Annotated in this window: 57 protein-coding genes and 1 tRNA gene (2 of these 58 only partly in view); 36 read left to right on the top strand and 22 right to left on the bottom strand. The window is 63.8% G+C overall.

The window, feature by feature from the left end; translation table 11 throughout:
* The 5 genes in view from AAG821_RS00570 to AAG821_RS00550 are tightly spaced (at most 20 nt apart) and all read left to right on the top strand, a layout consistent with a single transcriptional unit that may run on beyond the window.
* Positions 1-919, top strand: partial view of an ABC transporter ATP-binding protein gene (locus AAG821_RS00570; RefSeq protein WP_341909041.1) — the 3' portion only. It extends 137 nt beyond the left edge of the window; only the last 919 of its 1,056 coding nucleotides appear in the window; the start codon falls outside the window, past its left edge; it ends in the stop codon at positions 917-919.
* Positions 916-1,920, top strand: coding sequence for an oligopeptide/dipeptide ABC transporter ATP-binding protein (locus AAG821_RS00565; RefSeq protein ID WP_341909044.1), 1,005 nt, complete (start codon positions 916-918; stop codon positions 1,918-1,920). Before AAG821_RS00570 ends, AAG821_RS00565 begins: the two co-directional genes overlap by 4 nt.
* Positions 1,921-1,929: 9 nt before the next feature.
* Positions 1,930-2,859 carry an ABC transporter permease gene (locus AAG821_RS00560; protein WP_341909046.1) on the top strand — a complete coding sequence of 310 codons (930 nt, stop codon included), beginning with the start codon at positions 1,930-1,932 and terminating at the stop codon, positions 2,857-2,859.
* Positions 2,860-2,869: 10 nt separating this feature from the next.
* Positions 2,870-3,763 (top strand): ABC transporter permease, encoded by an 894-nt coding sequence (locus tag AAG821_RS00555; protein ID WP_341909048.1) that lies wholly within the window; start codon positions 2,870-2,872, stop codon positions 3,761-3,763.
* Positions 3,764-3,783: 20 nt separating this feature from the next.
* A complete protein-coding gene (locus AAG821_RS00550; protein ID WP_341909049.1) occupies positions 3,784-5,319 on the top strand; it encodes an alkaline phosphatase family protein in 1,536 nt (511 codons plus the stop codon).
* 3 nt (positions 5,320-5,322) lie between these two features.
* Here AAG821_RS00550 and AAG821_RS00545 read toward each other — a convergent pair whose 3' ends face one another.
* On the bottom strand, positions 5,323-6,216 hold the full coding sequence (locus AAG821_RS00545) for a LysR family transcriptional regulator (RefSeq protein ID WP_341909051.1): 894 nt from the start codon (positions 6,214-6,216) through the stop codon (positions 5,323-5,325).
* A gap of 110 nt (positions 6,217-6,326) precedes the next feature.
* On the opposite strand from AAG821_RS00545, the gene AAG821_RS00540 reads away from it, so the two are divergent.
* Positions 6,327-8,471 (top strand): malate synthase G, encoded by a 2,145-nt coding sequence (locus AAG821_RS00540; protein ID WP_341909052.1) that lies wholly within the window; start codon positions 6,327-6,329, stop codon positions 8,469-8,471.
* On the opposite strand, the gene AAG821_RS00535 is transcribed toward AAG821_RS00540, so the two are convergent.
* The gene (locus tag AAG821_RS00535; RefSeq protein WP_341909054.1) at positions 8,468-8,923 is read right to left on the bottom strand and encodes a MaoC family dehydratase; all 456 of its coding nucleotides are present in this window, start codon (positions 8,921-8,923) and stop codon (positions 8,468-8,470) included. The genes AAG821_RS00540 and AAG821_RS00535 overlap by 4 nt on opposite strands.
* 168 nt (positions 8,924-9,091) lie before the next feature.
* Between AAG821_RS00535 and pyrC the strand changes: the two genes are divergently transcribed.
* A complete protein-coding gene (gene pyrC, locus AAG821_RS00530; protein ID WP_341909055.1) occupies positions 9,092-10,150 on the top strand; it encodes a dihydroorotase in 1,059 nt (352 codons plus the stop codon).
* A gap of 3 nt (positions 10,151-10,153) precedes the next feature.
* Here the strand turns inward: pyrC and AAG821_RS00525 are convergent, their stop codons facing one another.
* Entirely contained in the window at positions 10,154-10,765 is a 612-nt protein-coding gene (locus AAG821_RS00525; RefSeq protein ID WP_341909057.1) for a PilZ domain-containing protein, read from the bottom strand.
* 169 nt (positions 10,766-10,934) lie between these two features.
* Here AAG821_RS00525 and AAG821_RS00520 point away from each other — a divergent pair, with 169 nt between their 5' ends.
* The 4 genes from AAG821_RS00520 to AAG821_RS00505 all read left to right on the top strand — a co-directional run bounded on the left by AAG821_RS00520 (position 10,935) and on the right by AAG821_RS00505 (position 16,341).
* Complete coding sequence (locus AAG821_RS00520; protein ID WP_341909058.1) at positions 10,935-12,203, top strand: pentapeptide repeat-containing protein; 1,269 nt, start codon at positions 10,935-10,937, stop codon at positions 12,201-12,203.
* Positions 12,204-12,311: 108 nt separating this feature from the next.
* Positions 12,312-13,541 carry a pentapeptide repeat-containing protein gene (locus AAG821_RS00515; RefSeq protein WP_341909059.1) on the top strand — a complete coding sequence of 410 codons (1,230 nt, stop codon included), beginning with the start codon at positions 12,312-12,314 and terminating at the stop codon, positions 13,539-13,541.
* Positions 13,542-13,709: 168 nt separating this feature from the next.
* Positions 13,710-14,933, top strand: coding sequence for a pentapeptide repeat-containing protein (locus AAG821_RS00510; RefSeq protein WP_341909061.1), 1,224 nt, complete (start codon positions 13,710-13,712; stop codon positions 14,931-14,933).
* Positions 14,934-15,069: 136 nt separating this feature from the next.
* The gene (locus AAG821_RS00505; protein WP_341909062.1) at positions 15,070-16,341 is read left to right on the top strand and encodes a pentapeptide repeat-containing protein; all 1,272 of its coding nucleotides are present in this window, start codon (positions 15,070-15,072) and stop codon (positions 16,339-16,341) included.
* Between the two features lie 292 nt (positions 16,342-16,633).
* On the opposite strand, the gene AAG821_RS00500 is transcribed toward AAG821_RS00505, so the two are convergent.
* Positions 16,634-16,897, bottom strand: coding sequence for a hypothetical protein (locus AAG821_RS00500; RefSeq protein ID WP_341909064.1), 264 nt, complete (start codon positions 16,895-16,897; stop codon positions 16,634-16,636).
* 252 nt (positions 16,898-17,149) lie between these two features.
* On the opposite strand from AAG821_RS00500, the gene AAG821_RS00495 reads away from it, so the two are divergent.
* Positions 17,150-17,509, top strand: coding sequence for a hypothetical protein (locus AAG821_RS00495; protein WP_341909066.1), 360 nt, complete (start codon positions 17,150-17,152; stop codon positions 17,507-17,509).
* Between the two features lie 16 nt (positions 17,510-17,525).
* Here AAG821_RS00495 and AAG821_RS00490 read toward each other — a convergent pair whose 3' ends face one another.
* The 4 genes from AAG821_RS00490 to AAG821_RS00475 form a co-directional block, all read right to left on the bottom strand.
* On the bottom strand, positions 17,526-18,032 hold the full coding sequence (locus AAG821_RS00490) for a PAS domain-containing protein (protein ID WP_341909068.1): 507 nt from the start codon (positions 18,030-18,032) through the stop codon (positions 17,526-17,528).
* A gap of 1 nt (position 18,033) precedes the next feature.
* A complete protein-coding gene (locus AAG821_RS00485; protein WP_341909070.1) occupies positions 18,034-18,621 on the bottom strand; it encodes a PAS domain-containing protein in 588 nt (195 codons plus the stop codon).
* A 33-nt stretch (positions 18,622-18,654) separates the two neighbouring features.
* A complete protein-coding gene (locus AAG821_RS00480; RefSeq protein ID WP_341909072.1) occupies positions 18,655-20,850 on the bottom strand; it encodes a lysylphosphatidylglycerol synthase domain-containing protein in 2,196 nt (731 codons plus the stop codon).
* A 200-nt stretch (positions 20,851-21,050) separates the two neighbouring features.
* Positions 21,051-21,125, bottom strand: a tRNA-Thr gene (locus tag AAG821_RS00475).
* Positions 21,126-21,398: 273 nt separating this feature from the next.
* On the opposite strand from AAG821_RS00475, the gene AAG821_RS00470 reads away from it, so the two are divergent.
* From AAG821_RS00470 to AAG821_RS00425, 10 genes are all read left to right on the top strand, one after another.
* On the top strand, positions 21,399-21,611 hold the full coding sequence (locus AAG821_RS00470) for a hypothetical protein (RefSeq protein WP_341909074.1): 213 nt from the start codon (positions 21,399-21,401) through the stop codon (positions 21,609-21,611).
* 62 nt (positions 21,612-21,673) lie between these two features.
* Positions 21,674-22,228 carry a dCTP deaminase gene (gene dcd / locus AAG821_RS00465; protein ID WP_341909076.1) on the top strand — a complete coding sequence of 185 codons (555 nt, stop codon included), beginning with the start codon at positions 21,674-21,676 and terminating at the stop codon, positions 22,226-22,228.
* 145 nt (positions 22,229-22,373) lie between these two features.
* Positions 22,374-23,654, top strand: coding sequence for a UDP-N-acetylglucosamine 1-carboxyvinyltransferase (gene murA / locus AAG821_RS00460; protein ID WP_341909078.1), 1,281 nt, complete (start codon positions 22,374-22,376; stop codon positions 23,652-23,654).
* A 1-nt stretch (position 23,655) separates the two neighbouring features.
* Positions 23,656-24,150 (top strand): DUF2948 family protein, encoded by a 495-nt coding sequence (locus AAG821_RS00455; RefSeq protein ID WP_341909080.1) that lies wholly within the window; start codon positions 23,656-23,658, stop codon positions 24,148-24,150.
* A complete protein-coding gene (hisG, locus tag AAG821_RS00450; RefSeq protein ID WP_341909082.1) occupies positions 24,147-24,839 on the top strand; it encodes an ATP phosphoribosyltransferase in 693 nt (230 codons plus the stop codon). Before AAG821_RS00455 ends, hisG begins: the two co-directional genes overlap by 4 nt.
* Positions 24,839-26,140, top strand: coding sequence for a histidinol dehydrogenase (gene hisD / locus AAG821_RS00445; protein WP_341909084.1), 1,302 nt, complete (start codon positions 24,839-24,841; stop codon positions 26,138-26,140). Before hisG ends, hisD begins: the two co-directional genes overlap by 1 nt.
* A complete protein-coding gene (locus AAG821_RS00440) occupies positions 26,137-26,628 on the top strand; it encodes a UPF0262 family protein (protein WP_341909085.1) in 492 nt (163 codons plus the stop codon). Before hisD ends, AAG821_RS00440 begins: the two co-directional genes overlap by 4 nt.
* 8 nt (positions 26,629-26,636) lie before the next feature.
* A complete protein-coding gene (locus AAG821_RS00435) occupies positions 26,637-27,068 on the top strand; it encodes an arsenate reductase ArsC (RefSeq protein WP_341909087.1) in 432 nt (143 codons plus the stop codon).
* An 84-nt stretch (positions 27,069-27,152) separates the two neighbouring features.
* Complete coding sequence (locus AAG821_RS00430) at positions 27,153-27,545, top strand: hypothetical protein (protein ID WP_341909089.1); 393 nt, start codon at positions 27,153-27,155, stop codon at positions 27,543-27,545.
* Between the two features lie 73 nt (positions 27,546-27,618).
* The gene (locus AAG821_RS00425; RefSeq protein WP_341909092.1) at positions 27,619-28,380 is read left to right on the top strand and encodes an SIMPL domain-containing protein; all 762 of its coding nucleotides are present in this window, start codon (positions 27,619-27,621) and stop codon (positions 28,378-28,380) included.
* Here the strand turns inward: AAG821_RS00425 and AAG821_RS00420 are convergent, their stop codons facing one another.
* Complete coding sequence (locus AAG821_RS00420) at positions 28,381-29,016, bottom strand: VOC family protein (protein ID WP_341909093.1); 636 nt, start codon at positions 29,014-29,016, stop codon at positions 28,381-28,383.
* A gap of 233 nt (positions 29,017-29,249) precedes the next feature.
* Between AAG821_RS00420 and AAG821_RS00415 the strand changes: the two genes are divergently transcribed.
* From AAG821_RS00415 to AAG821_RS00385, 7 genes are all read left to right on the top strand, one after another.
* Positions 29,250-30,476 (top strand): GAF domain-containing sensor histidine kinase, encoded by a 1,227-nt coding sequence (locus AAG821_RS00415; RefSeq protein ID WP_341909095.1) that lies wholly within the window; start codon positions 29,250-29,252, stop codon positions 30,474-30,476.
* A gap of 74 nt (positions 30,477-30,550) precedes the next feature.
* Complete coding sequence (locus tag AAG821_RS00410; protein ID WP_341909097.1) at positions 30,551-31,105, top strand: hypothetical protein; 555 nt, start codon at positions 30,551-30,553, stop codon at positions 31,103-31,105.
* 192 nt (positions 31,106-31,297) lie between these two features.
* Positions 31,298-31,516 carry a translation initiation factor IF-1 gene (gene infA / locus AAG821_RS00405; protein WP_144067704.1) on the top strand — a complete coding sequence of 73 codons (219 nt, stop codon included), beginning with the start codon at positions 31,298-31,300 and terminating at the stop codon, positions 31,514-31,516.
* Positions 31,517-31,537: 21 nt separating this feature from the next.
* The gene (locus AAG821_RS00400) at positions 31,538-32,134 is read left to right on the top strand and encodes a nucleoside triphosphate pyrophosphatase (protein WP_341909099.1); all 597 of its coding nucleotides are present in this window, start codon (positions 31,538-31,540) and stop codon (positions 32,132-32,134) included.
* A 24-nt stretch (positions 32,135-32,158) separates the two neighbouring features.
* Positions 32,159-33,748 (top strand): ribonuclease E/G, encoded by a 1,590-nt coding sequence (locus tag AAG821_RS00395; protein ID WP_341909100.1) that lies wholly within the window; start codon positions 32,159-32,161, stop codon positions 33,746-33,748.
* A 21-nt stretch (positions 33,749-33,769) separates the two neighbouring features.
* Entirely contained in the window at positions 33,770-33,976 is a 207-nt protein-coding gene (yacG, locus tag AAG821_RS00390; protein WP_341909102.1) for a DNA gyrase inhibitor YacG, read from the top strand.
* 167 nt (positions 33,977-34,143) lie between these two features.
* Complete coding sequence (locus AAG821_RS00385) at positions 34,144-34,989, top strand: VacJ family lipoprotein (RefSeq protein ID WP_341909103.1); 846 nt, start codon at positions 34,144-34,146, stop codon at positions 34,987-34,989.
* Positions 34,990-35,054: 65 nt separating this feature from the next.
* Here the strand turns inward: AAG821_RS00385 and AAG821_RS00380 are convergent, their stop codons facing one another.
* The 3 genes from AAG821_RS00380 to AAG821_RS00370 all read right to left on the bottom strand — a co-directional run bounded on the left by AAG821_RS00380 (position 35,055) and on the right by AAG821_RS00370 (position 38,726).
* Positions 35,055-37,145: an ATP-binding protein gene (locus tag AAG821_RS00380; RefSeq protein WP_341909104.1), complete on the bottom strand. Its 2,091-nt coding sequence runs from the start codon at positions 37,143-37,145 to the stop codon at positions 35,055-35,057.
* Positions 37,146-37,255: 110 nt separating this feature from the next.
* Positions 37,256-37,774 carry a GNAT family N-acetyltransferase gene (locus AAG821_RS00375; protein WP_341909106.1) on the bottom strand — a complete coding sequence of 173 codons (519 nt, stop codon included), beginning with the start codon at positions 37,772-37,774 and terminating at the stop codon, positions 37,256-37,258.
* Between the two features lie 4 nt (positions 37,775-37,778).
* Positions 37,779-38,726 carry a hydrogen peroxide-inducible genes activator gene (locus AAG821_RS00370; protein WP_341909107.1) on the bottom strand — a complete coding sequence of 316 codons (948 nt, stop codon included), beginning with the start codon at positions 38,724-38,726 and terminating at the stop codon, positions 37,779-37,781.
* Positions 38,727-38,881: 155 nt separating this feature from the next.
* On the opposite strand from AAG821_RS00370, the gene AAG821_RS00365 reads away from it, so the two are divergent.
* The 6 genes from AAG821_RS00365 (at position 38,882) to sugE (ending at position 46,432) form a co-directional block, all read left to right on the top strand.
* Entirely contained in the window at positions 38,882-39,421 is a 540-nt protein-coding gene (locus AAG821_RS00365) for a peroxiredoxin (RefSeq protein WP_341896219.1), read from the top strand.
* A gap of 89 nt (positions 39,422-39,510) precedes the next feature.
* Complete coding sequence (locus tag AAG821_RS00360; RefSeq protein ID WP_341909108.1) at positions 39,511-40,077, top strand: carboxymuconolactone decarboxylase family protein; 567 nt, start codon at positions 39,511-39,513, stop codon at positions 40,075-40,077.
* Between the two features lie 298 nt (positions 40,078-40,375).
* Complete coding sequence (locus AAG821_RS00355) at positions 40,376-42,865, top strand: methyl-accepting chemotaxis protein (protein WP_341909110.1); 2,490 nt, start codon at positions 40,376-40,378, stop codon at positions 42,863-42,865.
* 71 nt (positions 42,866-42,936) lie between these two features.
* Positions 42,937-45,426, top strand: coding sequence for a methyl-accepting chemotaxis protein (locus AAG821_RS00350; RefSeq protein WP_341909111.1), 2,490 nt, complete (start codon positions 42,937-42,939; stop codon positions 45,424-45,426).
* Between the two features lie 28 nt (positions 45,427-45,454).
* Positions 45,455-45,979: a PAS domain-containing protein gene (locus AAG821_RS00345; protein WP_341909113.1), complete on the top strand. Its 525-nt coding sequence runs from the start codon at positions 45,455-45,457 to the stop codon at positions 45,977-45,979.
* Between the two features lie 132 nt (positions 45,980-46,111).
* Positions 46,112-46,432, top strand: a complete 321-nt coding sequence (gene sugE, locus AAG821_RS00340) for a quaternary ammonium compound efflux SMR transporter SugE (protein WP_341909115.1) — start codon at positions 46,112-46,114, stop codon at positions 46,430-46,432.
* A 10-nt stretch (positions 46,433-46,442) separates the two neighbouring features.
* Here the strand turns inward: sugE and AAG821_RS00335 are convergent, their stop codons facing one another.
* The 9 genes from AAG821_RS00335 to AAG821_RS00295 all read right to left on the bottom strand — a co-directional run bounded on the left by AAG821_RS00335 (position 46,443) and on the right by AAG821_RS00295 (position 54,558).
* Positions 46,443-46,877 (bottom strand): NfeD family protein, encoded by a 435-nt coding sequence (locus AAG821_RS00335; protein ID WP_341909117.1) that lies wholly within the window; start codon positions 46,875-46,877, stop codon positions 46,443-46,445.
* 10 nt (positions 46,878-46,887) lie between these two features.
* Positions 46,888-47,853: an SPFH domain-containing protein gene (locus AAG821_RS00330; protein ID WP_341909119.1), complete on the bottom strand. Its 966-nt coding sequence runs from the start codon at positions 47,851-47,853 to the stop codon at positions 46,888-46,890.
* 83 nt (positions 47,854-47,936) lie between these two features.
* Complete coding sequence (locus tag AAG821_RS00325; RefSeq protein WP_341909121.1) at positions 47,937-48,644, bottom strand: ABC transporter ATP-binding protein; 708 nt, start codon at positions 48,642-48,644, stop codon at positions 47,937-47,939.
* 2 nt (positions 48,645-48,646) lie between these two features.
* Positions 48,647-49,402, bottom strand: a complete 756-nt coding sequence (locus tag AAG821_RS00320) for an ABC transporter ATP-binding protein (RefSeq protein WP_341909123.1) — start codon at positions 49,400-49,402, stop codon at positions 48,647-48,649.
* Entirely contained in the window at positions 49,399-50,694 is a 1,296-nt protein-coding gene (locus AAG821_RS00315) for a branched-chain amino acid ABC transporter permease (protein ID WP_341909125.1), read from the bottom strand. The genes AAG821_RS00320 and AAG821_RS00315 overlap by 4 nt, the downstream gene beginning before the upstream one ends.
* 1 nt (position 50,695) lies before the next feature.
* Positions 50,696-51,646: a branched-chain amino acid ABC transporter permease gene (locus tag AAG821_RS00310; RefSeq protein WP_341909127.1), complete on the bottom strand. Its 951-nt coding sequence runs from the start codon at positions 51,644-51,646 to the stop codon at positions 50,696-50,698.
* Between the two features lie 89 nt (positions 51,647-51,735).
* Positions 51,736-52,983, bottom strand: a complete 1,248-nt coding sequence (locus AAG821_RS00305) for a branched-chain amino acid ABC transporter substrate-binding protein (RefSeq protein ID WP_341896191.1) — start codon at positions 52,981-52,983, stop codon at positions 51,736-51,738.
* 79 nt (positions 52,984-53,062) lie between these two features.
* Positions 53,063-53,272, bottom strand: coding sequence for a hypothetical protein (locus AAG821_RS00300; RefSeq protein ID WP_341909129.1), 210 nt, complete (start codon positions 53,270-53,272; stop codon positions 53,063-53,065).
* Positions 53,273-53,274: 2 nt separating this feature from the next.
* Positions 53,275-54,558, bottom strand: coding sequence for a serine hydrolase domain-containing protein (locus AAG821_RS00295; RefSeq protein WP_341909131.1), 1,284 nt, complete (start codon positions 54,556-54,558; stop codon positions 53,275-53,277).
* A 205-nt stretch (positions 54,559-54,763) separates the two neighbouring features.
* Here AAG821_RS00295 and AAG821_RS00290 point away from each other — a divergent pair, with 205 nt between their 5' ends.
* Positions 54,764-55,528 carry an FCD domain-containing protein gene (locus AAG821_RS00290; RefSeq protein WP_341909133.1) on the top strand — a complete coding sequence of 255 codons (765 nt, stop codon included), beginning with the start codon at positions 54,764-54,766 and terminating at the stop codon, positions 55,526-55,528.
* Positions 55,529-55,667: 139 nt separating this feature from the next.
* Here the strand turns inward: AAG821_RS00290 and AAG821_RS00285 are convergent, their stop codons facing one another.
* Positions 55,668-56,239 carry the 3' portion of a branched-chain amino acid ABC transporter substrate-binding protein gene (locus AAG821_RS00285; protein ID WP_341909135.1) on the bottom strand. The gene runs 634 nt beyond the window's last position, so the window shows 572 of its 1,206 coding nt (coding positions 635-1,206); its start codon lies off the right edge, out of view; its stop codon occupies positions 55,668-55,670.

Genomic DNA, 56,239 nt, shown 5'->3' with positions numbered 1-56,239 from the left:
CAAAAGCGTCACCTGGCTGGCGGCGCTCGGCCTGCTGCCGGGCAAGGCGCGCATTGCCGGCAGCGTGATGCTGGATGGTCAGCAGCTGCTGCATGCGCCGCGCCGCGTGCTGGACGGAATCCGCGGCCGCAAGGTAGCGATGATCTTCCAGGATCCGTCCTCGTCGCTGAATCCGGTACTGCGCATCGGCCGCCAGATCACCGAGGCGCTCGGCCTGCATCGCGGCCTGAAAGGCGCCGTAGCCACCGCCGAGGCCAGGCGGCTGCTCGATCGTGTCGGCATCGCCAATGCACCGCGCCGGCTGAACGACTATTCGCATGAACTGTCTGGCGGCATGAACCAGCGCGCGATGATCGCCATGGCGCTGGCCGGCGAACCCGACCTGCTGATCGCCGACGAGCCGACCACGGCGCTGGATGCGACGGTACAGGCACAAATTCTCACTCTGCTGCAGGATATCCGTCGCGACAGCGGCATGAGCATGGTGCTGATCAGTCACGATCTCGGCGTGGTGGCCGAGAATGTCGATCGTGTCTGCGTCATGTATGCCGGCCGTCTGGTCGAGGAGGCGCCATCGGGCCGCGTGTTCGACCGCCCGCGGCATCCTTATACGCGCGGGCTGCTCGCGGCCCTGCCGGTGCTGGAAGGGCCGCGCCGTCGCCTGGTGGCGATTCCGGGCACGGTGCCCGAGCCGTGGAACCTGCCGCGCGGCTGTGCCTTCGCGCCACGCTGTGCCGAAGCCGAGGAGAGCTGTCACCGGACCATGCCACCGCAGGTCTCGATTGATCTGAACGAGCGCGTGCAGTGCTTCCATGCCCGTTATCATGTCGATCCGGTGCACCCGGCACCCGATGCTGTGCCGGCATCGGTGCCACATGTGGCCGCCTCGGGCCATGCCGTTGCGGTGATCGCGCAATGAGCCAACCGCTGCTCGAGGCGCGCGATCTGGCGCGACACTTCACCATTCGCCAGGGCGGTGTCGGCCCGTTTGGTCACAAGGCCCAGCTCAAGGCGGTCGATGGCATTTCACTCCGCGTGATGCCTGGCCGTACGCTTGGCCTGGTGGGCGAGTCCGGTTGCGGCAAGTCCACCACTGGCCGGTTGCTGCTTGGCCTGATGGCCGCCAGTGCCGGCGAAGTGCGGTTCGATGGCGCGCCGCTGGCCAAACCGGGCACGGCCGAATGGCGTGCCCAGCGCCAGGCCATGCAGATGGTTTATCAGGATCCGCTCGGCGCACTGGATCGCCGTTTGCCGGTCGGCCGTCAGATCGGCGAGCCGCTGGAGATTCATCATCCCGGCATGCCTGAAGCCGAGCGCCTCGAGCGCGTGCGTGCCGAGATGGCTGCCGTCGGCCTGCAGCCGCATCATGCCGAACGCTATCCGCATGAACTGTCGGGCGGCCAGCGCCAGCGCGTGGTGCTGGCCCGCGCTCTGATCCTGCAGCCGCGCCTGCTGGTCTGCGACGAGCCGATCTCGGCGCTGGATGTCTCGATCCAGGCCCAGGTGGTCAACCTGCTGCTGGATCTGCAGGAGCAGCTGAATCTGGCCTATGTCTTCATTAGCCACGATCTCAAGGTGGTGCGCCAGATCAGTCATGATGTCGCCGTGATGTATCTCGGCCGCATCGTCGAATACGGCGAGGCGGAAAGCCTGTTCCGCGATCCGCAGCATCCCTATACCCAGGCGCTGCTGGCCGCGATTCCGTCCGTCGTCCGCCACGGCGCGGCGCGGCCGGCACCGATCCAGGGTGATCCGCCCGATCCTGCCAATCCGCCGTCCGGCTGTGCCTTCCGCACACGCTGTCCGCGCGCCACGGCACTCTGTGCCGAAACGGCGCCCGGCCTGCGCATTCTGGCCGACGGCCGCCAGGTCGCCTGCCACGTCGTGGCGCCGGATCATCTCGACCGCGCTGCTGCATAAGGCGGAACCATGCTGTCCTTTGTCGCTTCCCGCATCGCCCGCGCCGCTCTCACCATCGGCTTCGTCGTCACCTTCGCCTTTGTCGTGCTGCGCCTGTCGGGCGATCCCGCCTTGCTCATCATGTCGGTCGATGCGCCACCCGAGGCGATCGAGGCCTTCCGCAAATCCTGGGGTCTGGACCGGCCGATCTGGGAACAGTATCTGGCCTATGCGATCAATGCGCTGAGCGGCGATTTCGGCAATTCGATGCGCGATGGCCGTCCGGCCATCGAGCTGGTGATGGAACGCGTGCCGATGACGCTGGCGATCACCATTCCCGCCTTCATGATCAAGCTGGGCCTGGGGATTCCCGCCGGCATCTTTGCCGCGCTGTATCGCAATTCGGCGCTCGACCGGCTCACCATGATGGTGTCGGTGGCCGGCTTCACGGTGCCCAGCTTTGTGCTGGCGCTGCTGCTGGTACTGGTTTTCTCGGTGCAGCTCGGCTGGCTCCCCTCCAGCGGCAACGATGGTTGGCAGTCCGCCATCCTGCCGATCATCACGCTGGGTGTTTCAGGGGCCGCGATTCTGGCCCGCTTCACCCGCTCGGCGATGCTGGAAGTGCTGGGTCAGCCCTATATCCGCACGGCGTCCGCCAAGGGCGTGCCCTGGCGTCGCGTGGTGGCCGATCATGCCCTGCCCAATGCGGCGATCCCCACCGTCACCATCATCGGTTTCATGGTTGGCAGCCTGATCGCCGGTGCCGTGGTGGTGGAAAGCGTGTTTGCCTGGCCCGGTGTCGGCCGGCTGCTGGTCTCGGCAGTCGCCAACCGTGATCTCGCCGTGGTGCAGGCCATCCTGCTCGCCATCGCGCTCTCCATGGTGGCGGCCAATCTCTGCGTCGACCTCGCCTATGGCTGGCTCGATCCGCGCCTGCGCCGTGGCCGGGCCCAGCATTGAGGGGGATGTTGTGACCGATATTACCGCACCGTTGCCCGCCGAGAATGCCATGCCCGTCCGTGGCGGGCTCAAACGCTTCTTCACCGCATTTCCGCCCGGCGTGCTGCTCGGCCTGTTCTGGATCGCGCTGATGCTGGTGCTGGCTTTGGGCGCCGACCTGCTGACGCCCTACAGCTTCACGGCTTTCGATCTCAAGGCCCGCCTGCAGCCGCCGATCGGCATGGGCGGCGCCCTGAACCATGCGCTCGGCACCGACGAGCTTGGCCGCGATGTGCTGTCGCGCCTGATCATGTCGATCCGCATGAGCCTGCTCATTGCCTTCTTCGGCACGCTGATCGCCGCCACGCTCGGCACCGCGCTGGGCCTGGCAGCGGCCCATTTCCGTGGCCGCATTGAATCGGTGATTCTGGTGCTGATCGATTTCCAGGCCAGCATGCCCTTCATGATCATCGCGCTGTCAGTGCTGGCCTTCTTCGGCAATTCGATCACGCTGTTCGTCGTGCTGATGGGCTTCCACAGCTGGGAACGCTATGCCCGCATATCGCGCGGCCTGGCGCTGGCCGCCAACGAACAGGGCTATGCCTCGGCCGTGCGCCAGCTCGGTGCCGGCTCGGCGCGCATCTATGGCCGCCATGTGCTGCCCAACATCGCCTCCACCCTGATCGTGTCGATGACGCTGACCTTCCCGGAAATCATCCTGCTGGAAAGCGGACTGTCCTTCCTCGGCCTGGGTGTGCAGCCGCCACTCACCTCCTTGGGCAACATGGTCGGCTATGGCCGCGAATACATCACCCGCGCGCCCTGGATCATGCTGGCGCCCAGCGCCGTGATCGTGCTGACCACGCTGTCCATCAGCATGCTGGGCGACTGGCTGCGCGACCGCCTCGATCCCACTCTGCGTTAACCCAACAAAGCGAAGCATCCATGTCCGACAAGGCCCGCAAGAACATCCTGCTCATCGTCGTCGACCAGTGGCGCGGCGATATCCTGTCCCATCTCGGCACGCCCGGCCTGAAGACGCCCAATCTCGACATGCTGTGCCGCGAAGGCGTCACCTTCCGCAATCACTTCACCACCGCGGTGCCCTGCGGTCCGGCCCGTGCCTCGCTGCTCACGGGCCTCTACCAGATGACCCATCGCGCGGTGCAGAACACCATCCCGCTCGATTCCCGTTTCACCAATCTCGGCCATGAACTGCGCCGCAACGGCTACGACCCGGCCCTGATCGGCTATACGACCACGACACCCGATCCGCGCACGACAGGGCCGAACGATCCGCGCTTTTTCGTGCTGGGCGATATCATGGATGGCTTCCGCCCGGTCGGTGCCTTCGAGCCCTACAAGGAGGCCTATTTCGCCTGGATGGCCTCCAAGGGCCATGACCTGCCGGAAAACCCGGAGGATGTCTGGCGTCCGCAGGCCGGCAAGCCCGGCGCCACGCGCGAACCGGGCTCGCTGCCGAAAGAGCTGTCCGATACCGCCTGGTTCACCGAACGCGCGCTCACCTATCTGAACGGCGCCAGCAATCGCAACTGGTTCCTGCATCTGGGCTATTACCGGCCGCATCCGCCCTTCATCGCGCCGGAACCCTATAACAGCATGTACGATCCGGCCGACATGGCGCCGCCGGTGCGCGCGGCCACGGTGGAGGCGGCGGCAGCCAGCCATCCGCTGCACAAGTTCTATATCGACAATGTCAATCAGCGCGGCTTCTTCCAGGGCGCCGATGCGCTGGGCTCGGCGATGACCGAGGAAGAGGTGCGGGTGATGCGCGCCACATACTTTGGCCTGATGACCGAGATCGACGATCATCTCGGCCGCGTCTTCGATTATCTGAAACAGAGCGGCCAGTGGGACGACACGCTGATCATCTTCACCTGCGATCACGGCGAGCAGCTTGGCGACCATTACCTGCTCGGCAAGCTGGCCTATTTCGATGCCAGCTTCCGCATCCCGATGGTGATCCGCAACCCGGATCGCGCCGCCGAATCGACGCGCGGCCAGATCGTGGAGCGCTACACCGAAACCGTCGATACCATGCCTACCATCCTGGACTGGATCGGCGCCGATATTCCGCGCCAGTGCGATGGTCGTTCGCTGCTCGATTTCACTTATGGCGCCGTGCCGGCCAACTGGCGCACCGAAGTGCATTATGAATTCGATTTCCGCGACATCTTCTATTCCAAGCCGGAGGGTGTGCTGGGCACGGCGATGGATGAAAGCTCGCTCGCCGTGGTGCAGGATGACGACTACAAGTACGTGCATTTTGCCGCCTTGCCGCCGCTGTTCTTCGATCTGAAGAAAGACCCGGAGCAGCTCAACAATGTCGCCAATGACCCGGCCTATGCGCCGCAGATCATGCAGTATGCCCAGAAGATGCTGAACTGGCGGCTGGCCCATGCCGACAAGACACTGACCGGCTATCGCGCCAGTCCGCACGGCCTGCAGGTGCGGCGCTAAATCTTACTGCCGGTCCCAGCTCGGTTCGTCGCCATAGATGCTGCGCAGATGATCGATGAAGGCACGCACGCCGGCGGGCACGAAATTGGTCACCGGATGCACGGCGAAAATGCTGACATCGGCGGCGCCGGGATGCTCAGGCAGCACCACCTGAAGCACGCCGCTGCGCAATTCGTTGCCGATATCCCAGGTCGAGCGCAGGGCGATGCCCATCCCGGCAATCGCCAGCTCGCGCACCACCTCGCTGGAATTGGTGCGCACTGCACTTTCGCCCTGCACCAGCACGGTGCCGGTTTTGCTCTGCAGCCGCCAGGGCAACTGTGCGGCGGCGGCCAGAAAACGATGGCGCCGCAGATCCTGCAGCCGCTGCGGCGCGCCATGTTTCTTTAAGTAGTCCGGGCTGGCGCAGAGCACGCGGCGGTTCGGCGCTAGCCGATGCCCGGTCAGGCCGGCCTCAATGGCCGGTGCGATGCGGATGGCGAGATCGATGCGCTCGGCCACCAGATCGACATAGCCGTCCGACAGATCCAGTTCGACTTCCAGCCGCGGCCAGGTGTCGAGGAAGGGTTTCAGATGCGGCGCCACATGCAGCCGGCCGAACGAGGTCGGCGCGGTGAGGCGCAGGCGGCCCGAAGGCGCGCCGGTGACGCCGGTGACGATATTCTCCGCCTCGCGCGAAGCCGCCAGGATTTCCACCACGCGTTCATAAAACCGCTGGCCGGCCTCGGTGGTCGCCAGCTTGCGCGTGGTCCGGTGCAGCAGCCGGGCGCCCAGCCGCTCCTCCAGCGCCGCGATCCGTTTCGACACCATGGCGGGCGACAGGTTCAGCGTGCGGCCGGCCGCCGCCAGGCTGCCGGTCTCGATCACCCGGGCAAACAGCTCGTATTCCCTGTCCATAGGTGATTGTTTCCCATAGAGAACGACTGCGTTCAATTCTTTTCATCTACAGAATGAATGCCGGGTCTGCTAGCCTGCCGGCGCTTTTTAAGAAAACCGCAGGAAACGTCATGACCAAGACCGTCGCCCGGGCCAGCCTCACGGTTGCCGAAGACCTCGCCCGCTTCATCGAGGAGAAGGCCCTGCCGGGCACCGGGCTCGAGGCGGGCGCCTTCTGGTCGGGTGCCGCTGCGATCTTCGCCCGTTTCACGCCCGAGAATCGCAGCCTGCTGGCCAAGCGTGACAGCCTCCAGCAACAGATCGATGCCTGGCATATGCAGCGCAAAGGCCAGGGCTTCGATGCCGCCGCCTATCAGGCTTTCCTGAAGGAGATCGGCTATCTGGTGCCCGAGCCGGCGCCGTTCCAGATCGACAGCACCAAGGTGGATGACGAGATCGCCCGCATGGCTGGGCCGCAGCTGGTCGTGCCGGTGCTGAATGCGCGCTTCCTGCTCAATGCCGCCAATGCACGCTGGGGCAGCCTGTATGATGCCTATTACGGCACCGATGCGATCCCGCATGAGGCGGGCGAGAAGAAGGGCTACGACCCGGCGCGCGGCGCCAAGGTGATCAGCAAGGCCAAGGCCTTCCTCGATGTTGCCGTGCCGCTGGCATCGGGCAGCCATGCGGATGTGACGGACTGGTCAATAAAAGACGGCGCGCTGGTGCCGGCGCTGAAGGACGCTTCCGCCTTTGTCGGCTATCGCGGCGATGCGGCCAATCCCTCGGCCGTGCTGCTGAAGCATAACGGCCTGCATATCGAACTGGTGATTGATCGGGCGCATCCGATCGGCAAGAGCGATCCGGCCGGCCTGGCCGACGTGATCCTGGAGTCGGCGCTCACCACCATTGTCGATCTGGAAGATTCGGTCGCCGCGGTGGATGCCGAGGACAAGGTTGCCGCCTATGCCAACTGGCTCGGCCTGATGCAGGGCGATCTCGAAGCCAGTTTCGAGAAGGGCGGCAAGACCATGACCCGGGCATTGGAGCCCGACCGCACATATACGGCCGCGAAAGGCGGCGACACGCTCACGCTGCCCGGCCGCTCGCTGCTGCTGGTGCGCAATGTCGGCCACCTGATGACCAACCCGGCGATCCATCTGCCCGATGGCCAGGAAGTGCCGGAAGGTATCCTGGATGCCATCGTCACCAGCCTAATCGCGCTGCATGATCTCAAGCGCAAGGGTCGTTTCGTCAACAGCCGTGCCGGCTCGGTCTGCATCGTCAAGCCGAAGATGCATGGCCCGGAAGAGGCGGGCTTCACCGACCGCCTGTTCGACGCGGTGGAAGACCTGCTGGGCCTCGACCGCTATACGATCAAGGTCGGCGTGATGGACGAGGAACGCCGCACCTCGGCCAACCTGGCCGCCTGCATCCATGCCGTGCGGCATCGCATCATCTTCATCAACACCGGTTTCCTCGATCGCACCGGCGACGAGATGCACACCTCGATGCAGGCCGGGCCGATGGTGCGCAAGGCCGAGATGCGCGCCTCCAGCTGGATCAAGGCCTATGAGGAGCGCAACGTCGCCATCGGTCTCGCCTGCGGCCTGTCAGGCAAGGCGCAGATCGGCAAGGGCATGTGGGCGGCACCCGATCGCATGGCCGACATGCTGGAACAGAAAGTGGGGCATCCGAAAACCGGTGCCAACACCGCCTGGGTGCCGAGCCCGACGGCTGCCACGCTGCATGCCACGCATTATCATGTCGTCGATGTGTTCGGCCGCCAGGCCGAGGTGGCGAAACAGCCGTTGCCGCCGCTCGATGCCCTGCTCACAATTCCGCTGGCCACCGGGCAGAATTTCTCCGAGCAGGATGTGAAGGACGAACTCGACAACAACGCACAGGGCATTCTCGGTTATGTCGTGCGCTGGGTCGATCAGGGTGTTGGCTGCTCCAAGGTGCCGGATATCCACGATATCGGCCTGATGGAAGATCGCGCCACGTTACGCATTTCCTCGCAGCATATGGCCAACTGGCTGCTGCATGGCATCTGCACAAAGGAGCAGGCCGAAGCCGCCTTCAAGCGCATGGCCGCCAAGGTGGATGCGCAGAATGCCGGCGACCCGCTCTACAAACCGATGGCGGTCGATCCCGACAACAGCCTGGCATTCCAGGCCGCGCGGGCGCTGGTGTTTGAGGGCATCAGCCAGCCGAACGGCTATACCGAACCGCTGTTGCATGCCTTCCGCCAGAAGGTTAAGGCGCGCGGCTAGGTCGCCACTTTTCGCGGCACCACCATCTTCACGGTGAAGACCTGCACGGCCTCGCCCTTCTGATTGAGCGTCTCGATGCGCATGGTGATCATGCCGCGATCGGGCCGTGATTTCGACGGCGTGATCTCCAGCACTTCGGCTGAAACCTTCAGCACATCGCCCGGCCGCGTCGGCTTCGGCCATGACAGCTCGCCGCTGGCGCCGATGATGCCGCCGGCAATCGGCATGCCGCCATCGGTCACCAGCCGCATGGTCATCGCTGCGGTATGCCAGCCGCTGGCAGCCAGGCCGCCGAACAGGGTGGGCTTCGCTGCGGCATCGTCCAGGTGAAAGGGCTGCGGATCGAATTCGGCGGCAAAGCTCTTGATGCGGGCTTCCTCCACCGTCAGCGAGCCGGTGCTGGTGAAGCGCTGGCCGATGGTCAGATCATCCAGATAAAGCAGGTCGGCCATGGTGTCCTCCGGCGGCATTTTGCCTATATCGACCGGCTGACATAGCTGAGGCAAGCGGGATGACGCCCGGGTGCAGAAATGAAACCGGCCCGCCATACCGTGGGACCCGAGACTGGCCGGAAAAGCGCAAATCGCGTATGCATTGCGGGATCGTAGTCAGAGGCCCCGATGAGCAGCAGCAGTTCCGCCTTGGTGATCCGCCAGCCCGACGACTGGCATGTGCATTTGCGCGATGGCGAGGTGATGGCCGCCGTCCTGCCGCATACCGCAGCCCAGTTCGGCCGTGCCATCGTGATGCCGAACCTGAAGCCACCGGTCACCACCACGGCACTGGCCGAGGCCTATCGCCAGCGCATCCTGGCGGCCCTGCCGGCCGGGTCGCGCTTCCAGCCGCTGATGACGGCCTATCTGACCGACAACACCGACCCGGCCGATATTGCCGACGGTTTCAAGCGCGGTGTCTGGGTCGCAGCCAAGCTCTATCCGGCCGGCGCCACCACCAACTCGCAACACGGGGTCACCGATATCGCGCGCATTCATGGTGTGCTGGCGATGATGGAAAAGATCGGCATGCCGATCCTGCTGCATGGCGAGGTGACCGATCACAGCGTCGATATCTTCGACCGCGAGCGTGTTTTCCTCGAACGCATCCTGGGCAAGCTGCTCAAGGATTTCCCCGGCCTGAAGGTGGTGCTGGAACATATCACCACATCCGAGGCGGCCGATTTCGTGCGTGCGCATGCGCCGCAGCTTGCCGCCACCATCACGCCGCATCACCTGATGATCAATCGCAGTTCGATCTTCGAGGGCGGTGTGCGGCCGCATCTCTACTGCCTGCCGATCGCCAAGCGCGAAACCCATCGGCTGGCGCTGCGCAAGGCGGCGATCTCGGGCGAAGCCTGCTTTTTCCTCGGCACCGATACCGCCCCGCATTTCGTGCATCTGAAGGAAGCTGCCTGTGGTTGTGCCGGCATCTTCAATGCGCCGACCGCCATGCAATGTTATGCGCAGGTTTTCGCCGAGGAAAACGCGCTCGACCGTCTGGAGGCCTTTGCCTCCCTCAACGGTCCGCGCTTCTATGGGCTGCCGGTGAACACGGCACAGATCCGGCTCGAACGCAGGGCTGCAGCGGTGCCCGAGACCGTGGCGGTGGGCAAGGACAGCATCCTGGTGTTTGCCACCGAAGCAGCGCAGCAGTGGTCGGTGGCCGCGGTGATACCGGCTTAAGCCTCAGCGGCGCTTTTTGGCGACGGTTTTCTTTTTTGCCACCGGCTTTTTCTTGGCTGCCGGCTTGGCGGATTTCTTCTTCACGGCCGTTTTCTTTACAGGCTTCTTCGGCGCCGCCGCTTTCTTTGCCGCGGGCTTCTTTTTGGCAGCGGGCTTTTTCTTGGCGGTCGGCTTCGGCGTCGGCGCTGCAACGGGCTTCGGTGCCACCACATGTGGACGGCTGGCATTCAGCATCAGCAGCGCCATGTCATCGACTTCCACCGACAGCCGGCCCAGCGTGGCGCCGCCGGCATGCAGCAGGCAATGCACACCCAGATCGCTCACCGCCTTCACGGTGGCAGGCACGCCTTTCTGCTCGCCGGCCAGCTTCAGCTTGATGCGGGCGCCGACCGGGATATCCATGCGTGGCGCAAACAGGCAGCCTTCCAGCGACAGGTTGGTCACCATGCCGCTCACGGCCGTGTCGTTGTGAATCAGCTGGGCGACGATATGGGTGTCTCGGCGATCGAAACGGCGGCGATTGGCGCCACCTTTATCGTCACTGATCTTTCCGGCTTTGCTCTGCCCCACGGCCTTTTTACCGGCCTTGCCCGTTCGCAATTTGGCGGACGCCATCGACGCATTCCCCTGTTGAATGCAATAACACTAGCGGTTGCTAAAGATTCTGGAAAGCCTGTTTAACATCTTGATTCGCTGACAAAAGCATGGCGGTGTCGAGACGGTTTCTCTACACTGTGTTGTCGAACTGTCACCATTTAGTCCAACTGCAAACCGAAATCTTGCCATGTCCGCGCGGATACCGCCGGAGCCCGTCGTCTGGGCCTTGTCGCGCCATAACGCTTATCTGACCAGCCGGCCCGGCGGTGTACGCCTGCAATGCCGGGGGGATGACTTTTCCGATCTGCGTCTCGATGGTGCAGCCTTCGACGATGCGATCCTGCCTGGCTGCAGCTTTGCCGGCTCGTCGCTGAAAGAGGCGAAGTTCCTGCGCTCCGACCTGTTCGGCAGCGATTTCACCCGCGCTGACCTCACCGGAACCACATTCGACCGTGCCGATCTGCGCGGCGCCAATTTCCTGATGGCGACGCTCAAGAAGACCTCGTTCAAGCAGGCGGATCTGCGGCCCGGCCAGATCATGCAGCATATCAAGGACGAGGACGGCACCGAGCGCGAGAAGCAGCAGGATGTGCCGGTCAACATGTCTGGCGCCAACCTGGAAGAGGCCAATCTCGGCCATGCGCATCTCGACCAGGCGAATATGAGCAATGCCAACGCGATGAATGCCACTTTCGTCGGCGCGTCGCTGTTTGCCGTCAATCTTACTGGTGCCGATCTCACCGGCGCCGACTTTTCCGGTGCCAAGCTCAAGGATACCACCTTTGTTGGTGCGAATCTGGACGGCGCCAAGCTTGCGAACTGCGACCTGCGTGGCGCCAATCTGCGCAGCGTGGATCTGAGCAATGCCGATCTGACCGGCGCGATGATGCAGGGTGCGATCTATCGCGGTGCCAAGCTGCCGGCCGAAATCGAGGAAAAGCTGCTGGCGCACGGCAAGTGGATCGCCTCCAATGGCCTGAGCGGCGAGCGCGCGGTGTTCAGCAACATGAAACTGCCCGGCGTCGATTTCTCCAGCTGCGACCTGCGCGCCGCCGTGTTTCACGACACCAACCTGGCCGGCGCCTATTTCACCAAGAGCCAGTTGCTGTTCACCAGTTTTGTCGGCTCGGATATCCGCAAGGCGAATTTCGATCAGGCCACGCTGGGCGGCGCCAATTTCTCGGGCGCCATCCTGCTTGGCGCCACCTTCCGCGCGGCCCAGCTGGTCGGGGTGGAAATCTTCAACGCGCTGAACCAGCGTACCGGCAAGACGATCTTTCCCCGTTTCGACAATGCCGATCTCACCGGGGCCGATCTGCGCGGCGCGGTGATCGAGGGGGTCGATTTTGCCAGCTCGATCTTCGAGAAAGTGAATATTGCTGGTGCCGAGTTACGGCATTGCACGGGCATGCGCTCCGGGCTGCGGCAGGGTACCAGAGCTAAGCCTCTGGGATAGCTTGTAAAATTTAGATAGTAAGAATTCGTCACAATTACAGTTATGGGTTGCGGACTGGGTTGTGAGACATTAGCGTTTAGTAACTACCCGGTGACCGGGTAATTGCCCATGTTCAACGCTATGGCCGAACGCAACTTACCGCCGCATGAAGTCCAGGTAACCCTCTCCCGCCACGCCGCCTTCCTGGCCGGCCGTCCGGGCGGCACGCGTTTGCAGCAAAGCGGCGTGCATTACGAGAACCTGCAGCTTGATGGCGCCAAGCTCGATGACGCCATCCTATCGCGGGCCGGTTTCGGCAATGCTTCGCTGGCCGGCGCGGAATTCCGCCGGGCCGATCTTTTCTGCGCCGATTTCCAGAATGCCGATCTGACCCGCGTGGTGCTGGATCGTGCCGATCTGCGCGGCGCCAATATGGGCCGCGCCATCCTGCGCAATGCCTCGCTCAGCCAGGTCGATCTGCGCCCCGGCCAGATCATGATCGCCGAGACCAGCGAGAGCAAACAGGTCAATGCCAATCTCGATGGCGCCAAGCTCGACGGTGCCGATTTCAAGAATGCCCAGCTCGATCAGGCCAGCCTGGCCGTGGCTTCGGCCGCCGGGGCCAGTTTCGCCAATGCCAGCCTGTTTGCGGTCAATCTGGCCGGTGCCGACCTTTCGGGCGCCAACCTGACCGGGTCAAAGCTCAAGGACGCCAACCTGATCGGTGCCAATCTGGCTGGCGCCAAGCTGAAAGGCGCCGATCTGCGCGGTGCCAACCTGCGCAACATCGATCTCAGCAAGGTCGATCTCGATGGCGTGTCGATGCAGGGTGCGATCTATCGCAAGGGCGATCAGCTGCCTGAGGATGTCGAGGCGATCCTGAAGTCGCACAGCCTGTGGATTGCCACCAATGGTGCCGAGGGGGTACGCGCGGTGCTGAGCGGCCAGAAACTGGATGGCCTCAACTTTTCCGGCTGCGATCTGCGCGGCGCCGAACTGCACGGCGCCTCGCTGGAAGGTGCGGATTTCACCAACGCACAGATGATGTTTGCCAGTTTCATCGATGCCAACCTGTCCAAGGCGAATTTCGACATGGCCGATCTGGGCGGCACCAATTTCGTGCGCGCCAAGCTGGCGGCAACCCGTTGGCGCGGCGCCCGCGTGGTCGGTGTCGATCTGTACAATGCGCGCAACCAGCGCACCGGCAAGACGATCTACCCGCGCTTTGAGGCGGCCGATCTGACCAGCGCCGACATGCGCGGCGCCACGCTGGAAGGTATCGATTTCGGCGAGGCGAAAATGCCCGGCGTCAACCTGCAGGGTGCCGAACTGCGCGACTGCCTGGGCATCAAGCGCTGATCCGCCTGGCCGGCGTTAACCCTTTCCAGGGTTATCGGCTCTTCACTCCCATCCAACAGGCCCTGCCTGCTAAGGTCGGGTATCAAATACTCTTGCAGCAAGAATGAGTCGGTGCGTTAATCTAGCAAGTTATTAATCTCGGCAGATTTCCAAGCTTTACGAGACAGTATGCCCGAACTTCGTTTTCCACCGCAGCAGCTGACCAATGCCCTGTCCCGGCATGCCGCTTGGGCTGGTGGGCGCAGCGAAGGCGAGCGCCTGCAGCGCCGTGGCGAGGATTTCTCGTTTTTCCGTCTGGATAACGCCAAGCTGAATGATGCCGTGCTGTCGCGCTGTCTGCTCAGCGGCAGCTCGCTGGTCAAGGCGGAACTGCGACGCGCCGATCTGTTTGCGGTTGATTTCATGCGCGCCGATCTGTCGGGCGCCATCCTCGATCGCGCCGATCTGCGCGGCGCCAATATGATGAAGACGGTGCTGCGTGGCGCCTCGCTGAACCAGGCCGATCTGCGGCCGGGCCAGATTATTGTCGATGGCGGCGGCACCAAGTCGCAATCGGCCAATCTTTCGGAAGCCAAGCTGGATGGCGCCGACCTGCGTTCGGCCCAGCTCGACGAGGCTAATATGTCGGTCTCCTCGGCCACCGGCGCCAATTTCGCCAATGCCAGCATGTTTGCGGTCAACCTGGCCGGTGCCGATCTGTCGGGGGCCAATCTCACCTCGGCCCGTCTGCGCGATGTCAACCTGATCGGCGCGCGCCTCGAAGGTGCATTGCTGCAGGGTGCCGATCTGCGCGGCGCCAATCTGCGCAATGTCGATCTCACCAAGGTCAACCTCAAGGGCGTCGACCTCTCGGCTGCCACCTATCGTAAGGCTGCCAACCTGCCGACCGAGATTGAGGTGATTCTGCATGCCCATAGCCGCTGGATCGCCACCGGTGGCGCGGAAGGCTCGCGCGCCATCTTCAGCGGCAAGAAACTGGCCGGCTGCGATTTCTCCAGTTGCGATCTGCGTGGCGCCGAGTTGCATGGCTGTGATCTTAAGGCGGCCGATTTCTCCTCGGCGCAGCTGCTGTTCGCCAGCTTCCTGGGCGCTGATCTCAACAAGGCGAATTTTGACCAGGCCGATCTTGGCGGCGTCAATTTCACCAGCGCGAATATGGCTGAGGCAACCTTTCGCGGTGCCAAGCTGGTGGGCGCGCCATTGTTCAGTGCCAGCCATCAGTCGACCGGTCGTACGCTGTATCCTATCATGATCGATGTCGATCTGACCGGCGCCGACCTGCGCGGTGCCGTGCTGGATCACATCGATCTCAGCAAGGCCAAACTCGGCCGGGCCAATTTCTCCGGTGCCGACCTGCGCGATTGCATCGGCCTCAGTGGAGTCGCTGAGTAGCCGCAGCGTTCTCCTTTGAGCAATCGGGCCTACGCAAACCCATAAATTCTGCGGAATATCCGTTGGCGCTGTAGCCGCGCCCCGCTAAGCTTGCTGTGCATCCCGGACAGAAGGTCCGGGCTGACAGAAGGCCACAATGACCGACCGCCATTTACCGCCGCCCAGCCTGATCAATGCCCTGTCGCGCCATGCCGCCTATCTGGCGCAGCGCCAGGGTGGCGAGCGTATGAAACGACGTGACGAGGATTTTTCCCGGCTGGTGCTGGATGGTGCGCCCCTGGATGATGCGGTTCTGGCGGCCTGCCGCTTCGTCGGGGCCAGCCTGGCCAATGCCGCGTTGCGCCGTGCCGACCTGTTCGCCGCCGATTTCGCCGCCGCCGACCTGAATCACGCCCAGCTCGACCGTGCCGATCTGCGCGGCGCCAACTTCCACAGTGCCAGTCTGCGCGGCGCCTGCCTGCGCCAGGCCGATATGCGTCCAGGCCAGATGCAGATCCAGGACAAGGGCGGGAACCGGCGCCAGGTTACGACGCTTCGTGGCGCCGATCTCGATGGTGCCGATCTGTCGCTCACCCAGCTTGAGGAGGCTGATCTGGCGGTGGCCTCGGCGCGCGGTGCCAGTTTCGCCCGCGCCAATCTCTATGGCGTCAATTTTGCCGGCGCCGATCTTACCGGTGCGGATTTCACCGAAGCCAAAATGAAAGAGTGCAACCTGCTGGGCGCCAGGCTCGATGGCGCCAAGCTGAAGGGGGCGGATCTGCGCGGTGCGAACTTGCGCAATGTCGATCTCAGCACCGTCAATGTCAGTGGCGCCAATCTGATCGGGGCAGCGATGCGCAGCGCCAATGCTGCCATGCATGGCGAGATCGAGGCGATCCTGGCCAGTCATTCGCGCTGGATTGCCACCGGCGGCAGCGAGGGCGAGCGCGCCAACTTTTCCGGTCGCCGGCTGCGCGGTACCGATTTCTCCGGCTGCGACCTGCGCGCCGCGGATTTCACCGATGCGGGTCTTGTCGATGCATATTTCGTCTGCGCTCAGCTCACCTTCACCAACTTCACCCGCTGCGACCTGCAGCGGGTCAATTTCGATGAGGCAGTTTGCGCTGGCACCATCTTCGGCGAAGCCAATCTGGCCGCCGCCACCCTCCGCAATACGCAGCTGATCGGCGCGGAACTCACCACGCCCGATGGCCGACCGACCGGACGCATGTTCTATCCGCAGCTGGCCGGTGCCAATCTGAATGGTGTCGATCTGCGCGGGGCGCGGCTTGAAGGCGTTGATTTCAGCCAGGCGAGATTCACCGATATCCATCTCGGCGGCGCCAGCCTGCAGGACTGCAGAGGCCTACCGCCGCCCGATGCGACCGACAGCAGTGCCGAGCCTAAGGGCAGCTTTTTCCTCGATTGAACCGGCTCATCCGAAAAGAAGCGGGAGCCGGCTATGCAGCCGGCTCCCGCAGCAGCGGCGCAGTGAGAGGAGCTGACTCCGCCGCCGTGGAGCGTCTGCGACCAGCCTATGTCCGGATTTATGATCGGGGAAATTAATACTTCCGGATATTGTAATCGACTGTGCCGATTGTAATCCGCCCCTGCTTTTGGCGGGGGCGGGCAGAAAGCACAAAAATGGCGGCCACTAAACGGGCCGCCCTGTCAGTGGCTCTCTCCGGATACGAAAAGGCCCGCCGGAGCGGGCCTGTCCGTCACATCTCGACCTTGCCCCATGGAATGCTGTGGAGCGGAACGTCTTTCAGCTTGTCGACGAAGGGCTTTGCACCAATGTAGATCGGCGCCAGGCTCACACCCTTCGCAACCAGAACAACTTCATCTTTTTTCAGGCGCTGTTTGAACGCGGCCATCGACCGCTGTGCCATTTCCGGAGTCGCCACCCCGGCTTCCGACACCATGATCAACGTCACCACCTTGCCGTCGATCTGATAATTAACGAACGGGTATTGCTGCCCCATTTTTAGTCTCCCCCGGGATGAACCCCTGCGTGCAGCGTGGTTGAAATTTTATTCCATTATGCGGGAAATACCTAACGATTTGTGACCGTAAGGCGATTACTAAGCCGGCTTGCATTGAAAACTGTGACGCTCGCCGCAGAGTGGCGGCTTTCACACGGACGTGACCTTTGCAATCGTCAGAGCGCGTCATACTTGTTGCCTGCAGTCCTGCAGGTGCTTTGCACTGCAATATGGACGGCATGGAGACTGATCATGTTGAACATCAAAACCCTCGCTTCCCGTCTGGCGCTGGCCGCCGTGCTGGCCACCGGCCTTGCTGCGGCTGCACAGGCCGGCACCATCACGGTCGCGCCCGGTGCAACCGCAAAGCTCGATGTGGGCGACCGCTATGGCTACACCACAATCACCGTGGTCAATAGCAGCAGCAGCGCCGGCAGCCTGCAGCTCCCTGCCGACAGCAGCGCGATTGCCGTGCCGGCCGGTGGCAAGATCGAGCTGTATGATCGCTATGGCCGTGGCGCCAGCGGTGCGGCCTATGTGACCGTCACCAACAGCGGCAGCGTGCCGCTGACGCTGACCAGCCGCTATCAGACCAGCTATCCGGCGCCGTAACGCGCCGGATCGGGTTTCACGCCGTAAAGACCTGCGCCACGATGATCTGTTCGATGCGCGATGCCGTGCCGTCTGTGCTGTCGTTGCCAAGCGGCAGCATCAGCGCTTCGTAGCGCAGCACGCGGTTGTCCTTGACGAAGCTGCGCAGCCGGCGGAACGGACGTCCCGCCATCGCCACTTCGCGATAGGACGCGTTCATCACCGCACGGTATTCCGGCGCCGGCCAGTCATCGACCATGCGGCCGGTCATGTCGAAACCGAACCATTCGACAAAGCTGGTGCCGAACACGCGGTAGCGGAAGCGCGGCGGCGCCGTAACATCTGCCTCATGCACGACATCGAGCAGCGCAATGCTGCCGAGCAGGGACTTGAGATCGAGCGGATCGATATCGGCGCGCGAAGGCCAGCGTCGCGTGCCGCGCTTGTCGAGCCAGTAGCGATGGAAGTCGCGCAGGCTTGGCTGTTCAAGATCCTCCGCGCGATCAGAGCCCGCGATAATCCGGCCACCGGTAAAGTGATTCATGTCAGGGCTTGCTGCCGGTCGGATCGGGCAGTGGCTGGAAACTGTCGGGGTCAAGGCGCAGGAAGAAGCCATCCTTGAAGCCGCCGCTGCGGCTCAGGTCGCTGATGCTGCGTGGCTGGATCGGCATCGCACTCGGCCATACCTGGATGCTGAGCACCAGCGCCGGCCGATCCGTTTCGCCCTGGCTCAGCGGCAGCATCAGGCGCCGCGTCATGGCAAAGCCGGCGGCATCCCAGCGGAACACGCTCTCAGAATAGACCGGCACGGCATCATGGAAGGTGGCGTGGTAGATCGCGCCCATGTAATCGCGATAGCTGCCCTGCATGATGTCATGCGTGGTCTTGCCGGTGAAATCCATGCCATAGCGTTCGACATGCGCCGAGCCGACCAGGCGATAGCGCCAGGCGCCGCCTGCGGCCGGTTCGGTGATCATCAGGTTGGGCCAGAAGGCCGGCGGCAGCTCGAGCGGATCGATCTCGCCACGATCGGGCATGCAGCGCCGGGTGCCATCCTGCTGGCGCTTGTGCGTCCAGTACCGCGCAACGGCTTCGAGGGCCGGTTCGTCGGAAAAGGGGGTGGGCCGTGTCATGGCGGAAGTGTACGCCATGATGGCTGGCTGTCGTCAAACGGGTTTCACTGTGGATGCCTGCTGGTTACCGTTCGGCAGGGCGATCAATAGTCCCAGCAGGAACCAGAAACTGCGTTGGAAGAAGAAGTCGTGCACGATATTGCCGGCAGCAAAACTCAGCAGCAGGATCAATAATCCTATGGACCATCCATTCTTCGGTTGATCGATACCTTGGTAGGCGTGGCGCAAAAGAGCGCAGAAGAAAACTGCGATGACGCCAAAACCGAGCAGTCCGGTCTCTGCCAGCAGCCATATGGGCACAGAGTGTATGATCAATGCCCGACCGGTGGCGCTGATATGCTGTTCCATGTAGGCGCCCAGCCCGCTACCAAAAACCGGATGTTGCAACCACATCTGCCAGCCATCGATAATGCTTTTCCAGCGCTCAAGATCACCCGACTCGCGCGTCACGTTCACGGCCAACATCAGGATGACAAAGGAATTTTCGGTGAGCAGGTGGTTGTATACTTTATCGTAGAGAAATGAAAATGCCGCGATAGCCAATGGCGGCAGAAGGATGGCTGGCACCAACCGGCGTCGCGGTAAGTGGCCGGGGAAGACCATCATGGCGATCAGAGTGATGGCAAATATGCCCATGCCAGCTCTTGAGTGGCTATAGTAAATCACGATGCCCAGCACAGTCAGGATTGCCGGCAGCAGGTATTTCCACCGATCGAACAACCCGAGATGCTGTGCGGTGATAGCGGCAGCGGCGGTGACAGACATCTGAACAGCGAAGGCGTTGGTGTTGCCTGCGTAGGCTTGCAGCGGTAGCGCAAAGATATCGCGCTGGATCGACACCCCGACCAGAGATGCTACCAACAGGATGATCTGTAGGACAGCAAGTGTAGTTCCTGTGGCGACAACGGCACCAAGAACGGCGTCGCGGTACTGTGCCTTGCCACTCATGGCGATGGACAGGCCGGTGGTAGTGTATCCAAGAATGATCAACCAACCCAGGCCACGGTTGATGAAGGCCCAACTCGTCCACCCGAACCGGCTGTAGCCGTAGAACAGCGAAATAGCAAACACGGCCGAAACGGCAAACAGGCCGATGATGAGAACGCTGGGTGCCGGCAAAGCATTGCGGTGCTTCCAGAGGAAAATCGGGGTCAGCCCCAGGCTGGTCAAGGCGATGAGATCGGCAAGATTGCCCGTCAGCTCACCGCCCTGTAACGGTATGCGAACCTGGAAAAACAACAGTGTGGCACAGAGTATGGCGCAGGCTGTCACGGCTATGCCGCTCCAGTCGATGGCTATACTCATGTCGGCTGACGACGGCGCCAAGGCGGGTGGGCGCCGGCGCAGCAAAAGCAGGCTGCTGCAGATCATGAACAGCACTGTGACAAGCAGGCTGATCAGGCCGATGGAAACGGCACTCGCCACGGCGGTAGATTCGCTGATGCCGATCACACCTAGGGCCTGGGCGGCGCTGAATTCGCGAATGCCCCAGCCGGAGAAACTGATCGGCAGGCTGGCTGTGAACATCACGATGATGAGGGCTGCGATCACGCGGCCATCAAATGGCGATATACCCAGGCCCCATAGCAGGCTCAGATAGGTGCCCAGCATGCAGCCATGCGCAGCAAGGGTGAGCAGCAGGCTCGGCCACAGGCGTAGAATGCCCCGCAACTGACTGGGCAAGTGTTGCAGCAGTCGTGCCGATCGAAGGGCGGTAAGCGCGACAACAATCGCTGTAATCGAGAGCGCTGCGATCAGCGATGCCATATACTTTGTGGTCGGCAGCACATCGAAATGTAAATTGATGAACAGGTACCATAGGCCCCCGAGGCTGAGCAGGAACAGGATCGCGGCCGCCTGCATCCGCTCCCAGTAGGTTGCCATGATCGAAACACTAAGTGGCACGCCATCAGGAGCCAGCGCCGCCGCTCGGCTGATGCTCTGACCAATCACATTGAGTAGAATCTGGTTGGAGATCTGGCCGATGGAATGAGCGAAGAACAGGCTGCGCCAGCTCGGGTTGAAGCCGAAAGCCGTTAGTACCGAACGGAACCGTAGGAGCGACAAAATGGTGTTTGTCAGCACCAATAGCACGGCCACCAGAATTCCGGGCCAAGCGATGGAATGGAGGCTGGCAATAACGGTTTCTGGATCAACCAGATAAAATGTTGCGAGCAGTGATCCAAAGGAAACAATCGCAAAAAGTAGGTTGCGAAGGCTGCGGTGCATAATCTAGTAATTTCAAGATAAAGGATTACGGGCCGCCAATCAGCCCACATTTAGATGTCAGTTGTGGCATGCATGAGTTGAGGAGCGAAAGTCTTATTTCAGGACTGATTGTAAGTATTTAGTAGCAAGCCGTTCGGCGGCGAAGCGTGATCTTGGAGTCAGATCCAGGCTGCGGATGGCCATTACTAAAGCAAGAAGCCTGGTGCTGCTGGACAGGATTGAACTGTCGACCTCCTCATTACCAATGAGGTGCTCTACCACTGAGCTACAGCAGCCCCGTAAGGGCCAAAAACGACAAACCGGCCCTCGCGCCCGAAGGGCCCGGCCGGCGTCGGGCGCGGAAACTGCCACAGCCGGCCGGCCGGCGCAAGCGCGACATGGCGGCTTTTGGCCGGCTTTTGCGAAATCGGAGATTCGACCGTGTTTCCCGGGATTTGCTGCCCCGGCGCGGCGCGGCATGGGGCACGGATTCGGGTTGACGCCGGGGGGCGGGGCTGGCTATCGCTGAAATCGCATGCCGGCCATGGTCGGGCCGCGCCAGAGGATGCATGGCGGACAGCGACGAACCTGACAGCACACCGGAAACGGTGTCGGAAAACCGACAGCGCAAGGCGAAGCAGCGGGCTGACCGGGCGGCGCGGCTGGCACAGACCCTGCGGGCCAACCTGGGCCGCCGCAAGCAGCAGACCCGCGGCCGGAGTGGCGGCCCTGACAGTGACCCCGATGACACGGCGGGGAACGGTGGCGGGGCGGCGTCTTGACGGGCTGGGCCCGCCCGCTTAAGCCCGAAGGCACTGTTTTTCTGCCGCCGAAGGATCACCGCATGTCAGTCATGTCCGATATCTGGATTCGCGAAATGGCGAAAACGAAAGGCATGATCGAACCCTTCGTCGAGGCGCAGAAGCGCGAAGGCACGATCTCCTACGGCCTGTCCTCTTACGGCTATGACGCGCGCGTGGCGCGCGAGTTCAAGATCTTCACCAACGTAAACAGCGCCGTCGTCGATCCGAAGGAATTCTCGCCCGAGTCCTTTGTCGACCGCGACACCGATGTCTGCGTCATTCCGCCGAATTCCTTCGCGCTGGCCCGCACGGTGGAATATTTCCGCATCCCGCGCGACGTGCTGGTGATCTGCCTGGGCAAAAGCACCTATGCGCGCTGTGGCATCATCGTGAATGTCACGCCTCTGGAGCCGGAATGGGAAGGCCATGTGACGCTGGAATTCTCCAACACCACGCCGCTGCCCGCCAAGATTTATGCGAACGAAGGCGCCTGTCAGTTCCTGTTCCTCAAGGGCGATCAGCCCTGCGAGGTGAGCTATGCCGACCGCGCCGGCAAATATATGGGCCAGCGCGGCGTCACCCTGCCCAAGCTTTAGGGGCTGCCGCCCCGGCTTTCCTTGACGCATCCGGGCGTTACATCCGCCCGCACTGGCGATTCGGCCCCCGTTGCGCTAGACAATCGGTGGCCTATTTAGCTCTGGCCGGCGGTTTCAGCCGGTAGTTCTTTGGAATCAATGCGTTATGGATAGAATTCGGTTGCGTGGCGGCAAGCCCCTGGACGGCAGCATCGGTATCGGCGGCGCCAAGAATGCGGCCCTGCCGCTGATGGCGGCCAGCCTGTTGAGCGACGAGACGCTGACGCTGTCCAACGTGCCGCATCTGGCCGATATCGCCACCATGGCGCATCTGCTACAGCAGCACGGCGTCGATGTGTCGATGGATGGCGGCAACGGCACGCCGGAGGGCCGCACCATCCATCTCAATGCCGGCAAGATCACCTCCACGCTGGCGCCCTACGATATCGTGCGCAAGATGCGCGCCTCCGTGCTGGTGCTCGGCCCGCTGCTGGCCCGCTTCGGCGAGGCGGAAGTGTCGCTGCCCGGCGGCTGCGCCATCGGCACGCGGCCGGTCGATCTGCATATCATGGGCATGAAGGCGCTCGGCGCCGAGATCACGGTCGAGAACGGCTATATCAAGGCCAAGGCCAAGAAAGGCCTGAAGGGCGCGGTGATCCGCTTCCCGCAGGTCTCGGTCGGCGCCACCGAGAACCTGCTGATGGCCGCCGCGCTGGCCGAAGGCACCACCGTGCTGGAGAATGCCGCGCGCGAGCCCGAGATCGCCGATCTGGCCCAGTGCCTGGTGGCGATGGGCGCGATGATCGAGGGCATCGGCAGCGAGCATCTCACCATCCATGGCAAGCCCAGCTTGCGCGGTGCCACCCACAAGATCGTGCCCGACCGTATCGAGATCGGCACCTATCTCGCCGCCGTTGCGATCTGCGGCGGCAAGGTGGAACTGACCGGCGCGCGCATGGACCTGATCGAGGCCGTGGCCGAGAAGCTGACCGAGGCCGGCTGCGTGATCACCGAAACGCCGCGCGGTGTGTCGATCGCGCGCAACGGGTCGCGGCTCAAGGGCGTCGATTTCCTCACCCAGCCCTATCCGGGTTTCCCCACCGACATGCAGGCGCAGATGATGTCGCTGATGACGGTGTCTGATGGCGCCTCGATGATCACCGAGACGATCTTCGAGAACCGGTTCATGCATGTGCCCGAACTTACCCGCATGGGCGCCAATATCGTGGTGCATGGTTCCTCGGCGCTGGTGCGTGGCGTTCCCAAGCTGACCGGTGCGCCGGTGATGGCCACCGATCTGCGCGCCTCGGTGTCGCTGGTGCTGGCCGGCCTCGCAGCCGAAGGCGAGACAGTGGTGAACCGCGTGTATCATCTGGATCGCGGCTACGAGCGGCTGGAAGAAAAGCTGGCCGCCTGCGGCGCCGTGATCGAACGGCTGAAGGACTGAGATGGCCGAGGACCGCCGCAAGACGCCGCGTTTTCCGCCCCTGCGCCTGCGCGCCGAGGACGCGGAAGATGTTACGGTGCTGGCGGCCTGCCTGCAGGATGCGACGCTGCGGGTCACCGACATGGCCTGGCAGCCGAAACAGCGGCGCTTTGCCCTGGTGCTCAACCGTTTCCGCTGGGAAGATGAAACGCGCGTCGATGCGCGCGGCAAGCTGATCCGCGCCGTGCCGCATGTGCGGGTGCCGGCGGGGTTGCATTTCGACGGCGTGCTGAAGGTGCAGTCCAGCGGCATTGATCGCAATGACGCCAGGGCTCCGCTGGAACTGCTGTCGATCATCGCCGAGCCGCTGGGTGAAGACCCGGCAGCGGTGCTGACATTGGTTTTCGCTGGCGGCGGTGCCGTGCGGCTGGAAGTGGAATGCGTGGACGCACAGATGCAGGATCTGGGGCAACCCTATCCGGTGCGTCGTGCGCCCAAGCACAAGGAAGTGTCATGAGTGCCGACAACAAACTGGTCATGGCGCTGCCCAAGGGTCGCATCCTGAAAGAGGTGATGCCGCTGCTGCTGGCGGCCGGCATCGTGCCCGAGCCGGAATTCTCCGACGACAACAGCCGCAAGCTGCGCTTTGCCACCAGCCAGCCCGATATCGAGCTGATCCGCGTGCGCAGTTTCGATGTCGCCACCTTCGTGGCTTTCGGCGCCGCCCAGCTCGGCGTTGCCGGCAACGATGTGCTGATGGAATTCGACTACCCGGAAATCTACGCGCCGCTCGATCTCGATATCGGCCATTGCCGGCTCTCGGTGGCCGAACCGGTGGCGCTGTCGGCATCTGATGATCCCAAACGCTGGAGCCATGTGCGGGTTGCCACCAAATACCCTTACGTGACGCAGAAGTATTTCGCCGATCGCGGCGTGCAGGCCGAATGCATCAAGCTGAACGGTGCCATGGAACTGGCGCCGACGCTGGGGCTGTGCCGCCGCATCGTCGATCTGGTCTCCACTGGCGCGACACTGAAGGCCAATGGCCTGGTCGAGGTCGAGGTCATCGCCCAGGTCACCTCTCGTCTCGTGGTCAATCGCGCGGCGCTGAAGACGCGGCCGATCCAGGTCGGCGGCTGGCTGGAGAAATTCTCCGCTGCCGTGGCCGCCGCCGCCGTGACCAAGACCAAGAAGGTCGCTGTCTGATGCCGGTGTCGCTGAATGCTGCCGATACGGATTTCGCCGCCCGCTTCCAGGCGATGGTGAAATCCAAGCGCGATGCCGAGGCCGATGTCGGCGCCATCGTGGCGCAGATCATTGCCGATGTGCGCAAGCGCGGCGATGCGGCGCTGCATGAGCTGAATGCCAAATTCGACCATGTCGATTCGGCCCGGCTCGGCCTGCGCATTTCCCAGGCCGAGATCGATGCCGCGGCCGCACTGGTGGATGGCGCCACGTTGCAGGCACTGCAGGTTGCCGCTGAACGCATCCGCCTGTTCCATGCCCGCCAGAAGCCGGCCGATGATTTCTACACCGATGCGCAGGGCGTGAAGCTCGGCCATCGCTGGACGCCGCTGGATGCCGTCGGGCTTTATGTTCCGGGTGGCAAGGCTGCCTATCCGTCATCGGTGCTGATGAATGCGATTCCCGCCGTGGTCGCCGGCGTGCGCCGTGTCGTCGTCACCCTGCCGACACCGGGCGGCGAACTCAATCCGCTGGTGATGGCGGCGCTCAAACTGGCCGGTGTCACTGAAGTCTATCGCCTGGGTGGCGCCCAAGCAGTCGCCGCGCTCGCCTATGGCACCGAAAGCATCGCCCCGGTCGACAAGATCACCGGCCCGGGCAACAGTTTCGTGGTCACGGCCAAGCGCTTTGTCTTCGGCCAGGTCGGCATCGACAATCCGGCCGGGCCATCGGAAATTCTGGTCGTCGCCGACAATCAAAACGATCCGGCCTGGATCGCCGCCGATTTGCTCAGCCAGGCCGAGCATGACGAGGTGGCGCAGTCGGTGCTGATCACCGACGACGCCGCCTTTGCCGAAAAGGTTGGCGCCGCCGTGCGGCAGCAGCTTTCCACCATGCCGCGCAAGGATATCGCCACGGCGTCATGGGAAAAATTCGGCGCCCTGATCACGGTGAAAAACCTGAGCGATGCGGCGCCGCTGGTCGATGCCATTGCCCCGGAGCATCTGGAACTGGCCATCGAGGCGCCGCAGGATTTTGCCGCCAACGTGCGCCATGCCGGTGCCATCTTCCTCGGCCGCCATACGCCGGAAGCGATCGGTGATTATGTCGCCGGCCCCAATCATGTGCTGCCCACCGCCGGCGCGGCGCGCTTTGCCTCGGGCCTCAACCTGCTCGATTTCATGAAGCGCACCACGCTGGTTCAGTGTGATGAGGCCTCGCTGGCGAAAATCGGCCCGGCCGCCGTGGCGCTGGCCGAGGCGGAAGGCCTGCAGGGACACGCCCTGTCGGTCTCGATCAGGCTGCCGAAAGGGGTCAAATGACCGACAAGGCGCCGCCAGCCCAGCATCGTCTCATCGAGGTTCTGCTCGACGAGCGCAGCGTGGTGCGGCGGTCGGCCGATATCGATCATGAACTCAAGGTCGCGATTTTCGACCTGATCGAACAGAATGTCTTCTCGCCGGTCGGCGCCCATGCTGAACAGGGCCCGTTCCAGCTGATGCTGGGCATCGCCGACAACCGGCTGGTCTTCGATATCCGTGACGATGGCGCCGCGCCGCTGGGCAAGATCATTCTGGCGCTGTCACCCTTCCGCAAGATCGTGAAGGACTATTTCGAGATCTGCGACAGCTACTACCAGGCCATCAAGCGCTCCTCGCCCTCGCAGATCGAGACCATCGATATGGCGCGGCGCGGGGTGCATAACGAGGGTTCCGAACTGCTGCGCGAGCGGCTCAAGGGCAAGATCGACTGCGACTTCGATACTGCCCGCCGGCTGTTCACGCTCATCTGCGTCCTGCATATCCGGTAAGCGGCGAGATGGAGGATCGGCTTCCCGGCAGCGTGCTGTTCTGTTGCACCATGAACAGCGTCCGGTCCCCGATGGCCGAAGGCATCCTCAAGGCGCTGTATCCCAAGCAGGTGTTTGTCGATTCTGCCGGCGTGCGCAAGGAAAAGGTCGATCCGCTCGCCGTCGAGGTGATGGACGAGATCGGCCTGGATATCAGCAAGCACCGCTCGAAGAATTTCGACGACCTGGAAGACAGCTCGTTTGATCTCATCATCTCCCTGTCGCCCGAGGCGCAGCACACCGCCGTCGACATGACCCGCACCATGGCCTGCGATGTCGAATTCTGGAACACCTTCGACCCCACCATCGTCGAGGGCACGCGCGAACAGCGACTCGCCGCCTACCGTGAGGTGCGCGATTTTCTGCAAAAAAAGATCCGCGAGCGCTTTATAAAACGCTGATTGCCCGGATTTTTTGACCTGCATCAAGGTGGGTCTCCCCGGCTGCCGTCAAACTCTGGCGGTCAAGAAGCGGAGACTCCCCGAATGCCTAAGTCCCATGCCGTCGTGTGGCTCGATCATGTCGAGGCCTGCATTTTCCATTTCAACCGCGACTCCGCCGACAAGACGGCGCTGCACCGTCACCCGCATAGCCCGCGGCACAAGCATGGCGCCCTGCGTTCCGGTCGCGACCCGGACGATATCGCCTTTTTCCAGTCCATCGCCCAGGCGCTGGAAGACACCCGCGAGGTTCTGCTGGTGGGGCCCGGTGCGGCCAAACTGGAATTCCTGCGCTACGTGACACGCTCGCAGGCCTGGCTCGAACGCAATATTGTCGGCTGCGAAACCGTCGATCATCCCACCGATGGCCAGCTGCTGGCCTATGCCCGCAAGTATTTCCACGCCAAGGACCGCATGCTGCCGCTGCTGAGCAGCTGACGGCAAACGCGCCTCAAAACGGCCATGGTTTGTCTGGTATGGTCCGCGGACCAGAAACTGACGGACCCTCGCCATGACCGCCCATTCGCGTTTCGCCTTTCCCGCCTCGGCCCTGCTTCTGGCCCTGCTGCTTGCGGTTGCCGCCTGCGACAATGCCGGGGCGCAGACCGCCCAGCGCGCGCTGCCCGATGACGCCACGCTGCTGACGCTGTCGGAAAATGCCGAACGCGATGTAACGCCCGATACCATGCGCGCCCACCTGATGGCGCAGGCAACAGCGGAGGCGGCCGCCACCGCGCAGGCCAGCGTCAACGCCGCCATGGCCCGTGCGCTCACCCGTGCCAAGGCGCTTGGCCTTGAGGTCGAGACCGGCAGCTACAACACCTATCAGGAAAGCCCCGTGCGGCCGCAGACGCTGCCGGCCGGTGCCAAGCCGCCGGCACCGTTATGGCGCGCGCAGCAGAGCCTGCTGCTGACATCGAAGGACGATGCCAAGCTGCTGGAAGCTGTGGGCGCCTTGCAGGCCGAGGGTCTGGCGCTGCAGGAACTGGGCTACACCCTGTCGCGCGAACAGCAGCGCGCGCAGCAGGACGAGATGTTTGCCGAGGCGTTGCAGCGCCTGGCGGCGCGCGCCGAAAAGGCCGCGGCGGCGCTGGGCATGCGCTTTGAGGGCTGGGCCCGCGTCGGCCTCAATGGCGGCGTTATGCAGCGGCCGGTGATGATGAAGGCGATGAGCATGTCGGCCCGCGCCGAAGCCGCACCGCCGGTGGCTGCCGCCGGCGAGCAGGCTATCAGCGTCACCGTCGATGGCGAGGCGATCCTGCGCCGGCGCTGATCAGAACAGCTCCTTCAGGCCTGCAGGCGTCTGGATCAGGGCGCGATAGCGGAAGCGGTCGGCCTGCCGGATTTCGGGCGGCGCGTCGATGCGCAGCGTTCGATACAGTGTGCGGACCTGCGCGGGGTCAGGATGGTCGATGACCAGGGACTGCAATATGGCGCCGTGATCGGCCATGGTTGTCATGGAAGGCGGTTTGCCCTGCCGATCGATCACCGATGGCGCGATCCCGCCGAGCGGCAGGGAGCCATCCTCGGGCACGGCAAAAAAGAACGGCGTGCTGCCGTTCAGTTCAATCTTTCTGCCCAGAACATTTTCATGCTCCGGCAGAACGGCATCGATATCGGCGGTGCGCGCCACCCATCCGCGCAGGCGAAAACCGCTGTCCCAGTCCGCGCGTACGGTGGCCGGGTCATCCAGGCCGAACCAGCGCCGGCGCCCCGGATGCGCGGCAGCGGGATCGACCGCGATGATCTCCAGATACACGCTGTCGCCCAGCCGAAGCAGATGGTTGTGGGTGCCCATATACGGATGCTGCCGGCCGAACGGCACATCGATATCGAGGCAGGCGCGCACATGGGCCACGCCTTCGGCCAAAGAAGGCGCGATGACGGTGATGTGGTCGAGCTGCAGCATGCTGTTTGTCTTACGGGCCAACCGCTATATGGGTCCAGACCTAGCGGAGTGGCGGACGCTGCGGAATCAGGACAAGGTTTCTATTTCCGGTCTATGCACGCTGGCGGCTAATCGACGCAGGCCGGTAATTAACCATAACCAGATCAGTGCGTTAGGCTTTGTCCCCCTACGGAAGAATGCTTGCCGCGGCGGAATACCGCCTCTAAATAAGATCGCCTTCCAAAGAGACCCCCGTGCCCGCTGCACCGCACCCATCAAACGAAGCCGCGCGCCTGAACGATCTGCGCAGCTTCGCCATCCTCGACACACCCTATGATCCGCGGTTCGATCGGCTGGTGCGGCTGGCGGCGCGTGTCTTCGGCACCCAGGGTGCACTGGTCACGCTGGTTGATACCGACCGCCTGTGGTTCAAGGCCCATACCGGCATCGACCTGCGCGAGCTGCCGCGCGAGCATGGCTTCTGTGCCTGGGCGATCCTCAGCGACGAGGTCTGTGTCGTCGAGGATGCCTCGCTGGATGCGCGCTTCAGCGACAATCCCTTTGTTACCGGCCCGGCCGGTCTGCGCTTTTATGCCGGTGCCCCGCTGACCAGCCGCGACGGCCATAACATCGGCACGCTGGCGATCTTTGATTCGGTGGCGCGCCGCTTCGATTCTGCCGCGCAGCTGCAGCTGCAGGAATTCGCCGCCCTGGTGACCGATGCGATGGAGCTGCATCGCTCGCTGACTGAAACCGAGGCTGCGCGCGAGGAGGCCATGCTGGCCTCGCGCTCCAAGGGCGAGTTCCTCGCCTTCATGAGCCATGAGCTGCGCACGCCGCTGAATGCGGTGATCGGTTTTGCCGAGATGCTGGAGAGCGAGGCCTATGGCCCGCTGGGCGATGCCCATTACAAGGACTATGCCGGCCTGATCGGCCAGGCCGGCAAGCATCTGCTCGAAGTGATCAACGCCATCCTCGATCTCAGCCGCATCGAAGCCGGCAAGATGACGCTGACCCTCGACAAGCTGAAGGTGGTGGACGAGGCCGATGCGGTGATTTCGCTGCTGCTGACCCAGGCGCGGCAGAAGGAATTGTCGCTGGTGATGGATGCCAGCCTGCATGCCCTGCCGGTGCTGCATGCCGATCGCAGCGCGTTTCGCCAGGTCCTGCTCAACCTGATCTCCAATGCGATCAAGTTCACACCGGCCGAAGGCCGCATCGTGGTGGCTGCCACCCCCGATGCCGACACGATCCGCATCAGCGTCAGCGATGACGGGCCGGGCATCGCACCGGCCGATCTGGTGCGGCTGGGCGAGGCCTTCTACCAGGCGGGTCCGAAGAACCAGCGCCGCCAGGGCTCCGGCCTTGGCCTGGCGATTTCGCATCGCCTGATGGCGCTGCATGGCGGCCGCCTCCATATGGCCAGTGAACTGGGCCGCGGCACCACGGCCACCATGGTCTTTCCGCTCCAGCACAGCTGACGTGCTGCCGTCACTGGACACGCCTGCGGCGGGCGCGTAACCAGATGGCAGTCTCGATTGCGGGAGGACATACGATGTTGCGCGCATTGCTCGCTGCCGTTGTTGCCATCGGCGTCGCCGTTTCAGCCCAGGCCGCCGATCTGGCCAAACCCAAAGGCGCGGTGGTGCTCACCGTGCATGGCGCAATTGCCAACACCAATCGCGGCGCGCTGAACGAGTTCGACGACGCCTTTTTCAAATTCGGCAATGTGAGTTTCGATACGGCGGCGAGTTTCGATCTCGCCATGCTGGAAAAACTGCCGCAGAAAACCCTGACGGTGAAATACGACACCTGGCCCAAGGCCTATACATTCCGCGGCCCGCTGCTGGCCGATGTGCTCAAGGCCGCCGGATCGAAAGGCAAGACCATCAAGGTCTTTGCCATCGACGGCTATGGCGCCGAAATCCCCCTCACCGACCTGGCGCAGTATCCGGTGTTGCTGGCGCTCAAGGCCGATGGCAACTATCTCGGCCTCGGCGGTCGCGGCCCCACCTGGGTGGTCTATCCGCGCGACGACAGGCATCCCGGCCTGAAGGCCCATGACGATGCGAAATGGGTGTGGTCGGCCATCCGGATTCAGGTGGACTAGTCGCCGTTCGCCATAAGTTCCGGAAAACCGGGAATTCCGGTTATACCCTGCCAGTGGCAGCATTCCGGCTACGGCCTTGATTTTCCGGGCGGTCGCGCGCATGTTCTCGCCCGCGCTGCAAGCGCATCTGATGGCCGCGCCGTTCCGGCGCGCGACGACCGTAAAACCGAGCTACCGTAAAACAGAGGCTGAATGGCGAAGGAAGAATTGCTGGAATTTCCCGGCGTTGTGGACGAATTGCTGCCCAACGCGATGTTCCGGGTCAAGCTCGATAACGGCCACGAAGTGCTGGCTCATACCTCGGGCAAGATGCGCAAGAACCGCATCCGCGTGCTGGCGGGCGACAAGGTCATGGTGGAAATGACCCCCTATGACCTGACCAAGGGCCGCATCACCTTCCGCTTCAAGTAAGCCTGATCCGGGGCCGGAACCGTGGCCGCGCCACTCCTCGTTCTGGCCTCCGCATCGCCGCGTCGCCGCGATCTGTTGCGCCAGATCGGCCTGGTGCCGGATGCGATCCTGGCCGCCGATCTCGACGAAACCCCTGAAAAATCCGAATTGCCGCGGCCCCTGGCGCTGCGTCTGAGCCAGGCCAAGGCGCGCGCCGTGGCCGCCCAGCGGCCCGATGCCCTGGTGCTGGCCGCCGATACGGTGGTGGGGCTGGGCCGCCGCATTCTGCCCAAGGCGGAAACCGCCGACGAGGTCGCCCATTGCCTTGGCCTGCTGTCCGGCCGGCGCCATACCGTGGTGACCGGGCTCTGCCTGATTCATCCCGATGGCCGCAGCAGCCGCCGCGCGGTCGAGACCAAGGTGCGCTTCCGCCGGCTCGCGGCGGCCGAAATCGCCGCCTATGCCGCCTGCGGCGAGGGCCTGGGCAAGGCTGGCGGCTATGCCATCCAGGGCCGGGCCGAGGCCTTCATTCCCTGGATCGGCGGCTCGTATTCCAATGTGGTCGGCCTGCCGCTGGCCGAAACCGCCGGGCTGCTGCATGGCCTGGGCTATTCGCTTCCGGGCTATCCGCTTCTTTAACGAAACCCGCTATAAACTGATTCGATGGCCAACGAGCTGCTGATCGATGTCGGACTGACCGAGACGCGCGTCGCCCTGGTCGAGGATGACCGTCTGGTCCACCTCGATCTGGAGCGGCCCGAGCGCGATTCCGCCCTGGGTGCGATTTTCCTCGGCCGCGTGCGGCGGATCGAGAAGGGGCTGGGCGCGGCCTATGTCGATATTGGCTTGAGCCGCGACGGTTTTCTCGGCCGCGACGATCTGGTCGAGCCGGGCGACAAGCCGATCGAACAATGCCTGCATGAGGGCGAAACCGTGCTGGTGCAGGTGGTGCGCGACCCGGTTGGCGAAAAGGGCGTCAAGCTCACCTGCCAGATCGCGCTGCCCGGCCGTTTCCTGTCCTTCTGCCCCTACGATGCCGCGGTGCGCGTGACCAAGCGCATCGCCCAGGATGCCGAACGCATGCGGCTGGCTGCCGTGATGCAGAGCCTGATGGCGCTGGCCGACCAGACACCGCTGGAGGTCACCGCCCGGCTGCAGCATGAAGTCAGTGTCCGGCTGCAGCATCGCGCCGGCGATCGCCGCAGCGCCAAGCCGGTCAAGCGTGCGCCCGAGCGGCGCAATGGCGACGAGCGCCGCCGCCGCATGGGCTGCATCGTCAACGCCAATGCCGATGGCGTATCGAAGGAAGAATTGTTTGCCGATCTGGAACGCCTGCGGGCGCGCTGGATCGCGATCGAGGACCGGCGTCGCCTGGCCACCGAAAGCTCCAATGTGCCGGCCGAACTGTGGCGCGAAATGGGCCCGGTCGGCCGCGCGCTGCGTGATTATGTCGGCGCCCGGCTCGATCGCATCCGCGTCAATGCCGCGCCTGGTTTTGCCGAGGCCCGCGCCTGGCTGTTCGAGCATGCGCCGAATTATGTCGCGCGGCTGGAACGCTTCGATGATCCCGCCGGCCTGTTTGAACTGTTCGAGATCGAGGCCGATATCGCTGCCGCGCTGGGCCGCCGCATCGAGCTGCCGTCCGGCGGCGCCATCGTGTTCGGCGAGACCGAGGCGCTCACCGCCATCGATGTCGATTCCGGCCGCGCCTCGTCGCGTGGCCATGCCTTCGAGGAGCAGGCACTCAAGATCAACCTGGAAGCCGCCACCGCGATTGCGCGCCAGCTGCGCCTGCGCGGCATCGGCGGCATCGTGGTGATCGATTTCCTGCATATGGAAAATGCCGCCTATCGGGCCCAGACGGTGAATGCGCTCCGCGAGGCGCTGAAGCGCGATCCGGCGCCGCATAAGGTGCTGGGCATGTCGGCGCTCGGCCTGGTCGAGATGACACGCAAGCGCATCGGCGAACCGCTCGCCACCCGGCTGTTCGACAATTGCCCGACCTGTGATGGCGACGGGCGGCTGCCCTCGCTGCCGTCCGTGCTGGCCGAATTGCTGCGCCGGACCTGGCGCGAGGCGACCAGCAGCCCGGCCGGCGGCAAGCTGGAAATCGCCTGTGCGCCCGATGTCGCCGCCCTGTTCGACGACGAGCTGCGCAGCAAGCTGGAGCGCCAGATCGGTGCCGTGGTCCAGGTGAAGCCGGAAGCCGGCCGCCGTCGCGAATCATTCTCAGTTGGCCGGCTCGGCCGCTGACGATACCCTGCGGCATCCGCCATGACGGTCTCCAAAACCTGCCCGATCTGCGGCAAACCCAGCGACCCCAAGCGCAGCCCGTTCTGCTCGCCGCGCTGCGCCGATGTCGACCTCAACCGCTGGCTCAAGGGCGCCTATGCGATTCCGGTGGTCGAACCCGACGAATCGGACGAGTCGGACGATCCAGAGGGCGGTACCGGCCCAGGCAATCCCGGGCTGCGCCACTGAGTCGCCCCCGTCAGGGGCTGTGGCAGAACTGCATCACCTGTGGAAAAAGGCATCCGCCCGGTGCGGTTGCAGGGTAGTGGCCATCACGGTCCACGGGATTCGGCTTGCGCGCGAAAGGCCGATATCCGATAAGATAACCCTCAGAATTATAAAGAGGTCCAAGCCCCATGTCCGTTGTTACGCGCGAGTCCGGTCAGCGCACGTCCCAGTGGAAGACCCTCGCTGCAGTTGCCCTGCTTTCGACTGGTCTGCTTGCCGGCTGTGCCACAGCCCCGACCGACCCCCAGGCCCGCGCCGATTTCGAAGCCGTGAATGATCCACTCGAGCCGGTCAATCGCGCGATGTTCGAGTTCCACATGGCGCTCGATCATTTCCTGCTCAAGCCAGCGGCCTTCGTCTACCGCACCCTGCTGCCGGAACCGGCCCGCACCGGTATCCGCAGTGCACTGCTGAACCTGCGGACTCCGATCATCCTGGCCAACGACCTGCTGCAGGGTGAAACCACTCGCGCCGGCGATACGCTGCAGCGCTTTGCCATCAACAGCACCGTCGGTGTGCTCGGTTTCTATGATGCTGCTGACAAGTGGTTTGGGATTCCGGCTCATACTGAAGATTTCGGTCAGACGCTGGCCAGCTGGGGCGCCGGCGAAGGTGCCTATCTGTTTATCCCGGTGCTTGGCCCGTCCAACCCGCGCGACCTGACCGGCTTTGTCGTCGACACCGCAGCCGATCCGCTCAACTGGTATCTGCGCAACACCGATCGCGATGGCTGGATCTATGCCCGCACCATCGTGAGCGGTCTGGATGCCCGCGCCGAGCTGCTTGAAACCCTCGATAACCTCGAGAAGACCTCGCTCGATTATTACGTCACGCTGCGCACCGTGTATCGCCAGCGTCGCGCTGACGAGATCGCCAACCGCGCCTCGAAGCAGCCCAGCGTCTCGCCCACCTCGCTCAGCCGCGCCGCCGATGCCGGCAGCGAAATCGAGACCCTGCCGGTGCAGAAGCAGTAAGCACCGGTCAACCGGTTTGATGCCAAAACGGCGCGTCATCTGACGCGCCGTTTTCTTTTATGTGGTCACGCTGCTGCCGGGGCCACGCAGGCGGCGGGGAATGTCACGGTCACCCGGGTGCCCTGCTGGGGCACCGAGGCGACGCTGATGCTGCCGCCATGCAGCGCGATCAGTTTGCGGCAGATGTTGAGGCCAAGTCCGCTGCCTTCACTGCGGCGGATACCGGCATCGGCCTGCCAGAATGGCTCGAACACGCGTTCGAGATTGTCTTCGGCGATGCCGATGCCGGTGTCGCACACAGTCAGCGTCAGGCCGCCATCGGGCAGGTGTGCGGCTTCCACGCTTACCACGCCGCCGGTCGGCGTGAACTTCACCGCATTGCTCAGCAGGTTGATCAGGATCTGCTTCACCGCACGGGCATCGACCAGCAGCGACGGCAGCGCGTCGGGCAGGCGGCTGACCAGCTGCACGCCGGCCTCGCGCGCCCGGCCGCGCACCAGGCGCAGGCTGTCATCGACCAGATCCTGCGGTTCATGCGTGCCCAGCTCGAGGTCGAAGCGCCCGCTCTCGATCTTGGAGACATCGAGAATGTCGTTGATGACACCAAGCAGGTGCTTGGCACTGCTGCTGATATCCTCGGCATACTCGAAATATTTTGCCGATTGCGGGCCCAGCAGCCGGCCGGCGATCATGTCGGAAAAGCCGATGATGGCATTGAGCGGCGTGCGCAGCTCGTGGCTCATATGCGCAAGAAATTCACTTTTCGCGCGATTGGCGGTCTCTGCCACCTCGCGTTGCCGCGCATAATTCTCGGCCAGCTTCTCGCGCACGGCCGCCTGCTCGCGCAATGCCGCTTCCAGCGCCTTGCGCTCGGTGATGTCGGTGGCGATGCTGCCCACCGCCAGCAGGATTCCACTGCGGTCGAAGATCGGAAACCGCACCAGCATGTAGTCATGCATCTTGCCGTTCAGGGTGGGCACGCGCATGTCAAAGGTGAGGGGCTTGCCGGCCTTCACCGTTTCCTCCACCTGCTCGGTCAGCCGCGCCGCCAACTCAGGCGGGAACACTTCCTTCGCCGTGCGGCCAACCAGATCCTCCGGATCGCGGTTGAACTGCCGGGCGAAGAACTGGTTGATCATCAGATAGCGACCATGCGGGTCCTGCAGGGTCATCACCAGAGGCGGGTTATCCATCATGCCGCGCAGCAGGGATTCTGTTGCGGCGCGACGCTCAAGCTGTCGCCAGGCGCCCCACACCGCAGCGATGGCGCCCAGCGTGACGATACCGAACAGCATGCCGAAACCGATCGCGGCGCGCAGCCAGCCGCGGTCGACCTTCTGTTGCTCCAGCTGCATCAGCAGGGTCATCGGCAGATCGTTCAGCCTTGACCAGTAGAGCGGATCTTCACCGGTTACGCTGTAGCCCTGGGTGCCTGCAACGAACCGGGTCAAGCCGGCCAACTCCGTGGCCTGCGGCTGCGGCCAGCCGGTAACCATCCGACCTTCATCATGCACCAGCGCGAGAACAGAGACCGGCAGCGGGTAATAGGCAGGATCGAGCAGTGCGCGCAGGTCGATTTTCAGCGTGGCAATCAGCACGCCGGCAAAGGAATTATCGGCGCCGTTGATGCGCCGGGTCAGCCACACGCGTGGCTCACCGCCGCTGCGTGCCGCATCGATCTGCTGCACCAGGCCGTCGCGATGCTTGATGAAGCCGGGATGCCAGCTGATGTCCAGCGGCATCGGCGCCTCGCCGACGGCGAACCAGAAGCGTCCCCGGCCATCGTAGACATGCACTGCATCCACCTGTGGCATGATGGCGATGCGGTCGGTCAGCAGGCTAACGATGGCGTCGCTGGGCGTCAGGCCGCGGCTGATCCGGTCGCTGGCTTCGGCGGCTGCGAATTGCAGCAGCAGGTCGGCCACGTCGAACTGGCGCTGTGCTGCATCGGCCAGTGTGCGGCTCAGGCCAGTGCCCTGCAGCACGATGCGGTCCTGGTCGTTGCTGCGCAGGTTGAGCACCAGCGACAGGGCCAGGCCGCCGGTTGCAGCCAGCAGCAGCACGACAGCAACAATCAGCCCGACAAAACCGCGCGGCAGGCCGACCCGGGCGCGCGGGCTGATCACTGTATCGGTCGCAAGCCTGCGCTTGACCATGGCTGGATCGACATCTCCCTGGGCGGTTTCCGCCTGGGCTCAGTCTCTCATACTCGGCCGTTGAACGACAAAGGCTTTTGTCCGCGCGACACTCTCATGCCGCACTGCAGTCAACGCTGCGGACGGCCAGCAAACCAGGCGGGATCGGCGGCATCACCGAGCCGGGCGAGGGCAGGCTGCGTCATGCGGTAGGGCAGCCATTCGGTCTTATGCTGAATGCCGAGGCGGTGGTAAAATTCGCGCGTTGGATTCCAGTCCAGCACGTTGAGGTCGAGTCGCTTGCAGCCGCGCGCATCGGCAATCGCCGCCAGTGCGGTGATCAGCTGGCGGCCCAGGCCGTGGCCGCGCGCGCGCTCCAGCACGAACAGGTCTTCCACGAACAGGCCGGCGCGGCCTTCCCAGGTCGAGTAATTGTGGAAGTACAGCGCGAAGCCGACCGGCTCGCCATCCAGCTCGGCGATCAGTGCCTCGAAACGCTTTTCGGTGCCGAAGCCATCGCGGCGAATATCATCGGCCGTCAGCTTCACGCTGCTCAGCGGTTCCTTCTCGTAAATCGCCAGCGCCTGCACCAGGGCCACGATGGTCTCGGCGTCATCGATGGTGGCGACGCGGATCAGGGTCTTCGACATGCGGTCAGGCTTTCTTGGCGGGGGATGATGTTTCCGGCGGGCGCCCGTCAGATTGGTGCAGGGCCGCGACCAGGGCTTCGCCGAACAGGGTGAATTCCTTGGCACGCTGGGTGCCGCGGCGCCAGGCCAGTCCGATATGGCGCGCGACATCGTCGCCCTGCAGCGGCCGTGCCGCCACATCGGTGCCGCGCAGGATGCCGGCATCGAGCGCCAGTTGCGGCAGCAGGGTGACACCGAGTCCGCTATCCACCATCTGCACCAGGGTGTGCAGCGAGGTGGCGGCAAAACCATCCCGGCGCGGCGACGGCGGCAAACGGCAGGCCGCCAGCGCATGGTCGCGCAGGCAATGGCCATCTTCCAGCAACAGCAGCTGTGCATCGGCCAGATCATCCAGCTTCACGGCATTGCGCCTGGCCAGCGGATGATCGCTGCGGCAGGCCAGCAGGAAGTCGTCGTCGAACAGCGTCATGGTATCCAGCGCGCCGCCTTCATAGGGCAGGGCGATCAGCAGCAGGTCGAGCTTGCCGTTCTGCAGCTGCTCGATTAGGCGCGCCGTCAGGTCTTCGCGGAGGAACAGCCGCAGGTCGGGGAAACGTTTGCGCAGCGACGGCAGCACGCGCGGCAGCAGGAAGGGCGAGATGGTCGGGATCACGCCCAGGCGCAACGGCCCGCTTAAGGGGACGGCGGCGGCGCGCGCCAGCAGCACCATGTCTTCGGCCTGGCCCAGCAGCTCGCGGGCCCGGCCGGCCAGTTCCTCACCCAGCGGCGTCAGCACCACTTTGCGTTTGGTGCGGTCGACCAGGGCGGCCTCCAGCTGGGTTTCCAGCTCCTGGATGCCGGCCGACAGGGTCGACTGGGTGACGAAACAGGCTTCGGCGGCTTTACCGAAATGCCGGTTTTCCGCCAAGGAAACCAGATATCGCCATTGCCTTAGGGACGGAGAACTGATCATGCGGGTTATATAATCGCCTCAGGCGATTAATTCTATCGGAATTATCTGTTTGCTGAATGATTAGAACGCATCTAAGTATCACTGCGAGCGGGATAGCACTGACCAGCCCCGCCGCCCCGGACTGCAACCAAGACCAAGTAGAGGAGCGTTTACCCATGCTGACCATCGGCGACAAGTTTCCCGCCTTCAACCTGAAGGCCGTTGTTTCCACCGACCCGAAGAAAGCCTTCACCGACATCTCCAGCGAGTCCGACAAGGGCAAGTGGAAGGTCGTGTTCTTCTGGCCGAAGGATTTCACCTTCGTCTGCCCGACCGAGATTGCCGCCTTCGGCAAGCTCAACGGCGACTTCAACGATCGCGACACCGTCGTCTACGGCGTTTCGACCGACTCTGAATTCGTCCATCTGGCCTGGCGCAACAACCATGCCGACCTGAAGGATCTGCCGTTTGCCATGCTCGCCGATATCAAGCGCGAGCTGAGCCAGGAACTCGGCATCCTCGACAAGGCCGAGGGTGTCTGCCTGCGTGCCACCTTCATCGTCGATCCGGAAGGTGTGATCCGCTTCGTCTCGGTGAACGACCTCAGCGTCGGCCGCAACCCGGCTGAAGTGCTGCGCGTGCTCGATGCGCTGCAGACCGACGAACTCTGCCCCTGCAACTGGCAGAAGGGCGAAGACGTCCTCAAGGCCGCCTAAGCCAAGCCCAAAGGTTCGCCGTGTCTCTGTTCAGAGACACGGCGAAAGCCTCCCCAGCCTGACTGCACGATAAAAAAAGGAGCCTCGCCATGAGCCTCGAAAGCCTGAAGACCCGCCTGCCTGACTATGCCCGCGATCTCAAGCTCAACCTGGGTTCGCTCGCCACCGAGCCGGGCCTCACCGAGCAGCAGCGTGCCGGCACTTTCGTTGCCTCGGCGCTGGCGTCGCGCGAACCCAGCGTGATCCAGGCCATCATCGCAGAATTCGCGCCGAAGCTGTCGCCGGAAGCGCTCGAAGCCGCCAAGGCCGCCGCCGCCATCATGGGCATGAACAACATCTATTACCGCTTCGTCCATCTGATGGGCGAGGGCGCGGCCGAGAACCAGTACAAGACGCTGCCCGCCAAGCTGCGCATGAACATCATCGGCAAGCCCGGCGTCGACAAGGTCGATTTCGAATTGTGGTCGCTCGCGGTCTCGGCCGTGAATGGCTGCGGCATGTGCCTCACCGCCCATGAGCATGAGCTGCGCAAGGGCGGCCTTTCGGCCGAACAGGTGCAGGCCGCGGTGCGCATCGCGGCCGTGGTGCATGCGGTGGCCGCGACGCTGGATGGCGAAACCGCGATGGCCGGCAGCTTCGCCGCCGCTGCCGAATAAACACTCCGCATCCCGTTCGGGCCTCCCGCCCCTCCGCCCGGACGGTTTTCCACGGCTGCCATCGCAAGATGGCAGCCGTTTTCTTTGCTGCCTCAGGCACATCGCCTCGTCGTCAGTATTCGGATGACAGACAGCGGCAGGGGACTTCGCCCTATGCGCGCAGGACCGCATTGCGCCACCAGCGTCCGGTATTAATTCCCGGTAACCTGCGAAAATCGCGCTTAGGCCGTGCCCAGAGCTTCGGCTATGGTCCCTGCAAAGGAACAAGCCCGTCCGTTGGGCCTGCAGGGGAATCGTCATGCGCATTCGTGCCAGTTTTCTCGTTTTCGTTGCCGTCATCGGTGTCATCGTGCTCGGCTTGGCCGGGCAGATTATCAACGATGCCTATCAGGACCGGCAGAACGCCGTCGTCGCCCGTGGCCTCGCTGCCACGCAGGGCGAGCTTCTCCGCATCGTCGAACTGCTCGGCATCGAGCGTGGCGCCTATAACGCCGCGCTGCGCGACGACAAGACGATGGATGCGAATAACGACTTCATCGCCAAGCCGCGCAAGACCACTGACGACACCATTGCCGCCGCGCTGGCTGCGGCTCAGGCCTCGGGCCATCCTGCCATTGATATCCGCCGTATCCAGGCGATGAAGGCGACATTGGACGACTGGCGCAAGCGCACCGAAGCTGCGCTGTCCAGGCCGATGGCCGAGCGTCCCGCCGATGTGATGAACGGCTATGTGCCGGCGCTGACCAAGGTGGTCACCGATACGGTGCCGCTGCTGAATGCGATCGGTGCGGCGATCAGCCGTGCCGATGAAGATGTCTCCGGACCGATGGAACTGGCTCGTCTGGCTGCCGATATGCGCGCCGAGGCCAGCGTGCGCGGCACCACCACGGTGAATGTCGTTGCGTCCGGCAAGCCGATTCCGCCGGCCACCGCCAGTTTGCTGTCTGAGCAGAGCGGCAAGGTCGATGCGATCTGGGCCCGCATCACCATGGGGCTGGAATCGCTGGATCCTTCGCCCGAGCTGAAGGCCAAGGTGGAGGAAGCTCGCAAGGCCTTCTATGAAACCCTGCCGCCGATGTATGCGGCGATCCGTGCAGCGAGTGAAAAGGGCGAGCCCTATCCCTTCACCATGACGGATTTCCGCGCCAAGCAGAATCCGTTGCTCTACACCGCCGGTTATCTGCGCGATGCGGCGATTTCCGATGCCCTGCGCGTTGCCGATGTCCTGATTGCCGAACGCACCCGGCATATGATGATCGAGGTCGGTCTGGCCGCTCTGGCCGTGCTGCTGCTCGTGACTGGCACCATCTTCTTTGTGCGCCGCGTGGTTAGCCCGCTGGGATCGATGACCGGTACCATGACCCGTATCGCCGAAGGCCAGTCGGCGGAAATTGGCTATCGCGACCGCACGGATGAGATCGGCGACATGGCCAAGGCACTGGGCATTTTCCAGCGCAACGCCGATGAAAAGACCCGCATGGAAGCCGACGAGCGCAACCGTGCGGAGGCCGAGCGTGCCCGCATGGCCGAGCAGCGCGAAAACGAGGCGGCGATCAGCCGCGAAATCGCCCAGTTCTGCACCGCCGTGGGCGATGGCGATGTATCGCGCCGCATCGACATGGCCGGCAAGGAGGGCGTGTTTGCTGATCTGTCGCAGCAGATGAATGGCCTGGCCGATACGTTGCAGAATGTGCTGGGCGATCTGGGGCGCGTGCTGCGCGGCCTGAGCCATGGCGATCTGACTGCCACGGCCTCGGGTCAGTACAAGGGCGCCTTCGGTGAACTGGCCGAAGCGGCACGCGAGACCGTGTCGCAGCTGCGCGATTTCGCCGGCAAGCTGGGCGAAAGCAGCCAGACGGTGCGCACGGCTTCCGCGGAGATTTCGTCGGGCAGCCAGGATCTGGCGCAACGCACCGAATCACAGGCCGCCTCGATTGAGGAAACCGCCGCCTCGATGCACGAGATCACCACCACGGTGAAACAGAATGCCGATAACGCCCAGGCTGCGAACCAGCTGGCGGTGGCGGCGCGTGATACGGCCGAAAAGGGCGGCAGCGTGGTGGCCAATGCGGTCACCGCCGTCACCCAGATCGAGGAGAGTGCGCGCCGGATTTCCGATATCGTATCGCTGATCGACGAGATCGCCTTCCAGACCAACCTGCTGGCGCTCAATGCGTCGGTCGAGGCGGCCCGTGCCGGCGAAGCCGGCAAGGGCTTTGCCGTGGTGGCGCAGGAAGTGCGTGCGCTGGCGCAACGCTCGGCCAACGCATCCAAGGACATCAAGGCGCTGATCACCGAATCCAACGCCCAGGTGAAAACCGGCGCGGCGCTGGTGAACCAGACCGGCGCCTCGCTGACCGAGATCGTCACGGCGATCAAGAAGGTCTCGGATATCGTCGCCGAGATTGCGGCGGCCTCGCGCGAACAGGCCACCGGCCTGGAGCAGATCAACACCGCCGTGGGCAGCATGGACGAGATGACCCAGCGCAACGGCGCCCTGGTGGAAGAGACCTCGGCGTCGGCGCAGTCGCTCGCTGATCAGGGCCGTCAGCTCGCCGAACTCGTCGGCTTCTTCAAGCTGGGCGGCGGCACGACCGCCGCTGCCCCGGTCGCAGCAAAACCGGCTGCAGCTCCGGTGGTTCGAACCGCACCTGCCGCTGCAGCGGTGAAACCGGCTGGGACGGCCGCCAAGCCGGCGGCAAAACCGGCGCCGAAACCCGCACCGGCTACTGCAGCTAGGCCGGCCCCGGCGCCCGCCGGTGGTGACGACGACTGGCAGGAATTCTGATCGGGCGCCAGCGCCGTCACGAAACAACAGGCCGGCCTGCATACCGGCAAGCATGTTAAGGGGGATTTCCCATGCGTATCCGTAACAGTTTCATGATTCTCATGCTGCTGATCGCTGTGATCGTGCTGGGCGTGACCGGCGTGATGATCCGCGAAGCCTTTAACGACCGGCAGAGCGCTGTCATGGCACGCGGGCTCGCGGAGATGCAGGGTTCGCTGATGCGGACCAACGAGCTGATCGGTATTGAACGCGGCGCCGACAATGCCGCGCTGTTTGAGGCCAGGATCGGCGATCCGAAATCCGACACCCTTGCCAAGCCGCGCGCCGCCACGGATGAGGCTTTCAAGACCCTGCTGGCTCAGGCGCGCGCGCTGCAGCATCCGGCGGTCGACCTGCGGCGGATCGAACAGGCCCAGGCCACGGTGCTCGACTGGCGCAAAAAGGTGGATGCCGCCCTTGTCCGGCCGCTGCCCGAGCGCCCGCAGGATGTGCTGCGCGGCTATGCCCAGGCCTTTATCGATCTGGTCGGCAGCATGACGCCGGCGCTGAATGCCCATGATGCCGCGATCAGCCAGGCCGATTCCGATGTCGCGGCGACTATGGTGGTGGCGCGACTGGCCGCCGACCTGCGCGCCACCGGCAGCGCGCGCGCCACGCCAATGACCAATGTGATCGTGTCGGGCAAGCCGATCCCGCCTGAAGTTCTGCTGCGTTACCACGATTTCAACGGGCGCATCGCTGCGCTGTGGGATCGCGTCACCATGACGATGCAGATGATCGACGCCTCGCCGGCGCTGAAGGCCGAGGTCGACAAGACCTATCAGGCCTATTTCAAGACCATTCCCGGCATGTATGACGAGATCCTTGCCGGCAGCGACAAGGGCGGCCAATGGCCGTTCACGGTTGCCGAATTCCGTGCTCGCCATAATCCGCAGCTCTATTTCGCCGGCTTCCTGCGCGACGCCGCCGTGACTGAGGCGCTGCGGATTGCCGACAATCTGATTGCCCAGCGCACACAGGCACTGATGATTCAGGGCGGCGTGATCCTGGCCGCGCTGCTGTTGCTGCTGGGCGGCGCGATCTTCTTCCTGCGCCGCGTCGTCAGCCCGCTGGGTTCGATGACGGCGACGATGACGCGTATTGCCGAGGGCCATACAGCCCAGATCGGCTATGGCGATCGCAGTGACGAAATCGGCGACATGGCCAAAGCGCTGGGCATTTTCCAGCGTAATGCGGAAGAAAAAACCCGGCTGGAAGCCGATGAGCGCGGGCGTGCCGAGGCGGACCGTGTCCGCATGACTGAACAGCGTGACAGCGAAGCGGCGATCAGCCGCGAGATTGCGCAATTCTGCATCGCCATCGGTGCCGGCGACGTCTCGCGCCGTATCGATCTGGCCGGCAAGGATGGCGTGTTCCGCGACCTGTCGCAGCAGATGAATGGCCTGGCCGATACCCTGCAGGGCGTGCTGGCCGATCTCGGCCGGGTCTTGCGCGGTCTGAGCGAGGGCGATCTGACCATCACGACATCGGGCCAGTATCAGGGCGCCTTCGGCAGCCTCGCCGATGCCGCCCGCGAGACCGTGACGCGGCTGCGCGATTTCGCCGCGCGTCTGGGTGAAAGCGCGAATACGGTGCGCGATGCTTCGGGCGAGATTTCCACCGGCAGCCAGGACCTGGCCAGCCGCACGGAAGCCCAGGCCGCCTCGATCGAGGAGACCGCCGCCTCGATGCATGAGATCACGGCGACCGTGAAACAGAATGCCGATAATGCGCAGGCTGCCAACCAGCTGGCGGTCGCAGCGCGCGATACCGCCGAAAAGGGCGGCAGCGTGGTGGCCGAGGCCGTCACTGCGGTCACCCAGATCGAGTCCAGCGCCAAGAAGATTTCCGATATCGTCGGGCTGATCGATGAAATCGCGTTCCAGACCAATCTGCTGGCACTCAATGCGAGCGTGGAAGCGGCCCGTGCCGGTGAGGCCGGCAAGGGCTTTGCCGTGGTGGCACAGGAGGTGCGCGCGCTGGCGCAACGTTCGGCCAATGCATCGAAGGACATCAAGGCGCTGATCCAGGAATCGAACAGCCAGGTGAAAACCGGTGCCGATCTGGTCGGCCGCACCGGTGCTTCGCTCACCGAGATCGTCACCGCGATCAAGAAGGTGTCGGATATCGTCGCTGAAATCGCCGCCGCCTCGCGCGAACAGGCTACCGGCCTGGAGCAGATCAACACAGCCGTCGGCAATATGGACGAGATGACCCAGCGCAACGGCGCCCTGGTGGAAGAGACCTCGGCCTCGGCGCAGAATCTGGCCAACCAGGCCGGTGAATTGTCTGGCCTGGTCGGCTTCTTCAAGACCGGCGGCGATGCGGCGGTGCGTTCACCCGCAGCGCCGATTGCAGTGGCGAAACCGGCTGCTGTCAGGCCGGTCGCCAAACCGGCGCTGCATCCGGTTGCGACGGCCGCCAAGCCGGCGGCAAAAGCGGCACCGAAACCTGCGCCAGCCCCTGCAGCCAGGCCGGCCCCGGCTCCCGCCGGTGGTGACGACGACTGGCAGGAATTCTGAGCGGGTCATCCCGGCCCTAGAGAAGGATATGACCGTGGAGCTGGCTACGCGACCGCTGACCGACGTGCACGGTGTACTTTGTGCGGCACCGGATCAGGTGATGGCGAAGATTGTCGATCCCCGCCTGCGTCAGTTGCTGCAGACATGGGATGGCTGGCGCGCCACCCGCAGCCTGCCGTCGCGCGCCAATTTCCATCCGGAGGAATTGCATTATCTGCTCGGCCACCTTTTTCTGCTCGACATTGTCGAGGCCGAGATCGGTTTGCGGTTCCGCTACCGGCTGTTCGGCAGCGCGGTGACGCTGTATCGCGGTTTCGATCTCACCGGCCGGTTCCTCGACGAACATCCCGATCCGCATTTTGCGCTGCGCGCCCATGCTGCCTATCTGCAGGCGGTGCAGGCGCGTCAGCCACTCTGGGCGAGCGTCAGCGGAATCACCGCCACCGGCATGTCGGCCAATTTCGAGGGGTTGATTCTGCCGCTGGCCCGCGATGGCGAGACCCCCGACATGCTGCTGTCCGCGCAGATCATGACCGCGCCGCGCGTCGGCTGATCCGTCACCGGTCGGTGGTTCTTGCCACCCGCGCAACACTGCGCCATATCAGGCCTGCCGGGACGACCTGGTTTGGCACGTTTGGCTGGAGGCAGGGACGACCCTGCCGTTTGCGCGAAGGGATCATTCGCCATGGCATGGATCATACTGCTGTTCGCCGGTCTGGCCGAAGTGGGCTGGGCGGTCGGCCTGAAATACACCGATGGCTTCACCCGCCTGTGGCCCACGGTGGGCACCGTCAGCGCGATGGTGGTCAGCCTGTTCCTGCTCGGCCTGGCGCTGAAGACCCTGCCGCTGGGCACGGCTTACGCGGTATGGACCGGTATCGGCACCATCGGCACCGTGGTGCTCGGCATCGTTCTGTTCGGGGAAAGCGCGGCGCTGCTGCGGCTCGCCTGCATCGGCATGATCGTGGCCGGCATCGTCGGGCTGAAGCTGGTGACGGAGGTTTAGGCCGGCCGGGTCACGCTTTCGGCTCCACCTGCAGCACAACGCCATCGGCGGCAACGATCACCACTTCTGTGCCGGCTGGAAGATCTGGGCCGCTGACCGGCCAGAAACTATCGCCCAGCTGAATCTCGCCACGCCCGGCCTGCAGTGCGCTGGACAACACGGCATGCTGGCCGATCAGGCGGGCTGTGCCGGTATTGACGGTTTGCTCGCCGGTGCTGCGACGACGGCGCAGCAGCAGGCCGCAGCCCAGAGCCAGCACGGCCAGGATGCCATAAAGACCCAGCTGCATGGCGAGCGACAGCTCTGGGACTGCGAGCAGGATGGCGCCGACGGCCAGGGCAGGCAGGCCGAGCCAGATCAGGATGTTGCCAGAGACCACGACTTCCAGCACCACCAGAATCAGGCCGGCCGCCAGCCAGTGCCAGGCGAGCAGAGTAAATGGCATGGTCAGTGCCTCATGCTTTCGGTTCGCCCCAGGGTTTGGGCGGCATGGCGGTGGCAGCGCGGCCCTGGGCTTCCTTGGCCAGTTCGGCGATGCCGGCCAGGCTGGCAACGATGCCGGTGGCTTCCATCGGCATCATGATCATTTTCTGGTTCGGGCTTTCGGCCAGCTTGGCGAAGGCCTCGATATATTTCTGCGCGACGAAATAATTGATGGCGGCGATGTTGCCGCCGGAGATCGCATCGCTGACCGATTTGGTCGCGCGTGCCTCGGCCTCGGCCAGCCGCTCGCGTGCTTCGGCATCGCGCTGGGCGGCATCGCGACGGCCTTCGGCCTCCAGCACGGCAGCCTGCTTCTGGCCCTCCGCGCGCAGGATGGCGGCCTGCTTCTCGCCTTCGGCGGCCAGGATTTCCGCGCGCTTGCTGCGTTCGGCCGTCATCTGCTTGCCCATGGCGTCGAGCAGATTCTGCGGCGGCTGGATGTTGCGCAGCTCGATGCGTGTCACCTTGACACCCCAGGGCGATGTGGCCTGATCAATCACCGACAGCAGCCGGCGGTTGATCTGGTCGCGCTGTGACAGGGCTTCATCCAGGTCCATGGCGCCGATCACGGCGCGCACGTTGGTCATCGCCAGCGTGCTGAGCGCGATGGTCAGATTCTGCACTTCATAGGCGGCCTTCACCACATCGAGAATCTGGTAGAAGACGATGCCGTCGGCGGTGACCGTGGCATTGTCCTTGGTGATGACCTCCTGCTCCGGAATCTCCAGCACGATCTCCATCACCGAGATCTTGTGACCCACCTGCTCGATATAGGGAATGATCAGGTGAATGCCGGGTGTCAGCGTGCGGGTGTAGCGGCCGAACCGCTCGACTGTCCATTGCTGGCCCTGCGACACGGTCTTGACGCCGGCGAGAATGGTGACGACGACCAGAATGGCAAGAACGACCAGTACGATCGTCGCAGGAGAGATATCCATGGATCAGGCCTTTGCTGGGAACGCCAGAGTCTAGTCTGATACACGCACAGGCGGCAACGCAAGCCTGATCTGCGACCTTTAAGTTACACTTCCAGCCATTCCTTGCGGATGGCGGCGTTGTCCTTCAGCTGCTGCGGCGTGCCCTCGAACACCATATGGCCGTGGCCCATCACATAGAGCCGCTGGCAGATCCTGAGCGCGATGGTCAGCTTCTGCTCGACCAGCAGTATCGACACGCCGCGCGCCGCGATGCGTTCCAGCAGGGTGCCCACCTTCTCCACCATCATCGGCGACAGCCCCTCGGTCGGCTCATCCACCATCACCAGGTCTGGATCGCCCATCAGGGTGCGGCACATGGTCAGCATCTGCTGCTCGCCGCCCGACAGCACGCCGGCCTGGGTATCGGCGCGCTCTTCCAGGCGCGGGAAGATGTCGAACATGTCCTGCATGCTCCAGCGCCCGCCGCCCTTGGTGGTCTTCTGCCCGAGATAGAGATTCTCGCGCACGGTGAGGCCGGGGAAGATGTCGCGGTTCTCCGGCACATAGCCCAGCCCGAGGCGGGCGATCTCATGCGGCTTGCGGCCGGCGATCTCCTGGCCCTTGAAGACAATCGAGCCCTGGGGCGACACATCGCCCATGATCGCCTTGATCGTGGTCGAGCGGCCGACACCGTTGCGGCCGAGCAGCGAGACGATCTCGCCCGGTTTCACGTCGAAGCTCACGCCATGCAGGATATGGCTCTTGCCGTAATAGGCGTGCAGGTCGCGCACTTGCAGCATGGAGTCCGTCATGGTCAGTGCTCCGCTTCCATGGCATGGCCCAGATAGGCCTCCTGCACCGCCGTGTTGCCGCGGATCTTCTCCGGCGTGTCGCTGGCGATGATCTGGCCATAGACCAGCACGGAAATGCGATCCGCCAGATCGAACACCACACCCATGTCATGCTCCACCATGATCAGGGTACGGCCCTCGGTCACCTTGCGGATCAGGTTGACGAAATGCGCGGTCTCCGAGCGGCTCATGCCTGCTGTCGGCTCGTCCAGCATCACCACCTCGGCACCGCCGGCGATGGTGATGCCGATTTCCAGCGCGCGCTGCTCGGCATAGGTCAGCATGCCGGCAGGGAACTGCGCCCGCTCGCCCAGGCCGATCTGCTGCAGGATCGCATCGGCGCGGTCATTGGCATCACTGAGCTTGCGCACGTTGTGCCAGAAGGAATAGCGGTAGCCCAGATGCCACAGCACGGCACAGCGCACATTCTCGAACACCGTCATCTTGGGGAAGATGTTGGTGACCTGGAAGCTGCGCGACAGGCCGCGGCGGTTGATTTCATAGGGCTTTAGCCCGGTGATGTCCTCGCCATTCAGGTCGATGCGGCCGGAGCTGACGCCGAAGCGGCCGGAAATCAGGTGGAACAGCGTCGATTTGCCGGCGCCGTTCGGGCCGATGATGGCATGGCGTTCGCCGGTGCCCACGGCCAGCGAGACGCCGCGGATGATCGGCGTGATGCCGAAGCTCTTGTGGATGTCGTGCAGCTCAAGCGCGGTCATTTGCCGGTCTCCGCACCATGCGCGGCCGTGCCGAAGGCATCGGCGAATTGCGGTCCCCATTTCCGCCCCAGCAGCAGCGCGCCAGCCATCAGCGCCAGCGCCACCAGCCAGGGCAGGATGCTGTTGGAATTGTAGGCGATGCCGAACAGCGTCATGGCCGGGCCGTCATTGGCGGTGCGTACCAGTTGGTGATGCGCAGTCTCGATCAGCGCGATCAGGCCGCCCAGCCCCATCGCGGCCGGGATCGCCATCAGGCCATACCAGGGCAGGATGCGGTGCAGGGTGCCGCGCCGCGCCAGCGGCAGATGCAGCATCACCAGTCCGGCCATGCCGCCGGGCGCGAACATCACCATCAGCACGAACAGCAGGCCGAAATACAGCATCCAGGCGCCGGTCAGGTCGCTGAGGAATACCTGCAGCAGCACGACCAGCACCGCGCCCAGGATCGGCCCGGCAAAATGGCCGATGCCACCGATGAAGGACATCAGCAGCACGACGCCGGACTGTCCGCCGGAAATGTTCACCGCGTTCATCAGCTCGAAGTTGATCGCCGCCAGGCCACCGGCGATGCCGGCGAAGAAACCGGAAATGCAGAAGGTGATGAAGCGCACCATCTGGGTCGAATAGCCGATGAATTCGGTGCGTTCGGGATTGTCGCGCACGGCGTTGCACAGGCGGCCGAGCGGCGTGCGGGTGAAGGCATACATCGCCACCATGCAGACGAAACACCAGGCGGCGATCAGGTAATACACCTCGATCTGCGGCCCGAAACGCACGCCCCAGAAGGTGAGCATCTTGGTGCGGTTGGCGGTGATGCCTTCCTCGCCGCCGAAAAAGCCGCGCAGGATCAGCGACAGCGAGGCGATCAGCTCGCCCAGGCCGAGCGAGATCATGGCAAACACCGTGCCGGCGCGCCGGGTGGAGACGGCGCCGAAGATGATGCCGAACACCAGCCCCATCAGGCCGCCGACCAGCGGCACCACGGGCAGCGGGATCGGCAGCTTGCCGCCGGCAATGGTGTTCATCGCATGCACGGCCAGGAAGCCGCCGAGGCCATAATAGACCGCATGGCCGAAGCTGAGCATGCCGGTCTGGCCCAGCAGCATGTTATAGCTGAGGGAGAAGACGATCATGATGCCCATCAGGCACATGGTGGTGAGCGCCGCGCCCGAGGTGAAGATCTTCGGCAGCACCAGCATGATGGCGGCGGCGATGATCCAGATGCCGTAGCGTTTTGCCAGGTCCATGGCCGAGAGGCTGCGGCTGGCGGCGGAGGCGGTGGTATCGCTCATCTCACGACTCCCGCGTGCCCATCAGCCCGGTCGGCCGGAAGATCAGGATCAGCACCAGCATCAGATACGGCACCACCGGGCCGACCTGGGCGACGGTCACCTGCCACAGGTCGCTGAGCGTACCCTGCAGCGGCCGGGCCACGCCAATACTGGTCATCAGGTCGCCGATCGAATAGTTGACGGCGATGGCAAAGGTCTGGATCAGGCCGATCAACAGGGAGGCGATGAAGGCGCCGGGCAGCGAGCCCAGCCCGCCGAACACCACGACGACGAACAGGATCGGACCCAGCACATGGGCCATGCTCGGCTGCGTCACCAGCGCCGGCCCGGCGATCACGCCGGCAATCGCGGCGAGGCCGGAGCCGAAGCCGAACACCATCATGAAAACCTTGGGCACATTGTGGCCCAGCATCGCCACCATGTTCGGATGCGTCAGCGCCGCCTGGATGATCAGGCCGATGCGTGAGCGGGTCAGCACCAGCAGCAGGGCGATGAAGATCGCCACCGAGATCAGCAGCATGAACATGCGGAAGGCGGGATAGGTGGTGCCGAACAGCTCGAAGGCCGAGAAATCCAGCGCCGCCGGCACGCGATAATCCACTGGCAGCTTGCCCCAGATCATCTGCACCAGTTCCTCGATCACGAAAGCGAGGCCGAAAGTGAACAGCAGTTCGGGCACATGGCCCCACTTATGCACGGTGCGCAGGCCCCAGCGTTCGACAGCGGCGCCGATCAGGCCGACCAGCACGGGGGCGACAAACAGCGCCACCCAGAAGCCGAGCCACTGGCTGATCTGGAAGCCGAAATAGGCCCCCAGCATATAGAAGCTGGCATGGGCGAAATTCAGCACGCCCATCATTGAGAAGATCAGGGTAAGGCCGCTGGCCAGCAGGAACAGCAGCATGCCATAGAGCACGCCATTCAATGTGGAGAAGATCACCAGTTCCAGCACGCAAGGCCCCCGTCTGTAACGCAACGCAGCAGAAAGTGCAGACGAAACGGCCCCGGTGTGACCCGGGGCCGTCGCTCAGTCTAACGTCCTCAGCTTGGCTTCGCCATCTTGCAGCTGGTGGCAACGTCGGTTTCGCCCATCGGAATGGTGGCCGTCAGCTTCCAGCCCCAGCCGGTGTTTTCCTCGTCGAACTTCATGTCGCCGGTCATCGGCGTCAGCGCGGAGATATAGATATCCTGGAAGAACTGATGGTCTTCCGCCCGCATGTAGGTGTCCTTGCCGTAGATGTTCTTGTACTTCATGCCGCGCAGCTTCTCGGCGAACACCTTCGGGTTATTCGACTTGGCTTCGTTCATCGCGGCAGCAAGCATTTCCATCTCGTTGCGCACGCGCGGATACCACCAGCCATGGCCGGCAGATTTCTTGCGGAAGTCTTCCTCCCAGGCATAGTTGGCCGGCGTGTTGATGTTGGCGATGCCTTCGGTGATCTGGAAGACCTTGTCCTTCAGGCCGGTCTGTTTCACCGAAGTCGGGCCGCCGGCGCCACCGGCATAGTAGGTGTAGTAATCCACCTGCAGGCCGGCATCGGCGGAAGCCTTCAGCAGCAGTGCGATGTCGCTGCCCCAGTTTCCTGTAATAACGCTGTCTGCACCGCTCGCCTTGATCTTGGCGATATAGGGGGAAAAGTCGGTGATCTTGGCCAGCGGATGCAGTTCGTCGCCGACGATCTGGATATCGGGCCGCTTGGCCTTCAGCATCTCGTTGGCGGCTTTGCGCACGGCATGACCGAAGGAATAGTCCTGGTTGATCAGGTAGACCTTCTTGATGTTGGGCTTGCCCTTCATGTAGCTGGTCAGGGCCTGCATTTTGATGTCGCTATGGGCATCCCAGCGGAAATGCCAGTAGCTGCATTTGTCGTTGGTGAAGGCCGGGTCCACCGCGGCGTAATTCAGATAGACCACTTCCTTGCCGGGATTGCGGTCATTGTGCTTGTTGACGAAGTCAATCATCGCCGCCGCAGCGCCCGAGCCGTTGCCCAGCGTCAGGATGCGCGCGCCGGCATCGATCGCCTTCTGCGCCGCGATCACGGTTTCCTGTGGGCTCAGCTTGTTGTCATAGGTCAGCAGTTCCATCTTCTGGCCATTGACGCCGCCCTTGGCGTTGATCTTGTCGATCATGTACTGGAAATGCTTCACGCCATGCTCGCCGATCGGCGCCATGGCGCCCGACAGCGGATCGATGAACGCAATTTTCACCTGCGACCAGGCCGGTGCTGTCATGCTGAGGCCGGCCGCGAGCGCGGCGACGGCCAATGCTGTCCCGTGACGAGTGGGCATTGTTTCCTCCATCCGTTTGTTGCGGCGGCTTCCGGTCCGCCGATCCGCCGTCCGTGCGGCGAATTCTTTTGGTCGCGTCTTAGGCGCGACGATCCTGATGGGCCAGTCTTCTCTCCGGCGATATCCAGCCCTGGCTCAGGCGCAGGTCAAGCGCGCTCGAGCGGCCGGGATAGCGGCGGGTGTGACTGGCGATGGCAATGTGAATGGTTGGCCGGTCGGCGGCTGGCGATGGCTGCGGCCGCAAAGCGGCCAGCAGCGCGCGCAGCCGGGACAGGATGCTGCGGATCATGCTCATTTCACCAGCGCGGCATAGACCATGTCGCGCATCAGGGCGCGATAGGTCAGGCGCTGTTTGGGCGACTGCATCATGAAGACCACGAACATCTTTTCCTTCGGGTCGACCCAGAAATAGGTGCCGCCGGCGCCGCCCCAGTAATAATCGCCGGTGCTGCCGGGATCGGCCGAAACGCCAGGGGCCATGCGCACGCCGAAGCCCAGGCCGAAACCATAACCGGGGCCGGGCAGGTAATACGGGCCGGGCGTGACGCCGCTGCCCATATGGTCGGAGGTCATATAGGCCAGGATGCGCGGGCTTAGATACCGCTTGCCGTTCTGCGTGCCGCCATCCAGCAGCATCTGCAGGAAGCGTGCGTAATCCATCGCCGTGCCGGTCAGGCCGCCACCGCCGCCCTCGAATTTGCCGCGCTGGCGCGGATCAAAGAATTCAACGCCGCCGCCCAGGCTGCGGTCATTGGCAAAGGGCTCCGCCACGCGGGCCTGCTTGGCCGCATCGGTGACATAGAAATCGGTATCCTTCATGCCCAGCGGACCGAGCAGGCGATCCTTCAGCGCCGCGCCCAGCGGCTTCTTGTCCACCACTTCCACCACACGGCCGAGGATATCGGTGGAATGGCTGTAATCCCACACCGTGCCGGGCTGATAGGCCAGCGGCAGCGCTGCAATCCGCTCGGCGAATTCGGCATTGTCGGGATCGCCCTTCAGTACGTCGCCATACAGCGCCTTCACCGCGCCGACACCGAAGAAGCCATAGGTGATGCCCGATGTATGGCGCATCAGATCCTGGATGCTGATCGCGCGGCGCGGCGCCACCAGCTCCAGCGTCGGCTTGCCGCCGGCTTCCGCCGCGGGTTTCTCCACGCCGACCTGCACCTTCGCAAAGGCGGGCACGAAACGGGCCAGAGGATCGCTAACGTGATAGCGGCCTTCTTCCACCTGCATCATCGCTGCCGCCGTGACGATCGGCTTGGTCATCGAATAGATGCGGAAAATGCTGTCGCGCGTCATCGGCGCCTTGGTCTGCGGGTCTTGCAGGCCGACAGCCTCGAAATGGGCGATCTTGCCCTGGCGGGCGATCAGCAGCACGGCACCGGGAATGACCTGGGCTTCCGAGTCGGCCTTCATACGCGCGCTGATGCGGGCGAGGCGGTCTGGCGCGAAGCCAAGCGTGGCCGGATCGGCTTTGGGCAGCAGCTCAGCTGCCAGCGTCAGCGGGGCATGGAGCGCAAGGGCGGCAAAGCCGGCCATGGCGGCCAGCCTGGATATGCACACTTTCATCAGCGCGGCCTCCCGGACCGTTTTTATATTTGCTTGGCGACTATGATTGTCGGACAATCCGACCTAAGTCAAATAGACTCCTGCAGGGTTGCCACGGCTGGACCCTGGTGGGTATCGGCCGGTAGAAATACCGGGCTGGTCTTGAAACGATTCAGCCAAACGATTCCAGAAAGTCCGGCCAACTGCCGGTTGTTACGGGGGGTAAATGTCTGAGGTCGCCGAGAAATTCGCGCGCATCACGCCGGTGCCGGCCTACCAGATGGTGGCCGAGGCGATCGAGCGCGAGATTCTGTCCGGCCGTCTGCGCCCCGGCGATCCCATCGGCACCGAGGCCCAGCTGGTGCGCCAGTTCGGCGTCAACCGGTCGACTGTGCGTGAAGGCATCCGCCTGCTCGAACAAAGCGGCATGGTGCAGCGTGATTCCAGCCGCCGCCTTGCTGTCGGCCTGCCGCATTACGACCAGCTCGCCACCCGCGCCAGCCGTGCGCTGGTGCTGCACCAGGTCACCTTCCGCGAGTTATGGGAAGCGACCATGGCGCTCAGCCTAGCCACCATCGACCTGGCGGTCGATCGCGCCACCGACGATGAAATGCGCGCGCTCGATGCCAATATCGATGCCACCGAGGCGGCGATGGACGATCCCGCCGCCGTGGCGGCCTATGACACCGAATTCCATCTGCTGCTGGAAAAGACCGGCCGCAACCGCGTGCTGGAAATGGCACGCGAACCCTCCAACATGCTGATCTATCCCACCACCCATGTGGCCGTGCAGGGCACGGTGGAGGGCGCACGCCGCCTGGTGGAAGCGCATCGCATGCTGGTGCAGGCGCTGCGCACGCGCGACAAGGAGATGGCGCGGCTGTGGACGCGGCGCCATCTGAACGACTGGCGCAAGGGCTTCGAGAAAGCCGGCCTCGATCTCGACCAGCCGGTCGATCTCGTTACCGCATCGCAGGCGACCACGTCCTAGGCGGCTGCCGGCCCGTTCCGGCAAACCCCTAAACTGTCACCCTCGGGCTTGACCCGAGGGTCCATCCCAACCCTCCGCGCATCGGAACACGCCAATGGATGCCCAGGTCAAGCCCGGGCATGACGGTCTTTGGTGAATCTCAGAAAGCGGCCATCTTGCATGTGGTCGGCAGTGCGGTCTGCGCCGCCGTCACCTTGCCGGCGGTTTTCCAGCCCCAGCCGGTCTTTTCCTCGTCGAGCTTCATGCCGCTTTCCAGCGGGCCGAACGAGGTGATGTAGAGATCCTGCAGCACCTGGTGATCGCTCGCGCGCATCGTTGCCACGCCGCCATACATGGTGGTGCGCGTCGCATCCTTCAGGGCCGCGGCAATCGCCTTCGGCTCGGTGCTCTTCGCCTTCCGCACGGCATCGTGCAGCATGTCCATCAGCAGGCGCGCGCGCGGTACGTTGAAGCTGCCGCCATATCGCGCGCGATAATCCGCGTCCAGGCTGTCGCTCATCGCCATGTTGGAATGGCCTTCGATCACGGCAAACACGCGATGCGCCAGTCCGGTCTGGCGGATCGCCGTCGGACTGCCGATGCCGCTGGCGTAATAGGTATACCAGCCGGCCTGCAGGGTGGCATCGGCGGCGCTTTTCAGCAGCAGCGCCAGATCGTTGCCCCAGTTGCCGGTGACGACGGAATCGGCACCGCTCGCCTTGATCTTGGCCA

It is taken from the genome of Ferrovibrio terrae, from assembly GCF_943372915.1.
In the GTDB taxonomy this organism is placed as follows: Bacteria; Pseudomonadota; Alphaproteobacteria; order Ferrovibrionales; family Ferrovibrionaceae; genus Ferrovibrio; species Ferrovibrio terrae_A.
Note: the sequence above shows the minus strand (reverse complement) of the source record. Positions and strands in the feature narration are given on the sequence as shown.

Coding starts and splice junctions, on each gene's coding strand:
- AAG821_RS00565 (WP_341909044.1), top strand. CDS start 916: ATGAGCCAACCGCTGCTCGAGGCGCGCGATCTGGCGCGACACTTCACC.
- AAG821_RS00560 (WP_341909046.1), top strand. CDS start 1,930: ATGCTGTCCTTTGTCGCTTCCCGCATCGCCCGCGCCGCTCTCACCATC.
- AAG821_RS00550 (WP_341909049.1), top strand. CDS start 3,784: ATGTCCGACAAGGCCCGCAAGAACATCCTGCTCATCGTCGTCGACCAG.
- AAG821_RS00545 (WP_341909051.1), bottom strand. CDS start 6,216: ATGGACAGGGAATACGAGCTGTTTGCCCGGGTGATCGAGACCGGCAGC.
- AAG821_RS00540 (WP_341909052.1), top strand. CDS start 6,327: ATGACCAAGACCGTCGCCCGGGCCAGCCTCACGGTTGCCGAAGACCTC.
- AAG821_RS00535 (WP_341909054.1), bottom strand. CDS start 8,923: ATGGCCGACCTGCTTTATCTGGATGATCTGACCATCGGCCAGCGCTTC.
- pyrC (WP_341909055.1), top strand. CDS start 9,092: ATGAGCAGCAGCAGTTCCGCCTTGGTGATCCGCCAGCCCGACGACTGG.
- AAG821_RS00525 (WP_341909057.1), bottom strand. CDS start 10,765: ATGGCGTCCGCCAAATTGCGAACGGGCAAGGCCGGTAAAAAGGCCGTG.
- AAG821_RS00520 (WP_341909058.1), top strand. CDS start 10,935: ATGTCCGCGCGGATACCGCCGGAGCCCGTCGTCTGGGCCTTGTCGCGC.
- AAG821_RS00515 (WP_341909059.1), top strand. CDS start 12,312: ATGTTCAACGCTATGGCCGAACGCAACTTACCGCCGCATGAAGTCCAG.
- AAG821_RS00510 (WP_341909061.1), top strand. CDS start 13,710: ATGCCCGAACTTCGTTTTCCACCGCAGCAGCTGACCAATGCCCTGTCC.
- AAG821_RS00505 (WP_341909062.1), top strand. CDS start 15,070: ATGACCGACCGCCATTTACCGCCGCCCAGCCTGATCAATGCCCTGTCG.
- AAG821_RS00500 (WP_341909064.1), bottom strand. CDS start 16,897: ATGGGGCAGCAATACCCGTTCGTTAATTATCAGATCGACGGCAAGGTG.
- AAG821_RS00495 (WP_341909066.1), top strand. CDS start 17,150: ATGTTGAACATCAAAACCCTCGCTTCCCGTCTGGCGCTGGCCGCCGTG.
- AAG821_RS00490 (WP_341909068.1), bottom strand. CDS start 18,032: ATGAATCACTTTACCGGTGGCCGGATTATCGCGGGCTCTGATCGCGCG.
- AAG821_RS00485 (WP_341909070.1), bottom strand. CDS start 18,621: ATGACACGGCCCACCCCCTTTTCCGACGAACCGGCCCTCGAAGCCGTT.
- AAG821_RS00480 (WP_341909072.1), bottom strand. CDS start 20,850: ATGCACCGCAGCCTTCGCAACCTACTTTTTGCGATTGTTTCCTTTGGA.
- AAG821_RS00470 (WP_341909074.1), top strand. CDS start 21,399: ATGGCGGACAGCGACGAACCTGACAGCACACCGGAAACGGTGTCGGAA.
- dcd (WP_341909076.1), top strand. CDS start 21,674: ATGTCAGTCATGTCCGATATCTGGATTCGCGAAATGGCGAAAACGAAA.
- murA (WP_341909078.1), top strand. CDS start 22,374: ATGGATAGAATTCGGTTGCGTGGCGGCAAGCCCCTGGACGGCAGCATC.
- AAG821_RS00455 (WP_341909080.1), top strand. CDS start 23,656: ATGGCCGAGGACCGCCGCAAGACGCCGCGTTTTCCGCCCCTGCGCCTG.
- hisG (WP_341909082.1), top strand. CDS start 24,147: ATGAGTGCCGACAACAAACTGGTCATGGCGCTGCCCAAGGGTCGCATC.
- hisD (WP_341909084.1), top strand. CDS start 24,839: ATGCCGGTGTCGCTGAATGCTGCCGATACGGATTTCGCCGCCCGCTTC.
- AAG821_RS00440 (WP_341909085.1), top strand. CDS start 26,137: ATGACCGACAAGGCGCCGCCAGCCCAGCATCGTCTCATCGAGGTTCTG.
- AAG821_RS00435 (WP_341909087.1), top strand. CDS start 26,637: ATGGAGGATCGGCTTCCCGGCAGCGTGCTGTTCTGTTGCACCATGAAC.
- AAG821_RS00430 (WP_341909089.1), top strand. CDS start 27,153: ATGCCTAAGTCCCATGCCGTCGTGTGGCTCGATCATGTCGAGGCCTGC.
- AAG821_RS00425 (WP_341909092.1), top strand. CDS start 27,619: ATGACCGCCCATTCGCGTTTCGCCTTTCCCGCCTCGGCCCTGCTTCTG.
- AAG821_RS00420 (WP_341909093.1), bottom strand. CDS start 29,016: ATGCTGCAGCTCGACCACATCACCGTCATCGCGCCTTCTTTGGCCGAA.
- AAG821_RS00410 (WP_341909097.1), top strand. CDS start 30,551: ATGTTGCGCGCATTGCTCGCTGCCGTTGTTGCCATCGGCGTCGCCGTT.
- infA (WP_144067704.1), top strand. CDS start 31,298: ATGGCGAAGGAAGAATTGCTGGAATTTCCCGGCGTTGTGGACGAATTG.
- AAG821_RS00395 (WP_341909100.1), top strand. CDS start 32,159: ATGGCCAACGAGCTGCTGATCGATGTCGGACTGACCGAGACGCGCGTC.
- yacG (WP_341909102.1), top strand. CDS start 33,770: ATGACGGTCTCCAAAACCTGCCCGATCTGCGGCAAACCCAGCGACCCC.
- AAG821_RS00385 (WP_341909103.1), top strand. CDS start 34,144: ATGTCCGTTGTTACGCGCGAGTCCGGTCAGCGCACGTCCCAGTGGAAG.
- AAG821_RS00380 (WP_341909104.1), bottom strand. CDS start 37,145: ATGGTCAAGCGCAGGCTTGCGACCGATACAGTGATCAGCCCGCGCGCC.
- AAG821_RS00375 (WP_341909106.1), bottom strand. CDS start 37,774: ATGTCGAAGACCCTGATCCGCGTCGCCACCATCGATGACGCCGAGACC.
- AAG821_RS00370 (WP_341909107.1), bottom strand. CDS start 38,726: ATGATCAGTTCTCCGTCCCTAAGGCAATGGCGATATCTGGTTTCCTTG.
- AAG821_RS00365 (WP_341896219.1), top strand. CDS start 38,882: ATGCTGACCATCGGCGACAAGTTTCCCGCCTTCAACCTGAAGGCCGTT.
- AAG821_RS00360 (WP_341909108.1), top strand. CDS start 39,511: ATGAGCCTCGAAAGCCTGAAGACCCGCCTGCCTGACTATGCCCGCGAT.
- AAG821_RS00355 (WP_341909110.1), top strand. CDS start 40,376: ATGCGCATTCGTGCCAGTTTTCTCGTTTTCGTTGCCGTCATCGGTGTC.
- AAG821_RS00350 (WP_341909111.1), top strand. CDS start 42,937: ATGCGTATCCGTAACAGTTTCATGATTCTCATGCTGCTGATCGCTGTG.
- AAG821_RS00345 (WP_341909113.1), top strand. CDS start 45,455: ATGACCGTGGAGCTGGCTACGCGACCGCTGACCGACGTGCACGGTGTA.
- sugE (WP_341909115.1), top strand. CDS start 46,112: ATGGCATGGATCATACTGCTGTTCGCCGGTCTGGCCGAAGTGGGCTGG.
- AAG821_RS00335 (WP_341909117.1), bottom strand. CDS start 46,877: ATGCCATTTACTCTGCTCGCCTGGCACTGGCTGGCGGCCGGCCTGATT.
- AAG821_RS00330 (WP_341909119.1), bottom strand. CDS start 47,853: ATGGATATCTCTCCTGCGACGATCGTACTGGTCGTTCTTGCCATTCTG.
- AAG821_RS00325 (WP_341909121.1), bottom strand. CDS start 48,644: ATGACGGACTCCATGCTGCAAGTGCGCGACCTGCACGCCTATTACGGC.
- AAG821_RS00320 (WP_341909123.1), bottom strand. CDS start 49,402: ATGACCGCGCTTGAGCTGCACGACATCCACAAGAGCTTCGGCATCACG.
- AAG821_RS00315 (WP_341909125.1), bottom strand. CDS start 50,694: ATGAGCGATACCACCGCCTCCGCCGCCAGCCGCAGCCTCTCGGCCATG.
- AAG821_RS00305 (WP_341896191.1), bottom strand. CDS start 52,983: ATGCCCACTCGTCACGGGACAGCATTGGCCGTCGCCGCGCTCGCGGCC.
- AAG821_RS00300 (WP_341909129.1), bottom strand. CDS start 53,272: ATGATCCGCAGCATCCTGTCCCGGCTGCGCGCGCTGCTGGCCGCTTTG.
- AAG821_RS00295 (WP_341909131.1), bottom strand. CDS start 54,558: ATGAAAGTGTGCATATCCAGGCTGGCCGCCATGGCCGGCTTTGCCGCC.
- AAG821_RS00290 (WP_341909133.1), top strand. CDS start 54,764: ATGTCTGAGGTCGCCGAGAAATTCGCGCGCATCACGCCGGTGCCGGCC.